Raw genomic sequence first — 41302 nt, forward strand, 5'->3', positions numbered from 1 at the left:
CGTGCAGCCGAAACATCCGTGACCCGCCAGCAGGCCGAGGCTCGTGGCGTTGATCTCAAATTCGCCGACGCCCAGCAGAAGCAGGAAAACCAGATCAAGGCCATTCGCGGCTTCATCGCACAGGGCGTTGACGCAATTCTTGTCGCCCCGGTGGTCGCCACCGGTTGGGAAGACGTGCTGACCGAAGCCAAGGAAGCCGAGATTCCGGTGATCCTGCTCGATCGTGGCATCGACGCGCCAGAAGACCTCTACCTGACCTCGGTCGCTTCGGATCAGGTGCTCGAAGGTCGTGTCGCCGGCCAGTGGCTGGTGGACGAGGTTGCTGGTGAAGACTGTAACGTCGTCGAGCTGCAGGGCACCGTCGGCTCGAGCCCAGCCATCAACCGCAAGCAGGGCTTCGAGGAAGCGATCGCCGACGCGTCCAACATTACCATCTCCCAGAGCCAGACCGGTGACTTCACCCGCTCCAAGGGCAAGGAAGTGATGGAAGCCTTCCTCAAGTCGTCCAATGGCGGCGCCGATATCTGCGCGGTTTACGCACACAATGACGACATGGCCGTTGGCGCCATCCAGGCCATCAAGGACGCCGGCCTGAAGCCGGGTGAAGACATTCTGGTCGTTTCCATCGACGCGGTGCCCGATATCTTCACCGCGATTGCTGCCGGCGAAGCCAATGCGACCGTCGAGCTGACCCCGAACATGGCCGGCCCGGCCTTCGATGCCCTCGCCGCCTACTGGGCCGACGGCACCATGCCGGAGAAGTTCATCATCACCGAGTCCAAGCTCTACACCGCCGCTGATGATCCGCAGGGCGAATACGAGCGCCGCAAGGACCTCGGCTACTAAGGTTCACGCCAAGCTATCGCCACCCGGCCCGAGGGTCGGGTGGCCCGTTCATTTTGGGTGGCCTGGACCCCATCCAGGCCATGACGCCGTTCGGTATTTAGGGCAGACTGCGCGCAGGCAGGGAGGGGCACATGCCTGATGAACAATTCGCGCTCGAAGCGCGCGGTATCGTCAAAATATTCGGCAATCACATAGCGTTAGATGCTGTGGACTTCGGCCTGCGGGCCGGCGAAGTCCACGCCCTTCTGGGTGAAAACGGGGCCGGCAAATCCACCCTGATCAAGATCCTCACCGGCGCCTACCAGCCCGACGGCGGCCAAGTCCTCGCCAACGGCCAGCCGGTTTACCTGGATAATCCTCAGCAGGCTCAGGGACATGGCATTGGCACCGTCTATCAGGAGGTCAATCTCCTGCCCAACCGGTCGGTCGCCGAAAACCTTTTTCTCGGGCACCAGCCGACGCGTTTCGGTCTCGTCGATCGTCGCAAAATGGAGCGCGAGGCTCGAACGATCCTTAGCCGCTACGGGCTCGAGATCGATCCCTCCAGCGAACTGGGCGCCTATTCGGTGGCCGTGCAGCAGATCGTCGCCATCGCACGTGCCGTCGAACTCTCCGGCAAGGTCCTCATCCTGGATGAGCCCACCGCCAGTCTCGACCGTAACGAGGTGGAGCGGCTGTTTGAAATCATTCGCGATCTCAAGGCGCGCGGCCTGGCCGTCGTCTTCATCACCCACTTTCTGGACCAGGTCTTTGCAGTGGCGGACCGGGTCACCATCCTCCGCAACGGCAAGCTGATCGAGACCCGCGCGCTGGACGATATGAGCCGCACCGACGTGGTGCGCCTGATGCTGGGCAAGGACGTTGCTTTTTCGGGCGCCACCGGCGTCGAGGACGCGCGCCCCATGGGTGAGGTCCTGCTCGACTTTTCCAACTACGGCCGCAAACGCAGCGTGCACCCGTTCAACCTCACCATCCATAAGGGGGAAGTGATCGGTGTCGCTGGTCTTCTGGGGTCAGGCCGAACCGAGATGGCGCGCATCATGTTCGGCGCCGACGCGGCTGACGAGGGCGAGGTCTCCGTTGCGGGCAAGAAAACGACAATTGCTCGTCCGACAGATGCCATCAAGCATGGTTTCGGCTTCTGTCCCGAAGACCGCAAGGCCGAGGGCATATTCGGCGACCTCTCGGTCCGGGAGAACATAGTCATTGCCCTGCAAGGCAAGCTGGGTTGGTTCAGCGCTCTCAATCGTGACGAACAGCTTGAGATTGCTGGTCGTTTCGGCGAAGCCATGGACATCCGGGCCGCCTCTCTGGACATGCCGGTCAAACTGCTTTCGGGCGGCAATCAGCAAAAGGTCATTTTGTCCCGCTGGCTCGCCACCGATCCTGCCTTCCTCATTCTCGACGAGCCGACGCGCGGCATCGACGTGGGGGCGCATGCCGAAATTGTCCGGACCATCAATAGGTTGCGCGACGAAGGTCTGGCCCTGGTCGTGATCTCTTCGGAGCTGGATGAAGTCGTTGCCTATTCCTCCCGCATCGTGGTGATGCGTGACCGCGAAATGGTCGCCGAACTCAACGGCGAGAATATCAATCCCGGCGTCATCGTGCAGGCGATCGCCAATCACCGCGATGAGGAACTCGCATGACGCGGCGCCTATTGTCTCGCCTCGCCAATCCGCAACTGCTGGCCCTTGCCGGCGTTCTGCTGATCAACTGGTTTTTGTTTCCCAATTTTTTCCGCATTACCTGGCAGGACGGCAGGCTGTTCGGCAGCCTTATCGACGTTCTGAACCGGGGGGCGCCGGTGGCAATTCTGGCCATCGGCATGGTGGGTGTCATCGCCACCAAGGGTGTCGACCTGTCGGTCGGCGCGGTGATGGCCATGGCGGGCGCGGTGGCTGCGACATTGGTGGTGGCCGGTTATCCAGCACCCGTCGCTGTCGCCGCCGCGCTCGTTGTCGGCCTGCTCTGCGGGCTGTGGAACGGCTTCCTAGTGGCAATCCTTGATATCCAGCCCATCGTTGCTACCCTCGTGCTCATGGTGGCTGGACGGGGCATCGCCCAGCTGATCACCGAGGGCTTCATTGTCACTTTCACTGATCCAGTGCTCATCTTCATTGGCACGGGAACATTCCTGGGCCTGCCCATGGCTGCCGTCATTGCAATAGTCCTGTTGGTTATGGTCACGCTCCTCGTCCGCAAGACCGCGCTCGGACTGTTCATCGAAGCCGTCGGCGTCAACCGTGCCGCGGCCAGCCTTGCCGGCATACGAAGCCGCATGCTGCTGCTCTATGTCTATGGTCTGTCCGGCTTTTGTGCGGCTATAGCCGGTATCATCGTGGCCGGTGATATCCGTGGAGCCGACGCCAATAATGCGGGCCTATGGCTTGAGCTCGACGCCATCCTCGCCGTGGTCATCGGCGGCACCTCCCTCTTGGGCGGTCGCTTCTCGGTACCGCTGGCGGTGGTGGGCGCCCTGATCATCCAGGCGATGAATACCGGCATTCTGGTCTCAGGCTTCCCGCCCGAGTTCAACCTCATCGTCAAGGCCGCACTGATCTTCCTTGTCCTCATCATCCAGTCGCCTTTGGCGACCCGCATCGTCCCGGTGCGCATGCCCGCCAGGGAGGCCAGCAAATGAGCCGCAGCCTTCGGCCGCTCTTCGCCACTGCCGTGATCTTCGCCATCGCCTATGCCCTGGCGGTCATGCAGTTTCCTTCGATGTTTTCGACGCGCGTCCTGGGCAACTTCCTCACGGACAACGCCTTTCTCGGCATCACGGCGGTCGGCATGACATTCGTGATCATTTCCGGCGGTATCGACCTCTCCGTGGGCGCGGTCATCGGCTTCACCGGAGTGCTCGTCGCCGTTCTGATTTCCTGGGCCGGTTGGCATCCGCTTGCGGCCTTTGGCATGGCGCTTGCCGTCGCCGCCTTGTTCGGCGCCGTCATGGGCCTGGCCATCCATTATCTGCAGGTTCCGGCCTTCATTGTCACCCTGGCCGGCATGTTCCTCGCCCGCGGCGGCGCTTCCGTCATCACTCAGGATTCGGTGCCAGTCAGCCATGAATTCTATGACTGGATCTCCGACCTCGTCATCCGGCTGCCCGGAGGAGGGCGGCTGAGCTTCATCGGCTTGTTGATGGTTGCGGTCTTTGTCGTCGGCGCCCTTGTGGCCCATCGGACCCGCTTTGGCTCCTATGTCTATGCCTTGGGCGGCAATACGGTTTCGGCTTCGCTGATGGGTGTTCCGGTTGCCCGCACGACGGTAGGCGTCTACATGCTGTCTTCCGTGCTGGCAGCCTTGGCGGGAATCGTATTCTCTCTTTATACTTCCGCCGGCTATCCGCTGGCTGCCGTGGGTGTTGAGCTTGACGCGATCAGTGCGGTTGTCATTGGGGGCACACTGCTCACTGGCGGTTATGGTTTTGTGCTCGGCACATTCATCGGCGTGATGCTTTTGGGCCTGGTGCAGACCTACATCATTTTCGACGGCACGCTGTCGAGCTGGTGGACCAAGATCGTGATCGGGGCGCTGCTGTTCCTGTTCATCGTGCTGCAGCGGTTGATATTTGCCGCTTCTGCGCAGGGAGAGAAAGCGTCCTGAATGTATGGCTGGGTTCGAGCGGGGAGAACTGATCTCTCCGTCACGCGTGTTCGAAAGCCGCGAGCATGATCGAGACAGGCGGCCTGATCCGCTCGCTTTCCGGACGTCGCGCCGCGCGGAACTTCCATACCTTCGTCATCAATGAGATCGGTCACTCCATCGTCACCGGCGAGTTCCCGATAGGCTCGGTCCTCGCCAGTGACGCTGTGATGATGGAAACCTACGGCGTCTCACGGACGGTGCTGCGTGAGGCGCTGAAGACGCTTGAGGCCAAAGGGCTTGTCGAAGCGCGGCCGAAGGTGGGCACTAGGGTATCGCCGCGCGGACGCTGGAATTTCTTCGATCCCCAGGTCCTTGCCTGGCACTTCGATGCGCCGCCTGATGTTGCGTTCTACGAAAGCCTGTTTCGCTCCCGTGCCGCGCTGGAAGCGCCGATGATCGAACTGGCCGCTACGCAACGCACGGCCGAACATGTTCGCCTGCTCAAATACTGGTGTCATCAGATGGACACGGCTGGCCAGTCTATCGAGCAATATGGCTTGGCCTGTCTCGAGGTTCACTCCACCTTGGCCGAAGCAAGCCGGGACCCGCTTCTCCGATCGGTTATCGGGGTGGTCGAGCTGACATTGGCGCTGGCGCTGACTCGTGACCGGACCATGTCCGGAGCCGAATATCGCGAGATGTCAGTTCGCCTGTTCGAAAAGTTGATCGAACAGGTAGAAGCCGGCAAGCCCGAAGAAGCTGGTGAGACCTTCGACCGCATTCGGCAAGTAGATCATGCGCAGGTTATCGGCTGAAGCCAGCCGCCGGTCAGGCCGTGTCCTCACCACACAGAACCACTTCGGTTCCGGCGGCGGCAAGCGCAGCGCCCGCCAAGTCATCATCGGGCAATTTGTCCGTGAAGAAGGCAGTGATGCGATTGAACGGCACCACCCGGACTGAAGCGTCGCGCGACCATTTGCTGACATCGGCAGCCAGGAACTGGACCCGGGAATTGGCGATCAGGGTGCTGGTGGTCTGGGCTTCCGAATAGCTGAAGTCCAGAACGCCCTTTTCCGGATTGAGGGCGCCGGCCCCGATTACAGCGTGGGTTGCGTAGAACTTTTCGAAGAACTGCAGGGAGTCTGCACCGACGACGTCGCGGTCATTGTGCCGGAACAGACCCCCGGTGATGTGCACTTCGATCTGGGGCGCATTGCTCAGGGCCAGGGCCACATCGATATTGTTCGTGACGATGCGCAATCCATTGTGGTCGCGCAGGGCCTCGGCCACGAACTGCACTGTGCTGCCAATGCCCATGAAGACGGTGGAGCCTGGCTCGATCGCTTCGGCGATACGGGTCGCTATGCGGCGCTTGGCGGCGCTGTTGAGGGCGGCGCGGGCATTGATCGAGATGTTGCGACCCTCGACCGGCGCATCGACACCGCCATGGAAACGGCGAGCATAACCCAGATCGCACAGGGCGTTGATGTCGCGCCGTACAGTCTGGGTGGTCACCTGATAACGGCTGGCGAGCTGCTCGATATATTGAGCGCCTTCCGCCTCGATCAGCGCCAGGATGTCGCGTTGCCGGCTCGACAGCATGTCTTGCCCCATAATGCCCCCGCTACCCGAGGAAAACCTTCGGATTGTCGGTGATGACGCCCGCAAGGCCGGCGCCCCAGAAGGAAACCAGCTGTATCGGATCGTTGCAGGTCCAGGCCCGCACCTTGATGCCGCGCTTGGTCGTTTCTTCGAGTAGGCCGATGCTAAGCGCCTTGAAGTGCATGTGGATGGTCGTGGCCGGGATGGCGGCCAGTTGTTCGGCCCAGTCTTCCGGCGGTCGGCCCCAAAGCATGGCCATTTCCAGCTCCGGCTCAAGCGCATGCATCGCCTTGAGGGCCTCCGGGTCAAAGCTGGATATCATGATCTGCGTCTGGGGCGCGCGCCGGGCGATATCGGCCTGTACTGCCCGCACCAGCTGATCGAGTGATTTGTGGTGCTTGTGTTGCTTGATCTCGACATTGGCGCTGAGGCCCAACTCGCCCAAGGCCGTGATCGTCTCGGCGAGAGTAGGAATGCGTTCCCCGGCAAAGTACGGATCGAACCAGTTGCCGGCGTCAAGAGCGCCGATTTCGGCCGCCGTCAGATCGCCCAGGGAGCCAGTGCCGGAGCTCGTGCGGTCCACGCTGTCGTCATGAATGACCACGAGCGTGCCGTCGGCGCTGAGCGCCACATCGAGCTCCACCCATTTTGCGCCAGCTTCGGCGGCGGCCCGGAAAGCGGCAATGGTGTTTTCCGGGGCGATCGCCGAGGCACCCCGATGGGCCTGAACTTCGTCCCGCTGGGGACCGATGGAGAATTGGCTTGTCATGACGCGTCTTCGTGATGAATGGCAGGCCCTTAGGCTGTTTGTGCTACAGATTTGCGACAGGGCTGTCGGTTCTCCGTCCCGTATCCGAATTGTAGGGATGGATGTCGGCGAGCCGCGCATGGAGGGTGATGTCTGCGCCTTCTTCCAGGTGCGGCCGTCCAGGGATGCTCAGCACAACGGATTGTCCCGAGCTGTCGAGCCGCACATGGACGTGGCTTTCCCCGCCAATGGGTTCGAGCAGTTCCACACTGCCCTTAAGACTGATAGAAGCGCCCTCCTGCGGGGCAATAAAAAGCGCGTCCGGACGTATGCCGATGATGTCGGTCTTGGCAGGCAGGGTGCCGATTGAGTTCTTGTTGGCAACCGATGAGACTTCAATCAGGTTCATCGGCGGCGAGCCGATAAAGCCGGCCACGAAAAGGGTCGCCGGACGATCATAGACTTCGGTCGGGGTGCCGATCTGCTCGACCAGGCCGCCATTCATCACCACCAGCCGGTCGGCCAAGGTCATGGCCTCGAGCTGGTCGTGGGTGACGTAGAGGCTGGTCGTCTTGAGACGACGCTGCAGCTTGCGGATTTCCACTCGCATCTGCACGCGCAGCTTGGCGTCCAGATTGGAGAGTGGCTCGTCGAACAGGAAGGCGGCAGGCTCTCGCACAATGGCGCGGCCCATGGCCACGCGCTGGCGTTGCCCCCCGGAAAGCTGGCGCGGCTTGCGATCGAGCAACGGCCCGATTTCGAGAATGTCGGCCGCTTCCTGCACTCGCCGGTCGATTTCGCCGCGCGGCGTGCCGCGGTTCTTGAGCCCATACTCGAGATTCCCGCGCACGCTCATATGCGGGTAGAGTGCATAGTTTTGGAACACCATGGCGATGTCGCGTTCGGCGGGCTCGGCCTTGACGACATCCTTGCCGCCGATCTCGATGCGGCCGGATGTGACGGTTTCGAGGCCAGCCACCATGCGCAGCAGCGTGGACTTGCCGCAGCCCGAGGGACCAACGAGGACGATCAGTTCCCCGTCCGCCACCTGCAAATTGATGCCTTTGACGGCCGGGACATTGCCGTAGTTCTTCTTAAGGTCGACCAGATTGATGGTGGCCATGGCTTATTTCTCCGTATCCACGAGGCCTTTGACGAATAGGCGCTGCATGAAGATGACGACGAGGACTGGGGGGAGCATGGCCAGGATCACCGAAGCCATGACCAGGTTCCACAAGGGTTCAGCATCAGCTGTCGCAGCGAGACGCTTGATGCCCATAACGACCGTGTAGTAGCGGCTGTCCGTGGTGACGAGCAGGGGCCAGAGATACTGCACCCAGCCATAGATGAAGAGGATGACGAAGAGCGCCGCGATATTGGTCCGGCTCAATGGGATGAGAATATCGCGGAAGAACTTCATGGGGCCCGCACCATCCACACGAGCCGCTTCCATCAATTCGTCAGGAACGGTGAGGAAGAATTGGCGGAAGAGGAACGTCGCGGTCGCCGAGGCGATCAGCGGCAGGGTGAGGCCCACATAGGAATTGAGCAGCCCGAGATTAGCCACGACGGCGAAGGTCGGGATGATGCGCACCTCGACCGGCAGCATCAGAGTGATGAAGATGATCCAGAAGGCCAAGAGCCGGAATGGGAACTTGAAAAAGACGATCGCATAGGCTGAAAGCAGCGAAATAGCGATTTTGCCCACGGCGATGACGATGGCGATGATCGTTGAGTTCATCAGCATGATCGAGACGGGTGGGGCCCCTGCCGTGGATATGCCCTCATTGAGCATGCGACCGTAGTTTTCCAGCATATGCGGGCCAGGCAGCAGGGGCACCAGGCCACGCATGAAGTCACCCGATCCGTGGGTCGAGGCGATGAAGGCCAGATAGACTGGGAACACGACGATGACGACGCCGGCGATCAGAACCAAATGGGTGAGAAAGCTGAGCCAGGGGCGATTTTCGACCATTTTCTCGGCTCCCTAGTACTGGACGCGCCGCTCGACATAGCGGAACTGGATGGCGGTAAGGGCGATCACGATCAGCATCAGCACGACCGACTGCGCGGCCGATGAGCCGATATTGAGCCCGAGGAACCCGTCAGCATAAACCTTGTAGACCAGGATGTTGGTGGCCTGGTTGGGGCCGCCATTTGTGGTGGCATCGATCAGACCGAATGTGTCGAACATGGCGTAGTTGATGTTGACGATCAGCAGGAAGAAGGTCGTGGGCGAGAGCAGCGGAAAGACAATGGTCCAGAACCGTTTGAAGGGGCCCGCGCCATCGATGGCTGCTGCTTCGTTGAGCGCCTGCGGCACCGATTGCAGCCCGGCGACGAAGAACAGGAAATTGTAGGAAATCTGCTTCCAGCTCGCCGCAATGACCACGAGGATCATCGCCTGGGTCCCATCGACCCGGTGGTTCCAGCTGATGCCCAGGCCGCGCAGCAGATAGGGGGCAATGCCGATGGTGGGATTGAACATGAACCACCACAGGATACCCACCACGACCGGCGCCACGGCATAGGGCCAGACCAGAAGCGTGGTGTAGGCACGATTGGTCCGGATCACCCGGTTGACGGCGACGGCAAGGAGCAGCGACAGGCTCATCGACAGCAATGTCACCGAAATGGCGAAAATTGCGGTTTTGGTCAGTGAGTTTACATAGCCGGGCTCGGAGAAGAGCCGCGCATAGTTCTCGAACCAGATGAAGGTCGTGCGGAATCCGAAGGGGTCTTCGCGTTCGAAGGAGGATTTGACTGCCTGGCCAGCCGGCCAGATGAAGAAGATCAGCGTCACCGCCAGCTGAGGCGCAAGCAGGGCATAGGGCAGCAGCTTGTTGGGAAATATGGTGCGCTTGGTTTGCATGGGCCGAGAACTCCCCCGTGTAGTCGCGACTGGCTAGGCCGGGCGGCACAAGGCCGCCCGGTTGGATCACCCCGGCAAGGCCGGGCCGGAGTGATCCTGGGAGGTTCAGCTATTGGCTGCTTCGAAGTCGCGCAGGATCTGGTTGCCGCGTTCAACCGCAGCATCCAGCGCCTCCTGGGCGGTCTTGCTGCCCGAGAGCAGGGCCTCGAACTCTTCGTCCACCACGGTCCGGACCTGAGTCAGATTGCCGAAGCGGATGCCCTTGGAGTTCGCCGTAGGCGTGCCGCGTGTGATCTGATTGATCGCGACCTCGGAGCCGGGATTGGCTTCGTAGTAGCCCTGCTCCTTGCCCAGTTCGTAAGCGGCATTGGTGATCGGCAGGTAGCCGGTTGCCTGGTGCCATTCGGCCTGGACTTCGGGGCTCGATAGATGTGTGAAGAACTGGGCCACGCCCTCATAGACCTTGGGGTCTTTTCCGTTCAGCACCCACAATGTGGCGCCACCGATGATCGAGTTCTTCGGTTCATCGATCTCGTCGTCATAATAGGGCAGGGGTGCGAAGCCCACTTCGAATTCCTTGGCGTTGTTGATGACGCCGGCCCGCGATGCCGATGAGTTCATGTACATCGCGCATTCCTGTGCATAGAACTTGGGCGGGGCGTCGCCGCCGCCCACCGGGCCACCATATTCGAACAGGCCCTCGTCTGCCCATGCTTTCAGGTTTTCCCAGTGCTTGACCTGAACCGGGCCATTGAAGGTGAACTCGGTCCCCAAGCCACCAAAGCCATTGTCCATCGTGCCGTAGGGCTGGTCATGGATGGCTGAGAGATTTTCCAATTGGACCCAGCTCACCCAGCCAGTGGTGAAGCCACAGGGCGCGGCGCCGGACTCCATGATCTGCCGGCTCATAGTTTCGAGCTCGGCCCAGGTTTTCGGGGGCGTTTCCGGATCGAGGCCAGCCTGCTCGAACACGTCCTTGTTGTAGTAGAGGATTGGCGTAGAGGAATTGAATGGCATCGACAAGATGTTGCCGTCAGTGTCGGAATAGTACCCCGTCACCGGAGCGAGGAACCCACTAGGATCCCAAGGCTCACCATTTTCCTGCATCAACTGGTAGACCGGATTGACCGCACCTTCAGCGGCCATCATCGTGCCAGTGCCGACTTCGAAGACCTGCACGATGGCCGGTTGTTCATTGGCGCGGAAAGCAGCGATGGCGGCTGTCAGCGTCTCGGGATAGGTGCCCTTGTAGCTGGGCACGACAACGAATTCGTCCTGGCTCTCATTGAAGCCCTGCGCGATGGCCTCAAGACGTTGGCCCAATTCCGCATCCATGGCGTGCCACCAGGCGATTTCGGTCTGCGCAATGGCCGGACTTGCAGACATCATGGCGGCAAGCGCGACAGACAGACACAAAGTGTTCTTGGACATGCTCTCTCCCTTGTTCTTGTGCCGGAGCCTCCCCGCTCCGTGCTGGCGCAGACGGTAGCACTGGGGCGCCCCAATGCAACAGAAAAATGTTCATTTGAACATTAATGGGCTGCTCCCTGTCCGCCTATTCGCAGGTAACACCCTGTAAAAGCGTCATTTTGTGACGAAGGCACGACCTTTTTCCACATTCACTTGAGTGCATTGCATGTAATATGCTCATGTGAACACTATGAGCTATCGGTATTCTGCACACGCGTGCAACCGGGGAGGTCCATGTATTTCATCGTTGTCCAACTGATTGCGGCCATCGTCCTGCTGCTCTGGGCTGTGCGCATGGTGCGGACCGCGGTGGAACGGGCCTATGCAGCGGAGCTCAAGCGTACGCTGGGACGTGCCGAGCGAAGCCGGCTAGGTGCGGCCGCCGTCGGTGTGGCCCTGGCTTTCGCACTGCAAAGCTCGACCGCCGTTGCGGCATTGGCCGCCAGCTTCGCGGGTGGCGGTCTCATGTCAGTTGCGACAGGCCTAGCCCTGATGCTGGGCGCCTATCTTGGATCGGCCTTCGTTGCCAGCGTCCTCTCCTTCGACCTTTCGCTTCTGACTGCGCCCTTGATCATTGTTGGTGGCGTACTTTTCCTCAGGGGTAGTTCACGACGGACCAAGCAGGTCGGGCGGCTGATCATGGGTATCGCCTTCGTCCTGCTCTCGCTCGAAATGGTCTCGCAGGCCACGGCGCCCTGGCGCGACAGCGATCTGCTGGCGGCTGTGGTGGGTTATTTGCGCGGTGATCTCTGGACCAGCTTTGCGGTGGCAGCACTCATCACCTGGGCGTCCTATTCCTCTGTGGCCAGCGTCCTGGTCATCATCACGTTTGGCACCACGGGTCTCATTCCCATAGAGGTCGCCATGGCGTTCCTCCTGGGTGCCAACCTGGGAGGAACCTTGATTGCTTTCGGCATGACGCGCGGTGCTGATATCAGGCCCCGACGCATCGCGGCAGCAGCGCTGGTCCTGCGGGGCGGCGCGGCACTAACTTGCCTGCTGCTGATCCAGCTGTTCCAACTGCACACTTTAGGTCTCCCAGGTTCGGTCGGTCAGCAGGCGAGCCTGATGCACATCTTATTCAATCTGGGTGTCCTGATCATCGGCCTGCCGCTCGTAAGTGCGGTAGAGGCCCTGATGACGGTCCTCGTCAAGGAGGCGCCAGCAGCCGGCCAGTCCGACATTGCCCGTTTGCGCCAGACGGCGCTAGCGATCGATCCTAATGGGAACATCGATGCCTCGCTGGCGAGCGCCACGCGCGAATTGCTTCGTATGAGCGAGATGGTCGAAGTCATGCTCCAGCCGGTTATGGAGATCGTGCGGAGCGGCGATAAGGCCGCCATCCGACGGGTCAAGGACTTGGAACCCGAAGTCGATAGCGCCAACCGCGCCATCAAGCTTTTTCTTACCCGTTTGGACTGGGAGCGCATGGATGCCAATCAGTCTCGGCGCGCCTCCGACCTCAACACCTTCGCCATTGGCCTGGAACAGGCCGGCGACATCGTGACTCGCCAGCTTCTGCGTGTTGCGGACCAGAAGTCCGAACGACGCATTACCTTTTCGCATCAAGGGTGGCAGGAACTCACGGACCTGCATGCCAGGGTGCTGGCCAATATGCAGCTCGCGCTCAACGTACTTGTCTCCGAGGATGCAGAATCCGCTCGTCAGCTGGTCGCTGAGAAGGACGAAGTTGGCTTGATGGAACGGCGCAGCATGGACAAGCACTTTGCCCGCCTGCGCGCCGGGGATCCCAACAGCTTTGAGACCAGTGAGCTTCATCTGGAGACCATGCACGCGCTGCGTCGCATCAATTCCTTGCTGACCGGTATCGCCTATTCGATCCTGAGCGAGCAGGGCGAGCTATTGCCGACCAAGCTGGTGGCCGATAAGGCCTAGTTACGGCACCGCCTTGGCCCGAAACGGCTCTACCAACTCCCCATGCACCGCCTAAGTTCATGAAAACGCTGCGAGAGCGGATTTTGATCGCCACGGGCTTGACTCCCTTGTGCAATCGATTTCATCATCTATGGGATCGGTCCCATAGAGGGCCGACGGGGAGGAATCGGGCGGTATGGTCACCATCACCGACGTGTCAAAACGCGCGGGCGTATCACGCTCCACCGTTTCGCGGGTGGTGGCTGGCAACGGCTATGTGTCCGAGGACAAGCGCAAGGCCATAGAGGCCGCCATAGCTGAGCTGGGGTACCGCCCCAACACTCTGGCGCAGGCGCTGCGGTCCAATCGCTCCAATCTTATCGGCGCCGTCATGGTGGATATTGGCACACCCTACTTCGCCAACATGATCTATGGCGTCCAGCGGGCCACCCGCCCGGCGGGCAAGTCGCTTATCGTGTCCTCTGGCTATGCGGATCAGGACGAAGAAGCGCGCGCGGTGATCGAACTGGTCGACCGGTCCTGCGACGGCATCGTTCTCTATCTCGAACGGCCCATGCGCGAAAATGTGGTGGAGATCGTGCGCAAGGCGCGCATCCCCGTGGTGGCTATCGGTCACAGCCCCAATCCTGTTGCGCAGGGCAGGGTCGTGCTGGACAATTTCGAGGGTGCCCGCGCCGCCATGAATTACCTGCTGGAGCAGGGGCACCGCAAAATCGTTCATCTCTCCGGTCAGGTGGATTTCGGAGACACCGTGGCACGTATGCGGGGCATGGAAACCGCGCTTGCGGAACATGGGATGACCCTGGATGACATACATGTCGTCAACGGCATCTTTCATCAGGATTTCGGCTATTCGGCGACTCGCGACCTGATCGCCTCAGGGCGAGACTTCACCGCGATATTCGCAGGTGACGACGACATGGCCGCGGGTGTGTTGCTGGCCCTTCGCGAGGCAGGCCTTCGCGTGCCTGAGGACGTGTCGGTCATGGGTTTTGACGACGCCTTTCATGCCAAGCACATGTGGCCGCCGCTGACCACCGTGCGGCAGCCTGTCGATACGCTGGGCGAGGTTGCTGCCTCGCTGCTGCTCAGACTGCTGGGGGAGCCCAGAGTTGATCCCCTGCAGTCGATCGTCGAAACCAACCTCGTGGTGCGTGCAAGCGTCTGCGCACCGCGACTGCAAAGGGAGGTGGCCTGAACGCATGAGCGGTCCGCCCAAGCGCGGCCGCCGCACAAAATTGGGGAGCGAACCCATGAACAATGTGGGATCGATCCCATAACATTGGTCCACGAGGAGGAGAAACAAGTGGAGGGACATTCGATGAAATCAATCAAGGCCGCAGCGCTTCTGGGCGTCGGCATTTCCGTATTGGCCGCTATTGCGCCGTCCGCAGCGCAGGACGAGGTCATCCTGCGGCTGCTGCCCTATCACACCGACGCCATGGTCGAGAACTACAACCCCAACAATCCGACCGGCCCGCAACAGCGCATGCGCGACTTTGCATATGAGCCGCTCTGGATCGACAATATTTGGCATCCTGGCGAGAACGAGGATGCGCTGGCCGTTGCCTGGGAAATCGGCGAGGACCTGAAATCCGTTACCTATACGCTGCGCGAAGGCGTCAAATGGAGTGACGGTGAAGACTTCAACGCCGATGACGTGGTCTTCAGCTATGAATATGCCAAGGCGCACCCTGATTTCCCCATGGGCATCGACGTCTACAATGGCGAAACCGGCAATGTGACCGGGGCCGAAAAGATCGACGACTACACCGTCAAGTTCACGCTCAATGAACCCGACGCCCTGGCGCGATATGGGCTCAACGGTCTCTATCCGCTGCCCGAACATGTTTGGAAGGACGTCGAAGACCCCAAGAACTTCGCCAATCTCGATGTCGTGGCCACCGGACCCTGGACCGAGCCCCGCAACTTCACTCGCAACGGCTTTGACCTCTGCCGCAATGAATTGAGCCGTTACAACGAAGACAACGCGATCGATTGCCTCCGCTTCCCGCAGATGAATGGCAATGAGCAGACAGTGGCGGCGCTATCGGCCGGCGATCTCGATTGGCTGGGTGATGGCCTGACCGATCCCGACGTGACCTTCCTGCCCCAGTCCGAATACAACAATTACTGGCTGCCTGCGGGTTCGGACGTCAATCTGCAGCTCAACACGACCAGGGCACCCTTCAACAATCTTGAATTCCGCAAGGCCATGTCGGTCGCCATCGACCGCGACACCTTGCTCGAGATTTCGACCTTTGGCCTGACTACCGAGACAAAATATCCCATCGGCACCGGCGAAATGTACAAGACCTGGTACGATGCCGAGGCGCTTGAGCCTTACACTTGGCTCATGCAATACGACCCGGACAAGGCCATCGAGATCCTCGATGCAGCAGGCTTCGTGGACGCCGATGGAGACGGCTGGCGCGACAATCCTGACGGTACGCCCATCGCCTTTGGCATTTCCATGCCATCTGGCTGGACCGACTGGGTCAATACCGGACAGACCGTAGCTGAAAACCTTCAGGATATCGGGGTCAATGCCAGCCTCAAGACCATGGACCAGGGCGCCTGGTTCGACGCGGTGCCGCGTGGCGACTTCGACGTCTATGTGATGTGGACCAATGGTGGCCCCACGCCCTACAACCAGTACCAGCCCATGTTCAATCCCCGCTTGATGCAGGAGGGCCAGATCGACTTCCAGGCCATGCACCAGATGCAGATCCCTGAGGTCGAAGCCGCGCTCGACATCTTCAAGGGCTCGGCTGACGAAGCAACCCAGCGAGCAGCTCTCACCGACATCCACAAGGCTGTCGCCGAGAACCTGCCCACCATTTCGCTCTTCGCCAACCCGATCTGGTACGAATACTCCACCCGCCGCTTCACCGGCTGGGTGACCGAAGAGGACCAGAAGTTCCGCCCCCAGGTGCATGATGGTACGCGCGAACGCGTCTGGCACGCCCTGGCCCTGAAGCCGATCGAATAGTCGGTTCTCTATCTGGCAGGCTTCCGGATCGGCATCTCGAAGCTGATCCGGGTGCCTTTGCCAGAGAGCCGCGGCGGGGCTCTCCTCCCGATCTCCGCCCGGCACTGTGCAGATCGCTCCCGCGGGGCGGGAGTTGCCTGGGCTTAAAGAGGACCTGGATGCAATGGCATTTCTATTGAGGCGTCTCGCCTTTTATCTGGCCGCCTTCTTCATGGCCGTGACCCTGAACTTCTTCATCCCGCGCATGATGCCGGGTGATCCATCAGCGCGCATCATTGCCTCCTATCAGGGGCGTCTCAATGAGGCGCAGGTTCAGGCGATCCGCGAGGCATACGGGGTCACAGGGTCTCTCTGGGAGCAGTATCTCAGCTATTTCGGCAGCGTCTTGCGGCTCGATTTCGGCATCTCGACCGTGCAGTTCCCTGAGCCGACCGCATCGCTGCTCTTCTACGGCGCCACCTGGACCCTGGTTCTCGTTGGCCTGTCCATCTTCTTTGCCTTCGTCATCGGCTCGGTCATGGGCATCCATGCCGCCTGGCACCGCGGCGGCTTCTTCGACAGTTTCTTCACGCCCATCAACGTGATGCTGAACGCCTTCACGCCCGCCATCGTGGCGCTGGTGCTGTTCTATGCCTTCTCTTTGCAACTCAAATGGTTCCCGCTGGGGCGAGCGCATGATCCGAGCCTGATGCCGGGGTTCGATCTGCAGTTCATCGGCAGCGTCCTCTATCACGCCACTCTGCCTGTGCTTTCCATCTTCATCGTCAGCTTCGGCGGCTGGCACCTGGGCATGCGCAATGTGATGATCAACCTGCTCAACGAGGACTTCGTCATCCTGGCCCGCGCCAAGGGCCTCAGCGATCGCCGTGTGCGCTATCGCTATGTCGCCCGCAACGCCATCATGCCGCAGATTACCGCGCTGGCGCTGTCGGTCGGCTTCCTCATCGGCGGCGCATTGGTGACCGAGCAGGTGTTCAACTATCCGGGCCTCGGCAAATTCACCTTCACCGCCATCCAGAGCCGCGACTATTCCTTCATCCAGGGGCAGTTGCTGTTGCTGACCATGTCGGTGCTGGTCGCCAATCTTCTCTCCGACATCGCCAATGTCGTCCTTGATCCACGCTTGAGAAAGGGCTGACATATGGCCGATCTCACTCATTCCACGCCGCTGTCGCTCACTGACCGCCTTGAACAGGAAGCCCTGGCGGCTTCTGCGCCAAGTCAGTCCGAGTTGATGCGCGAACTCGGCGTCAAGCCACGCCCGGGCTGGACCAGCCGCTTACCGCAGGGCCTTGCCGCCTTCGTGACCAACCCCAAGGGCATGGCGGGGGTCATCATCCTCCTTGCGCTGGTGCTCTTTTCGGTCCTGGGGCCGGTGGTCAGCGAGTACAATCCGAACCGCCGTGCCGGCAAACCTCATGTCATGCCGGGTTACGAGCACGTGCTGGGTACCACCCGCATGGGCAAGGACGTTTTCACCCAATTGGCCTATGGCGGCCGGGTTAGCCTGGCCGTTGGCTTTGGTGCCGGCCTTGCCGCTGCGGCCATCGGCCTCGCCATAGGCATCTCCGCGGGATATTTCGGCGGCCGCATCGACGACATCCTGACTTTCTTTGTCAATGTGGTCCTGGTGCTTCCGGGCCTGCCTTTGATCATTGTCATCGCCACCATGGTGGAGCAAGCCAGCCCGCTGGTCATAGGCGTGGTCCTGGCGCTGACGGGCTGGGGATGGGCCGCGCGCACCATCCGAACCCAGACGCTATCGCTGCGCACCCGTGAATTCGTACTGTCGGCCGAACTCATGGGAGAGAAGAAGTGGCGCATCATCCTCGTCGAAATCTTCCCCAACATGCTGAGCTTCGTCATGGGCGGTTTTGTGCTGGGCACCATCGCGGCCATTCTGGCCGAAGCGGCGCTGGAGTTCATCGGCCTGGGCGATCCCAATGCCGTGACCTGGGGCACCATGCTGTTCTGGGCCCAGAACAATCTGGCGCTGCAGAGTGGCGCCTGGTGGGAAATCTGGCCGCCCTGCATCGCCATCATGCTGACGGGCGCTGCCCTGGTCTTGGTGAACTTCGCAGTCGACGAAATCACCAATCCCCAGCTCAAGGCATCTCGCAGGATTGGCCGCATCCGGAAATTCCTGCAACGTCGGGGGAGAAGTGCCGATGTCTTCTGATCGCGCCCTGATCGAGGTGAGGAACCTCACTGTCGACTATGTGGGCGAACACTCCGTCGCCCGCGCCGTCAACGGCATTGATTTCGACATCCGCGAGGGCGAGGCCTTTGGCCTGGCCGGCGAAAGCGGCTGCGGCAAATCCACCGTCGCCTTCGCCCTGGCCAGGTTGACCCGGCTTCCCGGACTGGTTTCCGGCGGTGAAGTCCGGCTCAATGGCGAGGATGTGCTCAAGTTCGACAAGGCCAGATTGAAGGCCTATCGCTGGAACGAGGTCAGCTTCGTCTTTCAATCGGCCATGAATGCCCTTAATCCGGTGATCCCGGTTTCAGAGCAGATCATGGACGTGATCGAGACCCACGAACCGGAACTGGGCCAGGATGGTGCTCGCGCTCGGGCAGTGGAGCTCTTCGAACTGGTCGGTATCCCATCCAAGCGGCTCGACGACTATCCGCATCAGTTTTCGGGCGGCATGCGCCAACGCATCTGCATCGCTATCGCGCTCGCTCTCAAGCCCAAGCTCATCATCATGGACGAGCCGACCACGGCGCTTGACGTGGTGGTGCAGCGCGACATCATCGAGCAGATTGTCGATCTCAAGACGCGCCTGGGCTTTTCCGTACTGTTCATCACCCATGATCTGGGGCTGATGATCGAGTTCTGCGACCGCATCGGGGTGATGTATTCGGGCGAGCTGGTGGAGGTGGCGCCTTCGGAAGCCATCCTGACAGCGCCACAACACCCCTATACGCGCGCGCTGGGGAACAGCTTTCCGCCATTGACCGGCCCGCGGGTCCGGCTCGAGGGCATTGCCGGGACGCCGCCCGATCTGAGGGAACTGCCGACGGGATGCCGATTTGCGCCGCGCTGTCCCCATGCGATGGAGCAGTGTCGCATTGATGCCCCGCAATTGCGCTTCATCCCCGAACACAAGAGCCAGGCCGCATGTCACTTGCTGAACTAGAACCCGAGCGCACCACCGTGGAAGCCGACGGCCCGGTCCTTGAGATGGACAATGTCGACAAGGAATTCGTGCTGGGCGGCGCCTTCCTCAATCAGACCTTCCTCAAGGCCCTTTCGGGTGTGTCGCTGCAACTGCAGCAGGGCAGGGCGCTTGCCCTTGTGGGCGAGTCCGGTTCGGGTAAGTCAACTTGCGCGCGCATGCTGGCCGGAGCCTACGAGCCGACGAGGGGCGTGATCCGCCATCATGGCCAGGACATTGCTGCCTTCCGTGGTGCGCGCATGCAGCAATACCGCGCCCAGGTTCAGATGGTCTTTCAGGACCCATTCGGCTCGCTCAATCCGACCCAGTCCATTGGCTACCATCTGGAGCGCCCCATTCGTCTGCATCGCCCCGATCTCAAGGGCAAAGCGATCGAGGCAGAAATGCTCTCGCTGCTGGAAAGTGTGGGCCTGAGGCCGGCGGCAGACTATCTCAAGCGCCGGCCCCATGAACTCTCGGGAGGGCAGCGCCAGCGTGTCGCCATTGCCCGCGCGCTCTCGGTGCAGCCGGAAGTGCTGCTGGCTGACGAGCCCACCTCGATGCTGGACGTATCTGTCCGCCTGGGCATTCTGAACCTATTGGAGGATCTCAAGCGCGACCGGCAGTTGGCAGCTCTTTACATCACCCACGACATTGCCACGGCGCGCTACTTCGCCGAAGAAACGGCGGTTATGTATGCCGGGCATCTGGTAGAACAGGGGCCGAGCCAGGAAATCACCGACAATCCACGCCACCCCTATACGCAACTGCTGATTGAATCGGTGCCCAACCCCAAGCGCAAGATCGAAACGGGTAAGGCGCGACGTGCAGTCGATATCCCGCTCTGGACGCGCGACAGCCGTGGTTGCCCCTTTGTCTCGCGCTGCCCCAAGGCGACGGCGATCTGCAAGGAAACCATGCCCGGCCCCACGGTCGTGGGTGCAGGACATATGGTTCGCTGCCACAATCTCGTTGCGGTCAGCCCGTGATGCGATTGCCAGCCTGATCAAAAAGCGCGGCCTTCTCGGGGGGGTGACCCACCGTCAGCGTCTCCCCGACTGTGCAGGCCGTGTCGCCGTCCAGGGCGACGATCAGGTGCTGTCCATTGACCAGTGCCAGATTAACGATGGTCTCGTTGCCCAGATGCTCCACGAGCGTCACTTTGCCGGTGAAGGCGCCATCGTCCATGGGTTTGAAGTCGTGCGGTCGCACACCCAAGGTCAGGATGTCTCCCGCCTTCTGGCCCGCTCCGGTCAGTGGCAGGGTCTGCGCTTTCATGGCGGGGCCTGATATCCGTATCGCACTTGCGTCAACGGCGTCTATGGTGACCTCGACGAAATTCATCTTCGGCGAACCGATGAAGCCGGCGACGAAGAGATTGGCCGGGCGGTGATAGAGTTCCAGCGGCGAGCCAACCTGCTGGACGGTGCCGGCACTAAGCACCACGATCTTGTCGGCCAGCGTCATGGCTTCGACCTGGTCATGGGTCACATAGACCATTGTCGCCCCAAGATCGCTGTGCAGCTTGGCCAGCTCCATCCGCATGTCCACGCGCAGCGCCGCATCGAGATTGGAGAGCGGCTCGTCGAAGAGGAAAACGCCGGGTTTGCGCACGATGGCGCGCCCAATGGCGACGCGCTGGCGCTGGCCCCCCGAGAGTTGGCTGGGGCGGCGTTCGAGCAGATGTTCCATCTGCAGGATGCGGGCCGCTTCAGCGACCTTGGCGTCCTTTTCCGCCTTTGGCGCATTGGCGATTGTGAGCCCGAAAGCCAGGTTTTCCCGAACGGTCATATGTGGGAAAATGGCATAGGACTGGAACACCATGGCGATGCTGCGATCCTTGGGCGGCAGGTCGTTGACCACGCGGTCGCCGATGCTCAGTGTGCCACCGCTGATGTCCTCGAGCCCCGCAATCATGCGTAGCAGCGTCGACTTGCCACAACCCGAAGGGCCGACAAAGACGCAGAACTCTCCATCGGCGATTTCGATGTCGACGCCCTTGATGATGTCGGCGGCGCCATAATTCTTGCGGACATTCTTGAGGGAAACGCTGGCCATTTTTGGTGTCCTTGCGAGGTTTGAGGTCAGACCTTGGCGCCCGGAGGGAGCTTGTCGAGTTCAGTGTGCAAAAGGCCATCCGCATCAATGCGGACCGGGATCGGGTCACTGACCTGGCCAATGAACGAACCATCTGGCGCGTCATGGAGAAAACCCATGAAAACCAGGCCATTGTCGGTCGTCACGATCTTGCCGGCATAGCGGCTGCCCTGCGCGCCATCGAAGAACGGACCGGGCGCCACTTCCCAGGGACCGAACGGGTCATCGGCCATCAGATAATGCGTTCCGCGGACGGGCTCTTCGGTATTGAAACGCTTGTAAGCTTCCGACCAGTGCGATCCATCGGTGCAGAACAGCATGTACCATTTGCCATTGGCCTCGAAGACCTGCGGCACTTCCATCTGCCCGAACATGCCGCCGGCATAGACCGGGGGCTGCAGCGTCCAGCTATAGAGGTCGGGCGAGGTGGCAAAGCCGATCGTGCCCCCGGCATTGGGCTCGGCGACGCCGGGGCGACGCGCGACAAAGTACATTATCCAGCCATCGCCCTTTGGGTTCTTCATCACCCACGGGTCGCGGAAGGCACGGTCGTGCCAATGGCCGGATGTGTATTCTTCATAGTCGGGTCCAGAGATATCGAGCGCCAGGCCATTGCCGACACGGGTCCAGTTGTGCCCGTCGGTCGAAGTCGCGTGACCCAGGCGCTGCTTCATGCCCTCTTCGGCGTGTTCGGTGCCGGTATAGAAGAGGTGCCAGAGCCCGGTGTCGTCGCGCAGGGTCGAGCCGGTCCAGGTTGTCCAGTCATCCCAGGAGGGCGCGGCCGCCGGCGCGAAGGTGGTGCCCAGATGGGTCCAGTTGACCAGGTCTTTTGAGACGGCGTGTCCTTGGGTGACATGACGGTGGCGCATGTCCGGATGGGCCAGCCTATTGTCGGCCTGCAGAAAATAGGCGTGGTAATCATCGCCGTCGCGATAAATCCAGAAGTCCCAAATCCATTTGTCTTTAAGGGCAATAACCACTTGTCGTTGTCTTTCAAAGGAGGTGCCGCATCAGCCCTTGACGCCCGTGGAGGCGATCGAGGCGATGAAGGCGCGCTGCAGGAAAAGGTAGAAGGCCAGCACCGGGACGGTGATCAGCGAGAGATAGGCCATGATCTCGCCCCAGGCGCGGTTGAGCTGGAAGAAATATTGCAGCCCGACCATCACCGGCCGGTAGCGTTCTTCCTGAACCACCATGAGCGGCCAGAGATACTGGTTGTACATGACCAGGAATTTGAGGATGGCCGCCGTCGCCAACACCGGGCCGGCAAGGGGCATGACGACGCGGCGATAAACCTGCCACCAACTTGCGCCCTCGACCCGTGCGGCCTCGATCAATTCGCCCGGCAGATCCTTGAAGTACTGGACAAAGAGGAAAATGGTCAGACCATCGGCAATAAACGGGACGATCTGCACCTGATAGGAATTGAGCCATCCATAAGTCAGGCCATCGAGCCCCAGCCAGGGCAATTTGGAGGCGATGAGCAGGAGCGGGATGGCAATCGTCTCGAACGGCACGATCAAGGTCGCCAGGATCAGCGTCAGCACCAGATCCCGTCCGCGCCAGTCGATGAAGACGAAGGCGAAGGCGGCGGCCGAGCAGATGAACAGGGTCAGGGCCACCGTCACACCGGTGACGATGACGGAATTGAAGATGAAGAGCCCCACCGGGGCGCGGCGAAAGGCGTCGAAATAATTGTCCAGCGAGATGTCGCCAACCGGCAGGAAGGCGCGGAGGCTCCGCGTGTCGCTGAGCAGTTGCGCGTCGGGCTTCAGGCTCGACATCAGCATGAACACTAGCGGAAAGACGAAGATCAGGGCGATCAGCCCCAGCACCGTGTAGCGCACCGCAAGGCGCAGCCCGTGATTGTCTGCGGAAAGCTGCGCCATCACTTCTTCTCCCTGGTGAGCCAACGCTGCAGCAGCGAAATGGCGAGAACAAAAACAAACAGGATCACCGAAATGGTCGAGCCACCGGAGATATCCTGCTTGCCATAGCCGCGCTCGACGGCCTGGAACACGATGGTTTGCGTCGAATCGAGCGGACCGCCGCTGGTCATCACATCGATCTGCGCGAACAGGGCAAAGGCCTGCATGGTGATGACGATCAACACCAGCACCGCAGTATTGCGCAGACCCGGCCAGGTCACATAGCGGAAGGTCTGCCATTTGCTGGCCCCTTCGATGGCAGCCGCTTCGTAGAGCGAGGGGCTGATGGTCTGCAGACCCGAGAGCCAGATGACCATGTGAAAGCCCACGGCCTGCCAGATCGACATGGCGATGATGGCGCCAAGCGCCGTACTGGGATTGCCTAGCCAGTCGATGCGGGGGAAGGCGCCAAACGTCAGGGCGCCCAGCAGATTGTTCAAAAGGCCGCTCTGACCGTCATAAATGAAGCGCCAGAGCAGCGAGACCACCACGATCGAGACCACGACGGGCATGAAATAGATGGCGCGAAAGACATTGATGCCGCGCAGTTTCTGATTGATCAAAAGGGCAAGGACCAGTGCCAGCCCGCCCTGCACGGGTGCCACGACGAGCACAAAGATGATGGTGTTGACCACGGCCTTGGCGAACACCACGTCGCGTGCCAGCACATATGTCCGGCTCTCGCCAAGCGAGACGCTGAACCATTCGCGCATGCCGTCAAACTGCGGATAATCGGGATTGTTGCGCGTATAGCCACGCAGTGCCGGATAGCTGACGGTCCCGTCCTCCTCGCGCAGGATTTCGCCGGCATCATCTCGCTCCGGTTCCAGCGTGAGCAGCCCTATACCCAGAAGCTGGCTGTAATTGCTCAGGCCCACAAATTGGGTGGGATTGGGCGAAATCAGGCGCTGATTGGTGAAGCTCAGGCCAATAGCGAACAGGAAGGGCAGGACGATGAACAGCCCCATCAGCACGGCCGCGGGCCCCGCCATCAGCCAGCCGGTTGAATTTGAGCGTGTGAATTTTGAGGCCATCTGCCGCGAACCTTTCCGCATTGGGACCCCAGCTGCAGCCGGGGTCCCTCCAGAGTCGAGGGGAGGACTCTAGAACCCGTAACTGTTGTTCTTGGCGATGTCGGCGTCGATTTCGTCGACCGCGGAGTCCAGCGTGTCCTGGACATCAGCGCCATTGGCTATATCGGCCAGGGCCTTCTCGAAGACCTTGGCGGCAACGACATAGCCGGGCGTAACCGGACGGACGAGAGCCTGGGCCTCGGAGAGGTCGAAGAACACGGCCAGCGGCCCGCCATCCTTGTAGTTCTCCGTCATGGCGGCAGCCGAAGCGGTGGCCGGGATCAGGCCGATGCCGTTGGAAAATTCGGCCAGATACTTGTCCTGCAGCGCGAACTCGATGAAGGCCGAGGCGCCCTCGGGATGCTCGGATGCGGCTGAAACGCCGAATTGCCAGGAGGCGGCGCCGATCTTGGGGCCATTGCCAAAGTCCGGGGCAGGCAGGAACAGCACATCGTCATAGGCATCCAATGTGCCCAGGGCCGCCCAGTTGCCGTTCCAGGAGAACGCATATTTGCCGCTGTTGAAGCCGTTGTCGCGGTCCGCCGGGTCCTGCGTCGCCTGGGCGTAACCATCGTTGAAGAGGCCCTGCCACCAATTGCCGAATTCGACTGCCGCATCGCCATTCAGCACGCCTTCGGCGGTTGTATAGGTGGAGCGGTCGACGATGTCGCCGCCAAAGCTCTGCAGGAATGGCGAGAATGCATAGGGATACCATTCGCCGGTCCAGGCGGTGCCCAGATCGAGCGCATAGTCGAACTTGCCCGATGCCTTGGCTTTGGCCAGGGCGTCCATGAATTCGTCGCCCGTCCAGGGCTGCTCCAGCGTGGGCACACGCAGGCCGAGTTCATCGAGATAGGACTTGCGCGTCACCAGCGAGATGGCTGCGTCCCAGAGGCCAATGGAATAGAGCTGGTCGTTCCACACGCCCTTGGTGCCGGGCAGGTAGTTGGCGATCTTGGCTTCGTCGATCTGCAGCGGCTGCATGTAGCCCGACCACGCCCAGTTGGGCATCACCGGACCATCGACATCGAGAATGTCGGGAAGATTGCCCGCCAGGGCGCCAGCCACGACGCTGTCATTATAGGCTGCCTGCGGGAAACTCTGCATTTCCACCACCCAGTCGGACTGGCTGGCGTTAAAATCCGAGATGATCTGGTTGACGATGTTGGATTCAACCTCATTGCCGGCGCCGTGATACCACATGGTCAGGGTCGTCTGCGCGAATGTGGCGCTGCTCATGGCAGTCGTGATGGCGATGCTTGTCGCCAATAGGCGTAGGGATGTCATGTTTCTCTCCTCCTTGAGTTCAGTTGGGTGACATTGCCGTCACGGGTCAGGACGCTGTCGCGCCAGGCAACCGGGGCTGAGACGAGTTCACGGCTCGGCTCGCCGGATTTCGGGGTTCCGTTGATCAGGCGCAGCAACTTGTCGGCTGCGCGCGCACCCATGGCGGCATAGGGCAGTTCGGCGCTGGTGAGGCCGGGATGCAGGTGCTCGGCGATCATGCGGTAATCGTCATAACCGGCCACCGACATCTGCTGGGGTATGGCGACGCCCCGGTCGCGCAGCAGGCCATAGACGCGCATGGCCATCTTGTCGTTGGCGCAGCAGATGACAGTCGGCTCGGCCTTGAGCACGCGATCGAGCGCGTCCCAGAGCAGATCATATTCATGGGTGGGGCTGGGTAGCGCACCGACCTGAACCAGGCGTTCGTCCACCGCGATGCCATGATGGGCATGCGCCCGGCGGTAACCGGCAACACGCAGGCTGCAGGCGGCCTGATGTTCGGGCAGGGTCAGATAGGCGATACGCTGGTGGCCCCGGCGAATGAGCCCGTCGACCAGGGCAAACTGGCCGCCTTCGTCATCTGGCAGGATGCAGGGTGTACCGTCGGCGTCAAAGCAATTGACGAGCACGATCGGCAGATCACGCAGCGAGTCGGGGAGGGTCACTTCCCGGTGATATTCGGCGACGTAGAGAATGCCTTCAACGCGATGCTCGCGGAAAGTCTGCAACAGGGTGGGGATGCGCTCGGCCTGCCCGCCACTGTCAGCGATGAGCAGGGTGCGGTTTGACTGGTCAATAACCCGTTGCGCGCCCTGCACCAGGTAGATTTCGGGCAGGCCGGCATCTTCGAACTGGTGGGTGGTGCTGATGGCGCCGGTGATCATGCCGATCAGGCCCGAACGCTGCGAACGCATGGTGCGGGCGGCGCTGGAGGGGACGTAATTGAGCGTCGCCATGGCCCGCTCGACGGCCTCGCGGGTCGCCTGATTGACCGGCGCATCGCCGTTCATCACCCGGCTCACCGTCTTGGGTGAGACACCCGCAGCTTTGGCAACATCATAGATCGTGGCCACAAATTCCTCCTCTGGTTGATTGGAACCAGCAGTCTACGCGGTCGCGCAGCGCGGGTAACCAGTCACCAAGATGCCGCCGGCGCTCTGTGACACCGATGTCATGACATCGGTGTCATGAATGAATGAGGAGCGCGCAGGAGTCAAGAGGTCAGCGTGGACTCTAGAAGGAAACGCAGCAACGTCACGCCGTTCGGGGGCTAGAGGCGACTGGTCGGCGCCCACGCCGCAGCGTTCGGCTGTTGTTGTCGCATTGGCTGCGTGACAACGGTCCTGCATTAGCAACGCCACCTGGCATCTGGGCCAATATGAATGATCTGGACATGTGGGCCGTTTGCTGGCCAGCCGCGTCGGGGGTCACTCTCGCACGAGAAAGTGGCGCGCAACGGCGCCGATCAGCTTCAGGTCTTCCAGCGAATCCTCAAGGCTTGTCTTGTTGGGGGTGTCATTGACGATGCTGCCGCGGAAGGCTTCAAGTTCGACGCGGAAGGGGTCCTCGTAGATCGGACCAACGATTTCCGTACCGGTTTGCGTGGCGCTCGAGGTGATGACCTCGAGCCGGGTGGGGAGATTACGGATATAGGGAGTGTCGTAGTTGAGCTTGAAATGCTGGGTCTGGGTGAGGACCTCAATGCCGGCATCGAAACGAGACACGTCGTCGATCACGGCCTCATAGAGCGCGGTGAAACTGCCATAATCGAACAGCGCAACCACGGTTTCACCCCCGTGCTGGGTGGCGTGGCGCACGCCTTTCGGCGTCCCAAGCAGATCGCGCATGGCAGAGAAACTGTCGTCTAATCGCTCCGCATAATGCAAGTCCTTTTTAGCAGGCCGATCTGTCGTTTGCCGGGAGCACGGTCGTCTTCGCGGTCGGCATAAGCCGCCGCATGATGGGGCTTCGCAGGATGAACCTTCCAATGTGTGAGACGCACTCGGCCAGCCTTATGGTGGCTAGAGGGTGCAACAGCCTCAGCGGAATGGTTCGCCCACGTCCCGGCAGGGACACCTCGACGCGCTTCTAGGCGCGGCAAGCTCGGATGTTTGAGGTCAGGCCACGGCGGCCTTCGCATGATAGGGTTCGCCGGACTTCAGCATGGCGTGCATAACGACAGCCAGCTTGCGCGCGACGGCCACGGCGGCACGCTTGAAGCCGAGCCGTTCCCACAGCGTCAGTCCCCATGTGCGCAGATCGCTATCAACGCGGCTGCGCGTCAGAAGAACGGTCGCCGCCTCGTACAAAAGCCCCCGCATATGAGCGTCGCCTCGCCGGGAGATGTGTCCGTCATAGTCGACTTCGCCCGATTGATAGCGACGCGTCGTTAGTCCGAACCAGGCTGCGACTGAGCGTGAAGACTTGAAGTTGTCAGGATCCTCCACTGCAGTAACAAACGAGGTTGCGGTGATCGCTCCTATACCGGGAATGGCCATGAGCTGCCGGCAAGCCTGGCTCTGCCGGGCACCAGCAAGAAGGTGGCGCCCCAGTTTTGCAGCCCGCGTCCGAACCGCTTGCCAGGCTTCGAGCAGGGGAAGGATAATCTGGGTCAATCCTTCGTCGCCGGACAGAAGACGCTGAACCTGGGCCTCGAATGATCCACCTCTCGCGCTGGGCACGATCAGGCCGAACGTCTTCATGAGGCCCCGGATCTGGTTAGAGAGCTCGGTCGACATTTGCACCAGCTTGTTGCGTGCGGCGACAAGCGTTCGCACCAGCATGCTATCATATCCCTTCACACGCACCTCGCGGAAGAAGCCCACCTCCGCCAGATGTGCCAAGCCTTCGGCGTCATTGGCGTCGGTCTTGTTGGGCGCCATGTCGAGGGCGGCCTTGGCGTGGCGGGCATCGATGCAAATCGCCGGGACCCCTTCCGCCGTCAGGGCATGATAGAACCAGATCGACAGCGGACCCGTCTCGAACACGACCCGCTCGGCTTCTGGTGCATTCTTACGTAGCACTTTGGCAACAATCGCGGGATCGGACGCGCACTTGCCGCGCCAAACTCGCTTGCCGTCCCTGCGCACGCAGATAGCCGTCTCTTTCAGGGATACGTCGAGACCGATATACTCACTCATGGTTGTTCTCCGCTTGTGGCATGGGCCCGGCGTCCAGTCGTGAGCCCGCAACTCCATACTGCCGGGGAACAATCGCCACTTCCAATCCAGGCCGACTCAATCCGGCCCAGGGCGCTCGATCCCGCGATTACCCCATGTGTGAGGAAAGACCGGTGAGGACCTGGTAGGCACGTAATGCGTCGGGCGGACAATCATCACCCATCACCGAGCGGAGCATGACCTGAGTGCGTGCGCGCCCCTCTGCAATGAGTTCGGCTGGCACATCGGCAGGTCTGAAGACATTGCGCGTCTGGGCGACGAAGTAAGGCGCCTCGCGGATAATGTCACGAATGCGCACGTGGCGATTGGCGTCGAGTGGCGGCAAGCGCCTCTTGAGTTCGAGGAAAGCCCTCGAGAAGCGGCGCATATAGCCCACGAACACCACTTGCCCGGGCCGCCGCGGCACCGAAAGGATTGGTTCGAGCTGTGCCGCCGTGAGGCAGGCGGGCTTTTCGACGAACACGTGCTTGCCGCTGCGGATGGCTCGTTCAAGCAGTTCGGCATGCAGGTGATCGGGCGTCAGGATGAAGACGGCATCAAGCCCATCATCGGCGATTAATGCATCCGCACTCTCATGGCGCTTGGCCACTCCATATCTTTGGGCGATGTATTCGACCAGCGAAGGCGATACGTCGGTGATTGCCGCGATGGAAAAACACGGATCATCGGCCAGCAGCGGCAGATGCATGAGCTGGGCGACTTCGCCCAGTCCGATGAGGCCGACTTTGAGATACGGGCTCATCCGGAAATCCCGGTCATATAGGCGAGATTGCGGGCGGCCAGCTGCAGCGGTGTTTCGGCGGCGTTCTCGGCCATATCCTGTTCGACCACGATGGGACCGGTGAAACCACGCTCGGCAAGCAGGCGCATTACTGACTGAATATCAACCGCGCCATCGGGCAGGGGGCACATGACCCCGGCCCTATAGGAGTCACTGACCGAGATTTCTCCCGAAAGAACGCGCGCGCGCACTGCCGGGTCGACATTTTTCAGATGCATATACGCGACACGAGGGTAGACCCGTTCCAGATAGCCAATGGGGTCCTGGTCCCAGAAGGCATGATGGCCGGTGTCGAAGCAAAGGTCGATTTCGGTGTCGGCCAGGAAGCGGTCGATCTGTGCCTCCTTTTCGATGGCGGTGCCGATATGCGGGTGAAAGCTGAGCTTGAGCCCGTGCTCGCCTTCGACAACCTTCTGGGCAGCACCCACCATGGCGATGAGGCCGCGCCACCCTTCGGGGTCGAGCACGCCTTCCTGCCCATGGGGATAGGCATTGCTTTCATCCATGACGACGAGATGCTTCGCGCCTAGCGAGGCGAGCAGATGGGCGAGATCTGCCACGGTCGCCAGGAACTCCGGCATCGTGTCGGCATCGCTGAAGGTGTGGACATGGGTCGCGCCGATCAGCGTCAGTTCGCGTCGCGCGAGCTCGGCCTTGAGCACTGTCGCATCCTTGGGCAGGAAGCCGAAAGGTCCCAGTTCCGTGCCGCGATAGCCGGCGGCGGCGACCTCATCGAGGTATTGCTGCCAACCATAGTTATTGCCGGTGGGATAGGTGATGCCCCAGGAACAGGGCGCGTTGCCGATCAGCATCGTTGGGCCTCGATATAGATGGGGTTGCTTAGCGCACGCCGGAGCGGCTGCTCGGAAATGCGCGCGCCTTTGAAGTGATCAGGCAGTTGCACGCCCTTGAGCACGGCCTGCAATTCTCCCACCAGACGGTCGCGACTGGCCACTGCGATCACCTCGGCTCGGACAAAGCCGGTCGGCCGGTCGAGGGGCACCCGTTTCGTCCAGTCGTTTCCCTCGATCTCGACTTCCGCAATCGGGCCGGTGGCATCGATGAGGACGACGTTGTCGCCGGCTGCACCTCGCACTGTCACGTCCAGCCCAAGGAGCATGTCGACGCCCCCCCCCATGACGACGGCACCGGCACGAATTTCGAGATGGGGCCCGTTCGGCCCCTCGGTGACATATCCATGGCCCGATTTCATGGCGGCCAGGATCGCGTCCTCGCTCAGCTCAGGCAGGAAGAGCACCGTCGTGGGCCGCGCCAGGACCAGCGGCCCCTCGGGTCGCAGGTCTGCAGGCTGGTGGTAATCTGAGCCGCCAATGGCCGAAAACTTCATGCCGGAGGCCAGCCGGTTCTGGTAGCGCTCCAGGGCGACCCAGTTCCAGTCGAGCCAGGTGGACTGCCACACTTCCTGGCAGTCGGCCGCAGGCAACTCGTAGTCCCAGGGAATGACCGGCTTGTCGTGATTGATCGAGAGCAGCCCGCCCCTTTCATGCACCAGGCGCTCAAGGACATGCGCGTCCGATGGCCTAGTCATGCGGAAGTCGATCCACTCGTCAAGCCCGAACACATTGGCGTGGCCTACCGCGGTCGTCACCTCCATGCCGCGCACGAAGACCAGATCGGGTGAGGAGTGCGGATGGAAATAGCGGCGCTGGCTGATGGTGTTGTGGTCGGCGATGGCCAGAAAGTCGAGCCCCGCCTGCCGCGCCGCCGCGTGCAGCGTTTCCGGGGAGCCCTTGGCGTCTGAATGATAGGTGTGGCAATGCAGGTCACCCTTGTACCAACCGGCTCCCCCACGGACCGGAAAGCTACGCTCCGGCTGCGGGACAAGGGCGCGCGGGGTGGCGTCGAGAGCAATGTCCGCCCTGATCATGGCGCCCTGTTCGGGTACCTTGTAGAGCCCCAGGATGACGTTCCAAGTACCGGGATGGATTTCGCCATGAATGTAGCCCGGCGTCGCATCATCGGTGGCGATGAAGAAACGGTCGCGGGCGCCCCCGCTCCAGCCACGAAAGCCATCCGCCGTGGGATAGCCTGTGTCTCGCGGGTCGAAGGCACCTAAGTCGATGATGCAATCCTCGGCCTTGGGATAGCTGAAGGTCACATCGATGCGAGTGGTGCCCTCAGGTACCTCAAAGGGGATGTAATAGTAGGGGTTAGCGGCCTGGTCGGCGCGGGTGACGTGGGCGGTGATGGTGGTCATGGCTGTTTCTCAGACTGCAACGCCGTGGATGGGCCCGAACCCCCGCCCTTGGTCCCTCCCCACAAGGGGGAGGGAGACGATGAGCTCAGGCTTCGCAGTCCTGCGCCGCCCTCTTCTTGACGGGGAGGGAATGAGTGTGGGGTGATGCAGCAGGCCCTCATGCCGCGCATGCAGGTTATTCCCCCACTGCCGGGATACGCTTGCCCATGGCGTCGAACAGATGCACGTGCTCGGCCGAGAAGCTCAGGCTCACCTGATCGGACACATGGAGATGGTCGTCGGTGAAGATGCGCGCAGTGACGCGGGCGCCTTCGCCACGATCGATGGTAACCAGGCTTTCCGGCCCCATATTCTCATTTGCAAAGAGCGGTGCGCTGATGGAGTTGGTCGCACCGGCCGCTGTGAGCGAGAGATGCTCCGGGCGGACACCGAGTGTGAGTTTCGAACTGCTCGCCAGCGCATTGCCAATGGCGTCGGTCATGGGCAGGCCGGCCATGGCGAGACCTTCGCCTTTCAGCACCAGCTGTCCGCCGGCTTGAGTGCCGTCCACCTCGACCAGGTTCATCGGCGGATTGCCGACGAAATTGGCGACGAAAGTGGTGGCGGGACGGCGATAGATTTCGATCGGCGAGGCATATTGGACGATCTTGCCCTGATCCATCACCGCGATGCGGGTGGCAAGCGCCATAGCTTCGGCCTGGTCATGGGTCACATAGACAGCCGTCATCCCCATGTCGCGCTGCAGGTGGTTGAGGAAACCGCGGGCCTCGAGCCGGAGCTTGGCATCCAGGTTGGAGAGCGGTTCATCGAAGAGATAGACCTTGGCCGGATAGACCAGGGCACGTGCCAGCGAAGTGCGCTGCTGCTGGCCGCCGGAAATCTGGCTGGGGAGGCGGTCCATCAGATGGCCGATCTTGAGCACATCGGCGACCTCGCGGGCGCGCCCATGGCGATTGGCGACGGCCTCGCCGCGCACCTTGAGCGGGTAGGCGATATTGTCGGCCAGGTTCATGTGCGGATAGAGCGCATAGTCCTGGAACACCATGGCGATGTTGCGGTCTTTGGGATGCAGATGGGTCACCTCGTCGCCGCCGATGAGGATCTGCCCGGAGGTCGGCGTTTCCAGGCCCGCCATCATCCGCAGCGACGTGGTCTTGCCGCAGCCCGATGGGCCTAGCAGGCAGACGAACTCACCATCGCCGATGTTGAAATTGACTTCGGAGACAGCCTTGAAGTCGCCGAAGCTCTTGGTGACGGATTTGAATTCAACTGAAGCCATGAGTGATCAAGCCTTGATGCCGCCGAAGAACCGGAAGCCGAACTTCCAGCTGACGAAGAGATAGAGCGCCACGACGGGCAGGGAATAGATGAGCGAATAGGCCGCCAGGAGCGTCACGATTGGCGTGCCGGCTTCCGAATAAAAGGAGTAGATGGCAACCGAGGCCGGCATGTTGTCCGAGCTGCGCAGCAGGACGAAGGGGATCAGGAACGAGCCCCAGATATTGACGAAGCTCCAGACTACCACGACCACGATGCCCGGGCGGATGACGGGCAGGGCGACGTCAAAGAAGGCCTGCACTGGCGAGGCGCCCGCCACCATGGCGCTTTCCTCATACGACTTGGGAATGGAGTCAATGAAGTCACGCAGGATGAACATGGCGGTGGGCAGCAAACCGCCGGCGAAGGTGAGGATGACGGCGACATGGGTATCCATGATTCCTGCCGCCGAGATGATGAGAAAGATCGGGACCATGGCCGCCGAACCCGAGACCACCGAAGAAAACAGCAGCAGGACATAGGTGACCGCGCCCTTGCCCGGCACCGAGGAGCGCGACAGGGCATAGGCGGCCAGCGTAGCGGCGGCACCCACCAGGATGACACCGCCGGTGGCCTGGATGAAGCTGTTCCACAAGGCCTGTACGGCATAGGAATTGCCGAACACGGTGACGAAGTTGCTCAGCGTCCAGGGATCGGGCACTGCCAGGCCCATTTGCGCCTGAGCATTGAATGGCGCGAACAGGAACCATAGGAGCGGCAGGGCGAAGACGGCGCCGATCAGGGCGGCCAGGGCCGAGAAGGCGATGCGGCCGAAAAAGGCGGGAATGGTCAGGTTCATGGCGCGGTCCTCAGGACTTGGGGGCCTTCTTGCGGCCCAGACGCAGATAGATCAGCGCAAAAGCCAGGTTGATCAGCATCATGATGACGCCCACCGCGGCGCCCTTGCCGAACTGGAAGTCCTGGAAGGCCACGCGATAATTGTAGATCGAGACCAGCTCGGTCCGATAACTCGGCCCACCATTGGTGAGCAGGAAGGGCGTGAAGGTATTAAACGTCCACATGGTGATCAGGATCAGGTCGGTGACGATATGGCCCCGGATCAGGGGCAGGCCGATGTCGCGGAACTTCTGCCAGCTCGAGGCGCCCGCCACATCTGCGGCCTGGAAATAGCTCGGTGGGATGGACGAGAAGGCCGAATTGAACAGCATCATCGAGAAGGCGGCGCCGCGCCAGGTGTTGAACACCACGATGACCCAGAAGGGCTGCTGCAAGAGAAAGTCGCCGGGGGGCAGGCCAAGTCCGGTTAGCAGCATATTGAGAGTGCCTGCGTCGCGGTCGAGGAAAGCAAACCAGGCAAATCCGATGACCACTTCGGGCAAAATCCAGGCGGCGATGACGAAGGTCTCGGTTATGCGCTTGATCCAGGGCGGTACCGTCTGGATCAGCCAGGCGAGCAGCAGTCCCAGAAGCGCCTGGCCCACAAGGGCAGACATGAGCACGAACTGGGTGGTCAGGATCAGCGAGAAGCCGAACTGACCGCGCTGGAAAAAGGTCGCCGGATCAAATAGGGCCAGGTAGTTGCCCAGCCCGACGAAATCGGGATTGAGCGCTGTCTTGCCAATCAGCGTCCGGTTGGTGAAGGAAACAAAGATCACCCAGAAAAAGGGAACGATGACGAAAACCGAAACCAGCAAGCCCGCCGGCAGCATGAATGCAGCGCCGGCGCGATTGGACAACAGGGCAAAGTTCCTGACCTTGCGTTGCGGCTGGGTGGAAATGGGTTCGGTGGTCATGGCGTACCGCTTCGATCTGGTGGCAAGTTGGCTGGTCAAAGGCAGGTCGCGCGGTCCTTGGATCTGGCCCGTGGCATTTGCGAAACGCGCCGATCCTGAAAAGTCCTCGGATGACATTCGAGGACTGACTTGCATGGGTGTCGCGTTCAGGTGCCCTTCCTGTCCCCTGAGACCCAGCGCCCCTTGGGGCGCCGGGCGGGCAGGGAGGAGCTTAGAGCAGGCTGACGGTGTTCTCTTCACCGACGATGGCGGTGACGGCAGCCTTGTACTGGGCCATGGCCTCTTCCGGCGACAGTTCACCGGAAACCACGGCCTCGGTCATGCGCTGTATTTCCTGCGACACGGCGTTGTAGTTCGGGTCGTTCGGACGGGCCGTGGTCAGCGGCAGCAGGGTCTGACTGGTTTCGGTCAGGAACGGGTTGTTCGGGATCGGCACGTCCGAACGCGAACGGATGCCCGGCTGGTAGTCCTGGAAGGCCGTCATCTGCTCCTTGCTCATCATGAAGGACAGGAGCTTCCAGGCCTCCATCGGCGCATCGGTGTTCGGGTTGATCACGAAGCCCGTGCCGCCCGAGATCGAGACGAAGTCCTGGCCGCGAATGGCACTGCCAGGCTCTTCCGCCGGCATCTTCACCCAGCTCATCACGTTGCCGCGGTCTGCTACCTCGAATTCCGAACCCGGCGCGGTGACCGAGCGGTAGAACCAGTCACCTTCAACCAGCATGGCGGTCTTGCCATCGCGGAAGTTGGCGAAGGACCGGTTGCGGCCATCGGCCAGCAGCTGGGCGCGTTGGTCGCCAAGGCCTTCATCAACATAGATGGTCTTGTAGAGGTTGAGCACGTCCAGGATACCCTGGCTCTCGACGATGAACTTGCCATTTTCGTCGGTGACGCCTTCACCCGTACCGAGCAGTGCCATCCAATAGCCCTGCATGGTAGTCGCTTCGCCCATGGCCACGCCGGCGTTGAGCTGCAGCGGGGCCTCCACGCCAGCCTCCTTGAGCTTGCGGGCAGCATCGAGCACGTCATCCCACGAGGTCGGCTGCCAGTCGGCCGGGATGCCGGCCTGCTCAAGCAGGTCCTTGCGCACGAAGATCATGCGCACGTCGGTGCCCAGGCCGATGCCGTAAGTTTCCCCGTCATAGGACATGATCGAACGGATGCCGGGCGAGATGTGATCCCAGCCTTCCCAATTGGCATAGTCTTCGCCGATCAGGTCATCGAGCGATTTGAGCTGACCACCTTCGGCAAAGGCGGGGATGAGGAAGCCGTCGAACGCGGAGATGTCGGGGCCGGCGCCGGTCGAGAAGTCGAGTGCCAGCTGTTGGGTGAGCTGGGCATCTTCGCCGCCAAACTGATTGAGCGTGACATTGATGTCCGGATTGGCCGCTTCGAAGGCCGGAATGACCTGTTCTTCCAGCCATTCCGCCGTGGCGCTGTTGACGCCGCCAATCACGCAGCGGCAGGTAATGTCGAGATCAACGGCAAAGGCCGGGACTGCCACGGCAGAGGCGCCGATCAGGCCAAGCGCAAACGCGCACATACGATTTTTCATCGTCCAAATCCTCCCAAATGATGGCTCCGGATTCTCCGAGCCGGTCTTGGCCGGATGGCTCCTCGCATCCGACCCGATCAAAATGAACACGTTTTCACTTTTCGTCAATGCGGAGATTGCGCGGTGGAAATGTGTCGCCCGAGGAGCGAGGTCACTCAATGGCAGGAAAACAAGACAATGCAGTGACGATCAGTCATTCAGTTGCGGCCTCCTTGATGGTCGGATAACTTGACATTGAGCCTCTGAAGCTCGAAGAAGTTGAACACGCTTTCAAACATGTTGGGCGGGAGGGGTATGTGTCCGAAGGTGCCGGAGAGCAGCGAGGCAGGGCAACGGCCGAAATGGTGGCCGAGCGCGCCAAGGTATCGCGCGTGGCGGTGTCGCGGGCCTTCAATCCGCACACCTCGCTCAAGCCGGAAAAGCGCGAACTGATTCTGAAGATCGCGCAGGAACTGAACTACACGCCCGATCGCGCGGCGCGAGCACTGGTCAGCGGCCGGACCCACCTTGTGGGGGTTATTGTGCCTGATGTGTGCAGCCATTGGGAAAGCCAGGAGATCGACGCGCTGACCACCGCGCTGCAGGCCGAGGGCTTTGCGACCCTGCTGTTCAAGACCCGCACCGACTATTCGATGGACGAGAAGTTGCTCGCCTATATGCGCGGGTTCAATCCGGACTCCGTCATAGCCTTCGTCGAAAACGTCAAGCCCCGGACGCTCGCCCGCTTCCTTGACCGCGCCGTGCCCATCTATGTCGATTATCCGCTGGCAGGGCAGGCAGCCCCTGCAGCGGGTGAACCGCTGTTTGATCGGCTCAACATCCTTCAGCACGACGGTATCGACCAGGCCGTGGCCTTGTTGCAGGGTTATGGCGTCAGCCGCATTGCCTATCTCTCAGGCATCGACAAGTCCCGCGCCAGCATCGCCCGTGAAACCACCTTGCGCCAGGTTATGGCCGAGCGGGGAATGGCGCCGCCAACGGTCATACAGGGCGACTTCGGCTATGATGCAGCCTACCAGTCGACTATCGATCTGTTTCGGGTCGGCGTGGGGGCCGAGGCCATTTTTGCTGCAAACGACGTCAGCGCCTTTGGTGCACTCGACGCCTTGCGGTACGAATTGAACCTTCGGGTGCCGCAGGATGTCAGCGTCATCGGCTTTGACGACATCGCCCAGTCGCACTGGAAAAGCTACAACCTGACGACTGTGAAGTTCGACCTCGATGCACGCGTGCGCGCCCTTGTGCGGCTGATCCTGCGTCGGCTCAATACCCCTGACGCCCCTGGTCTCGAGGAGACCCTCAACACTCGCCTTGTCGTGCGCGGCACGGTGGGCTGAACATTTCATGACCACAAGCACCATTCATCTCGTCTTCAAGACCCACCTCGATATCGGCTTCACCGATCACGCTGCGCGTGTGCGGAGGCAGTATCATGACCAGTTCATTCCCCAGGCCATCGCCACCGCGACCCATTTCTTCAACGAGAACCCTCAGGCGCCCGCCTTTGTCTGGACCACCGGGGCCTGGCTGATCTGGGATCACCTCAATTCGCAGGGGCCCGAGCGCGTGCGCGCGCTGGAACGGGCCATCGAGCGTGGGCTGATTGCCTGGCACGGGCTGCCCTTTACCACTCATACCGAATTGATGAACCCGGCCGTCTTCCGGGCCGGCCTTTCCTATTCCGCCGAACTTGACCGGCGTTTCGGTAGGACCACCATGGCCGCAAAGATGACGGATGTGCCCGGGCATACGCTTGGCATGGTGCCGCTTCTGGCCCAGGCCGGCATTCGCTTCCTGCATCTGGGGGTCAATACCGCCAGCCCCGTGCCCGACGTGCCGCCTATCTTCCGCTGGCGCGCACCCTCCGGCGAGGAGGTGGTGGTGATGTATCAGGGTTCCTACGGCGCCACCGACTTTCCGGCTGGCAGCGATGTGGGTCTCAGCTTCGCCCACACCAATGACAATATCGGCCCGCAAAGCGTGGGACAGACGGTCGAGGCCCTGCGCCACTTGCAACACCAATACCCCGAAAGCCGCATCAAGGCGTCGACCTTGGATTTCTTCGGCGCGGAAATGTGGGCCCGTCGCGAGACCTTTCCCATTGTCACCCAGGAAATTGGCGACAGCTGGATACACGGCACGGCCAGCGATCCGGCAAAACTGGCGCGGTTCCGCGCGCTGTCCCGCCTGTATCAGGGCTGGGACGGCGCCCTGACGCCGGAACGCCTGGCCTTCGGGCGCGGCCTGACCATGGTGGCTGAACACACCTGGGGCGTCGACATCAAGACCTATCTGCGCGACGAGACCGCTTGGGATAGGGCTGATTTCGAGGCGGCGCGACGCAGCGATTATCGTTTTGCCTATGCTGAGCAATCCTGGCGTGAGCAGCGGGACTATCTGGTCAGTGCGATCGACCATCTGGTCCCGCAAGACAGGCAATCGGCCTCAATGGCGTTCGAGCAACCAGCGCCGGACCCGGCTGCAGCGCGAGTGCCCGGCCAGCGCATTGAACACAATGGCTGGAGCGCAGACCTCGACCTCGAGAGCGGTGATATCGTCCGCATCGCTGCGCCGGATGGACGCGCGATCGAAGGGCTCGACGGAAGCCTCCTGGGCTATCGCCACGAAAGCTACGACTGGCAAGGCCTGCAAAAGCATCTCGACAGCTATTTGCAGCATCGGCAGGAATGGGCCGTTCTCGACCATGACAAGCCCGGCCTGAAGCGAGCGAAAACTGCACAGAGTGGTTGCTTCAAGCCTCGCCACTGCGGCGTTTTTGCCGGTCGCGACGCATCAAGCGCGCAAATGCCCGAGGCGTCCGCACAGCTCCTGGGCGCCCCCAGCACGGTGAGCCTCAGCGTGAGAGGGCTCGATGTCGATAGCGTCGAAATCCGCCTGGCTCTCTATGACAAGCCCGCCAATCGCATGCCGGAAGCCGGGTTCCTCAGCTTCACGCCGCGAGAAAGCGTACGATGGGAACTGGAGAAACTGGGGCTGTGGAACCCCGCCGACAACATCGTCCGGCGCGGTGGCGGGCAGTTGCAGGCCATAGAGGCGGCGCGCGCCGAAGGAATCACGATCACGCCGGTCGATAGTGCCCTTGTGGGACCCGCTGCCGCGCCCTTCATGCCCTTCCAGCCCGAGGTCCCTGATTTCAGCAAGGGGCTGCGGTTCTGCCTCTACAACAACAAGTGGGGCACCAATTTCCCCATGTGGTGGGAGGGCAGCCTCGCCTTCCGGTTCGTGGTGACGCTCGGTCGCTGACGCGACCTGCGGCGCCACTGCCAAGGTGGATCACCTGTCCGACGTATCGTCGCCTCGCCCGCCACCACACATCGCTTGCGCTTGGAGACGGCCCGTCTATAGGCGCGTTTTCCTTTGGCGAAGGGCATGTTCGGCCGCAGTAACCGATTTCCTGCCTCGGGTAACACTTTTCCCGCATCGTGAATCGCTTTTCCCTAACTCACCCACAACTCATGGGTGAGTTGTGGGTGAGTTGTGGGTGAGCGGTGAGTGAGTTGTGGGTGAGTTATGGGTGAGTTTTGGCTTATTCTCGAGCGGATCGTGCGCCGTGGTCGTTCGGGTGGGCCGTGGACCACAATGATAGCGCCTTCTTCCAAGGACAGGATGTGCGGCCGCGATGCCCAGGACGATCGTACAGCCTCACTCGGACAGGTGATGTGGATTGGAGACGCTCGATTTTTTGCGTGTGCCTTGCCAGGAGCGCTCCTAGCCTGAGAGCGACTGTAACAAGCCTGCCAGAGATTATCGCATGGATACCCTCCCATATTTGCTGCGCCGTCCTGTACCCAGGACAGGACTGGTCCAGAGCCGGAGCCCGGCGACTGTGGCCGCCTATAGGACGCGCTACGACGGCATGGTGCGGACGCTGGAGAGCAGTTGGGATGACGGCAGATATGGTCCCTACGAAGTTGCTATCGACCTGGTTCGGCGTGCACCGGGTTTGCGCCGTGCCTCGGTCCGGCAATACCGCGCCGCCATTCTCCAGCATCTGCGCGACCTCTGGGACCGCGGGGCGATCGACGAGCACGAGATCAAGACCGTGGTGGATATGCTCGACACGGCAAAAGGGATGACGCCGGCGGATGCGCGCCGGGCGACATCCTTCCGGACGTCCGCTGGGCGGCGCAAAAGTGCTTCAAGAATCGAGATCATGACGGTGTCGGCCGATGTAGCGCGCCGCCGGAGTTCTGTAGCCCACATCACCGCAGATATGATCCAGCTGGGCGTACTGGTCGGCGCACGCCCCGGTGAGCTCTTTAGCCTCTTCAGAGCGCCTGACGGGAGCTTTTGGGTGCGGTCGGCCAAGTTCAGTATCCGCAACGCCCGCGGCCTCGAGACGATCCGCAGACTCGATCTCTCGCTCCTGGGGCAGGACCTGCGCAGAAGGCTGGAGGCGCTGATGCTGGCGATACGAGCGCTTCTGGCTGACGGCGCCACGCCGGACCAGCTGCTGCGGCGGTGCCAGGCACTGCTGCGCCGGGTCAAGGCCGGATACGATGTGCCCTCACGTCGTATCTGTCTTTATACTGCCCGCCAGCAGTGCGCGGCGAACTGGAAGGCGCGTGGTGCCGACCCTGCCGAGCTGGCCGTATGGATGGGCCATGCGTCCACAGACACTGCGACCCGCCACTATGCCCGTGGGTCGGCAGGATGGCGGGAGTACATGGCCCAGCCATTGCCGCCCGTTGATCCCGAGCTTGTGGCCAAGGTCCGCCGCCCGGATCGTTTTGCGACCGCGCCGTTCAGGCAGAAGCGGTCAGCCGGGTATGACTACAAGCCTTGATACCAGAGCCCGTTTTCTCCCGTTAACCATGAGCTCGAATTGATCTGGAACGAAGACAGAACCTTGTGCAGTGTGCTTGATGCCGGATCGATGAACGATTCGGACTGGCCGGGTCGCTTCGCATAAGAAGC

Annotated in this window: 36 protein-coding genes; 15 read left to right on the forward strand and 21 right to left on the reverse strand. The window is 61.4% G+C overall.

Features of this window, described 5'->3' with window-relative positions; all coding sequences use genetic code 11:
• The 5 genes from ytfQ to QZ564_RS11155 form a co-directional block, all read left to right on the forward strand.
• Positions 1-846, forward strand: an 846-nt coding sequence (ytfQ, locus tag QZ564_RS11135; RefSeq protein ID WP_297109395.1) for a galactofuranose ABC transporter, galactofuranose-binding protein YtfQ, incomplete at its 5' end; no start/stop codon positions are given.
• Positions 847-977: 131 nt separating this feature from the next.
• Positions 978-2495: a sugar ABC transporter ATP-binding protein gene (locus tag QZ564_RS11140; protein WP_297109398.1), complete on the forward strand. Its 1518-nt coding sequence runs from the start codon at positions 978-980 to the stop codon at positions 2493-2495.
• Positions 2492-3490: an ABC transporter permease gene (locus QZ564_RS11145; RefSeq protein WP_297109401.1), complete on the forward strand. Its 999-nt coding sequence runs from the start codon at positions 2492-2494 to the stop codon at positions 3488-3490. Before QZ564_RS11140 ends, QZ564_RS11145 begins: the two co-directional genes overlap by 4 nt.
• Positions 3487-4455, forward strand: coding sequence for a galactofuranose ABC transporter, permease protein YjfF (gene yjfF, locus QZ564_RS11150; protein ID WP_297109404.1), 969 nt, complete (start codon positions 3487-3489; stop codon positions 4453-4455). Before QZ564_RS11145 ends, yjfF begins: the two co-directional genes overlap by 4 nt.
• Before the next feature lie 65 nt (positions 4456-4520).
• A complete protein-coding gene (locus tag QZ564_RS11155; RefSeq protein ID WP_297109407.1) occupies positions 4521-5252 on the forward strand; it encodes a GntR family transcriptional regulator in 732 nt (243 codons plus the stop codon).
• 13 nt (positions 5253-5265) lie between these two features.
• Here the strand turns inward: QZ564_RS11155 and QZ564_RS11160 are convergent, their stop codons facing one another.
• The 6 genes from QZ564_RS11160 to ugpB form a co-directional block, all read right to left on the reverse strand.
• Complete coding sequence (locus tag QZ564_RS11160) at positions 5266-6051, reverse strand: DeoR/GlpR family DNA-binding transcription regulator (protein ID WP_297109410.1); 786 nt, start codon at positions 6049-6051, stop codon at positions 5266-5268.
• A 10-nt stretch (positions 6052-6061) separates the two neighbouring features.
• Entirely contained in the window at positions 6062-6808 is a 747-nt protein-coding gene (locus QZ564_RS11165) for a glycerophosphodiester phosphodiesterase family protein (protein WP_297109413.1), read from the reverse strand.
• Positions 6809-6851: 43 nt separating this feature from the next.
• Positions 6852-7910, reverse strand: a complete 1059-nt coding sequence (locus tag QZ564_RS11170) for a sn-glycerol-3-phosphate import ATP-binding protein UgpC (RefSeq protein WP_297109416.1) — start codon at positions 7908-7910, stop codon at positions 6852-6854.
• A gap of 3 nt (positions 7911-7913) precedes the next feature.
• Entirely contained in the window at positions 7914-8762 is an 849-nt protein-coding gene (ugpE, locus tag QZ564_RS11175; protein WP_297109420.1) for a sn-glycerol-3-phosphate ABC transporter permease UgpE, read from the reverse strand.
• A 12-nt stretch (positions 8763-8774) separates the two neighbouring features.
• Positions 8775-9659: a sn-glycerol-3-phosphate ABC transporter permease UgpA gene (ugpA, locus tag QZ564_RS11180; RefSeq protein WP_297109423.1), complete on the reverse strand. Its 885-nt coding sequence runs from the start codon at positions 9657-9659 to the stop codon at positions 8775-8777.
• A 105-nt stretch (positions 9660-9764) separates the two neighbouring features.
• Entirely contained in the window at positions 9765-11090 is a 1326-nt protein-coding gene (gene ugpB / locus QZ564_RS11185) for a sn-glycerol-3-phosphate ABC transporter substrate-binding protein UgpB (protein ID WP_297109425.1), read from the reverse strand.
• Positions 11091-11363: 273 nt separating this feature from the next.
• On the opposite strand from ugpB, the gene QZ564_RS11190 reads away from it, so the two are divergent.
• From QZ564_RS11190 to QZ564_RS11220, 7 genes are all read left to right on the forward strand, one after another.
• Positions 11364-13025: a Na/Pi cotransporter family protein gene (locus QZ564_RS11190; protein WP_297109428.1), complete on the forward strand. Its 1662-nt coding sequence runs from the start codon at positions 11364-11366 to the stop codon at positions 13023-13025.
• Between the two features lie 175 nt (positions 13026-13200).
• Entirely contained in the window at positions 13201-14223 is a 1023-nt protein-coding gene (locus QZ564_RS11195; protein WP_297109432.1) for a LacI family DNA-binding transcriptional regulator, read from the forward strand.
• 123 nt (positions 14224-14346) lie between these two features.
• A complete protein-coding gene (locus tag QZ564_RS11200) occupies positions 14347-16017 on the forward strand; it encodes an ABC transporter substrate-binding protein (RefSeq protein WP_297109436.1) in 1671 nt (556 codons plus the stop codon).
• Between the two features lie 163 nt (positions 16018-16180).
• Complete coding sequence (locus QZ564_RS11205; protein ID WP_297109438.1) at positions 16181-17155, forward strand: ABC transporter permease; 975 nt, start codon at positions 16181-16183, stop codon at positions 17153-17155.
• Between the two features lie 96 nt (positions 17156-17251).
• The gene (locus QZ564_RS11210) at positions 17252-18196 is read left to right on the forward strand and encodes an ABC transporter permease (protein WP_363312022.1); all 945 of its coding nucleotides are present in this window, start codon (positions 17252-17254) and stop codon (positions 18194-18196) included.
• The gene (locus QZ564_RS11215; RefSeq protein WP_297109441.1) at positions 18186-19157 is read left to right on the forward strand and encodes an ABC transporter ATP-binding protein; all 972 of its coding nucleotides are present in this window, start codon (positions 18186-18188) and stop codon (positions 19155-19157) included. Before QZ564_RS11210 ends, QZ564_RS11215 begins: the two co-directional genes overlap by 11 nt.
• A complete protein-coding gene (locus tag QZ564_RS11220) occupies positions 19139-20164 on the forward strand; it encodes an ABC transporter ATP-binding protein (RefSeq protein ID WP_297109443.1) in 1026 nt (341 codons plus the stop codon). The genes QZ564_RS11215 and QZ564_RS11220 overlap by 19 nt, the downstream gene beginning before the upstream one ends.
• Here the strand turns inward: QZ564_RS11220 and ugpC are convergent.
• From ugpC to QZ564_RS11295, 15 genes are all read right to left on the reverse strand, one after another.
• The gene (gene ugpC / locus QZ564_RS11225; RefSeq protein WP_297109446.1) at positions 20154-21233 is read right to left on the reverse strand and encodes a sn-glycerol-3-phosphate ABC transporter ATP-binding protein UgpC; all 1080 of its coding nucleotides are present in this window, start codon (positions 21231-21233) and stop codon (positions 20154-20156) included. The genes QZ564_RS11220 and ugpC overlap by 11 nt on opposite strands.
• A gap of 26 nt (positions 21234-21259) precedes the next feature.
• Positions 21260-22252, reverse strand: a complete 993-nt coding sequence (locus QZ564_RS11230; RefSeq protein ID WP_297109449.1) for a hypothetical protein — start codon at positions 22250-22252, stop codon at positions 21260-21262.
• Between the two features lie 30 nt (positions 22253-22282).
• A complete protein-coding gene (locus QZ564_RS11235; RefSeq protein ID WP_297109452.1) occupies positions 22283-23161 on the reverse strand; it encodes a carbohydrate ABC transporter permease in 879 nt (292 codons plus the stop codon).
• The gene (locus QZ564_RS11240; RefSeq protein WP_297109455.1) at positions 23161-24192 is read right to left on the reverse strand and encodes a sugar ABC transporter permease; all 1032 of its coding nucleotides are present in this window, start codon (positions 24190-24192) and stop codon (positions 23161-23163) included. The genes QZ564_RS11235 and QZ564_RS11240 overlap by 1 nt, the downstream gene beginning before the upstream one ends.
• Before the next feature lie 111 nt (positions 24193-24303).
• On the reverse strand, positions 24304-25560 hold the full coding sequence (locus tag QZ564_RS11245) for an extracellular solute-binding protein (RefSeq protein WP_297109458.1): 1257 nt from the start codon (positions 25558-25560) through the stop codon (positions 24304-24306).
• Entirely contained in the window at positions 25557-26633 is a 1077-nt protein-coding gene (locus tag QZ564_RS11250; protein ID WP_297109461.1) for a LacI family DNA-binding transcriptional regulator, read from the reverse strand. Before QZ564_RS11250 ends, QZ564_RS11245 begins: the two co-directional genes overlap by 4 nt.
• Before the next feature lie 354 nt (positions 26634-26987).
• Positions 26988-27407, reverse strand: a complete 420-nt coding sequence (locus QZ564_RS11255) for a hypothetical protein (RefSeq protein ID WP_297109464.1) — start codon at positions 27405-27407, stop codon at positions 26988-26990.
• 270 nt (positions 27408-27677) lie between these two features.
• Positions 27678-28700, reverse strand: a complete 1023-nt coding sequence (locus QZ564_RS11260; protein WP_297109467.1) for an IS110 family transposase — start codon at positions 28698-28700, stop codon at positions 27678-27680.
• Between the two features lie 127 nt (positions 28701-28827).
• On the reverse strand, positions 28828-29481 hold the full coding sequence (locus tag QZ564_RS11265; RefSeq protein ID WP_297109470.1) for a Gfo/Idh/MocA family oxidoreductase: 654 nt from the start codon (positions 29479-29481) through the stop codon (positions 28828-28830).
• Positions 29478-30332 carry a sugar phosphate isomerase/epimerase gene (locus QZ564_RS11270; protein WP_297109475.1) on the reverse strand — a complete coding sequence of 285 codons (855 nt, stop codon included), beginning with the start codon at positions 30330-30332 and terminating at the stop codon, positions 29478-29480. The genes QZ564_RS11265 and QZ564_RS11270 overlap by 4 nt, the downstream gene beginning before the upstream one ends.
• Entirely contained in the window at positions 30326-31738 is a 1413-nt protein-coding gene (locus tag QZ564_RS11275) for a CehA/McbA family metallohydrolase (protein WP_297109478.1), read from the reverse strand. Before QZ564_RS11275 ends, QZ564_RS11270 begins: the two co-directional genes overlap by 7 nt.
• Positions 31739-31913: 175 nt before the next feature.
• Positions 31914-33017 (reverse strand): ABC transporter ATP-binding protein, encoded by a 1104-nt coding sequence (locus QZ564_RS11280; RefSeq protein ID WP_297109481.1) that lies wholly within the window; start codon positions 33015-33017, stop codon positions 31914-31916.
• A 6-nt stretch (positions 33018-33023) separates the two neighbouring features.
• Positions 33024-33854, reverse strand: coding sequence for a carbohydrate ABC transporter permease (locus QZ564_RS11285; protein WP_297109484.1), 831 nt, complete (start codon positions 33852-33854; stop codon positions 33024-33026).
• A 10-nt stretch (positions 33855-33864) separates the two neighbouring features.
• Entirely contained in the window at positions 33865-34809 is a 945-nt protein-coding gene (locus QZ564_RS11290) for a sugar ABC transporter permease (RefSeq protein ID WP_297109487.1), read from the reverse strand.
• A gap of 211 nt (positions 34810-35020) precedes the next feature.
• Positions 35021-36364, reverse strand: coding sequence for an extracellular solute-binding protein (locus QZ564_RS11295; RefSeq protein WP_297109491.1), 1344 nt, complete (start codon positions 36362-36364; stop codon positions 35021-35023).
• 296 nt (positions 36365-36660) lie between these two features.
• Here QZ564_RS11295 and QZ564_RS11300 point away from each other — a divergent pair, with 296 nt between their 5' ends.
• From QZ564_RS11300 to QZ564_RS11310, 3 genes are all read left to right on the forward strand, one after another.
• The gene (locus QZ564_RS11300) at positions 36661-37701 is read left to right on the forward strand and encodes a LacI family DNA-binding transcriptional regulator (RefSeq protein WP_297109495.1); all 1041 of its coding nucleotides are present in this window, start codon (positions 36661-36663) and stop codon (positions 37699-37701) included.
• Between the two features lie 7 nt (positions 37702-37708).
• Positions 37709-39628 carry a DUF5054 domain-containing protein gene (locus QZ564_RS11305; protein ID WP_297109499.1) on the forward strand — a complete coding sequence of 640 codons (1920 nt, stop codon included), beginning with the start codon at positions 37709-37711 and terminating at the stop codon, positions 39626-39628.
• 508 nt (positions 39629-40136) lie between these two features.
• A complete protein-coding gene (locus QZ564_RS11310; RefSeq protein WP_297109502.1) occupies positions 40137-41171 on the forward strand; it encodes a hypothetical protein in 1035 nt (344 codons plus the stop codon).
• Positions 41172-41302 lie beyond the last annotated feature (131 nt).

This window comes from uncultured Devosia sp., assembly GCF_913055165.1.
Taxonomy (GTDB): domain Bacteria; phylum Pseudomonadota; class Alphaproteobacteria; order Rhizobiales; family Devosiaceae; genus Devosia.

What these genes read in the sequence shown, in the direction of transcription:
- QZ564_RS11215 (WP_297109441.1), top strand. Translation starts at nt 18,186, where the DNA reads ATGTCTTCTGATCGCGCCCTGATCGAGGTGAGGAACCTCACTGTCGAC.
- QZ564_RS11210 (WP_363312022.1), top strand. Translation starts at nt 17,252, where the DNA reads ATGCGCGAACTCGGCGTCAAGCCACGCCCGGGCTGGACCAGCCGCTTA.
- QZ564_RS11245 (WP_297109458.1), bottom strand. Translation starts at nt 25,560, where the DNA reads ATGACATCCCTACGCCTATTGGCGACAAGCATCGCCATCACGACTGCC.
- QZ564_RS11265 (WP_297109470.1), bottom strand. Translation starts at nt 29,481, where the DNA reads ATGAGCCCGTATCTCAAAGTCGGCCTCATCGGACTGGGCGAAGTCGCC.
- QZ564_RS11260 (WP_297109467.1), bottom strand. Translation starts at nt 28,700, where the DNA reads ATGAGTGAGTATATCGGTCTCGACGTATCCCTGAAAGAGACGGCTATC.
- QZ564_RS11155 (WP_297109407.1), top strand. Translation starts at nt 4,521, where the DNA reads ATGATCGAGACAGGCGGCCTGATCCGCTCGCTTTCCGGACGTCGCGCC.
- ugpA (WP_297109423.1), bottom strand. Translation starts at nt 9,659, where the DNA reads ATGCAAACCAAGCGCACCATATTTCCCAACAAGCTGCTGCCCTATGCC.
- ugpC (WP_297109446.1), bottom strand. Translation starts at nt 21,233, where the DNA reads ATGGCCAGCGTTTCCCTCAAGAATGTCCGCAAGAATTATGGCGCCGCC.
- QZ564_RS11290 (WP_297109487.1), bottom strand. Translation starts at nt 34,809, where the DNA reads ATGACCACCGAACCCATTTCCACCCAGCCGCAACGCAAGGTCAGGAAC.
- QZ564_RS11170 (WP_297109416.1), bottom strand. Translation starts at nt 7,910, where the DNA reads ATGGCCACCATCAATCTGGTCGACCTTAAGAAGAACTACGGCAATGTC.
- QZ564_RS11165 (WP_297109413.1), bottom strand. Translation starts at nt 6,808, where the DNA reads ATGACAAGCCAATTCTCCATCGGTCCCCAGCGGGACGAAGTTCAGGCC.
- yjfF (WP_297109404.1), top strand. Translation starts at nt 3,487, where the DNA reads ATGAGCCGCAGCCTTCGGCCGCTCTTCGCCACTGCCGTGATCTTCGCC.
- ugpE (WP_297109420.1), bottom strand. Translation starts at nt 8,762, where the DNA reads ATGGTCGAAAATCGCCCCTGGCTCAGCTTTCTCACCCATTTGGTTCTG.
- QZ564_RS11220 (WP_297109443.1), top strand. Translation starts at nt 19,139, where the DNA reads ATGTCACTTGCTGAACTAGAACCCGAGCGCACCACCGTGGAAGCCGAC.
- QZ564_RS11140 (WP_297109398.1), top strand. Translation starts at nt 978, where the DNA reads ATGCCTGATGAACAATTCGCGCTCGAAGCGCGCGGTATCGTCAAAATA.
- QZ564_RS11160 (WP_297109410.1), bottom strand. Translation starts at nt 6,051, where the DNA reads ATGGGGCAAGACATGCTGTCGAGCCGGCAACGCGACATCCTGGCGCTG.
- QZ564_RS11305 (WP_297109499.1), top strand. Translation starts at nt 37,709, where the DNA reads ATGACCACAAGCACCATTCATCTCGTCTTCAAGACCCACCTCGATATC.
- QZ564_RS11205 (WP_297109438.1), top strand. Translation starts at nt 16,181, where the DNA reads ATGGCATTTCTATTGAGGCGTCTCGCCTTTTATCTGGCCGCCTTCTTC.
- QZ564_RS11200 (WP_297109436.1), top strand. Translation starts at nt 14,347, where the DNA reads ATGAAATCAATCAAGGCCGCAGCGCTTCTGGGCGTCGGCATTTCCGTA.
- QZ564_RS11285 (WP_297109484.1), bottom strand. Translation starts at nt 33,854, where the DNA reads ATGAACCTGACCATTCCCGCCTTTTTCGGCCGCATCGCCTTCTCGGCC.
- QZ564_RS11190 (WP_297109428.1), top strand. Translation starts at nt 11,364, where the DNA reads ATGTATTTCATCGTTGTCCAACTGATTGCGGCCATCGTCCTGCTGCTC.
- QZ564_RS11275 (WP_297109478.1), bottom strand. Translation starts at nt 31,738, where the DNA reads ATGACCACCATCACCGCCCACGTCACCCGCGCCGACCAGGCCGCTAAC.
- QZ564_RS11280 (WP_297109481.1), bottom strand. Translation starts at nt 33,017, where the DNA reads ATGGCTTCAGTTGAATTCAAATCCGTCACCAAGAGCTTCGGCGACTTC.
- QZ564_RS11240 (WP_297109455.1), bottom strand. Translation starts at nt 24,192, where the DNA reads ATGGCGGGGCCCGCGGCCGTGCTGATGGGGCTGTTCATCGTCCTGCCC.
- QZ564_RS11255 (WP_297109464.1), bottom strand. Translation starts at nt 27,407, where the DNA reads ATGCGCGATCTGCTTGGGACGCCGAAAGGCGTGCGCCACGCCACCCAG.
- QZ564_RS11295 (WP_297109491.1), bottom strand. Translation starts at nt 36,364, where the DNA reads ATGAAAAATCGTATGTGCGCGTTTGCGCTTGGCCTGATCGGCGCCTCT.
- QZ564_RS11145 (WP_297109401.1), top strand. Translation starts at nt 2,492, where the DNA reads ATGACGCGGCGCCTATTGTCTCGCCTCGCCAATCCGCAACTGCTGGCC.
- ugpB (WP_297109425.1), bottom strand. Translation starts at nt 11,090, where the DNA reads ATGTCCAAGAACACTTTGTGTCTGTCTGTCGCGCTTGCCGCCATGATG.
- QZ564_RS11195 (WP_297109432.1), top strand. Translation starts at nt 13,201, where the DNA reads ATGGTCACCATCACCGACGTGTCAAAACGCGCGGGCGTATCACGCTCC.
- QZ564_RS11310 (WP_297109502.1), top strand. Translation starts at nt 40,137, where the DNA reads ATGGATACCCTCCCATATTTGCTGCGCCGTCCTGTACCCAGGACAGGA.
- QZ564_RS11235 (WP_297109452.1), bottom strand. Translation starts at nt 23,161, where the DNA reads ATGGCGCAGCTTTCCGCAGACAATCACGGGCTGCGCCTTGCGGTGCGC.
- QZ564_RS11270 (WP_297109475.1), bottom strand. Translation starts at nt 30,332, where the DNA reads ATGCTGATCGGCAACGCGCCCTGTTCCTGGGGCATCACCTATCCCACC.